Origin of the sequence: Variovorax sp. CF313, from assembly GCF_000282635.1 — a bacterium.
Lineage (GTDB): Bacteria > Pseudomonadota > Gammaproteobacteria > Burkholderiales > Burkholderiaceae_C > Variovorax.
The window spans coordinates 1-55531 of the sequence record NZ_AKIW01000011.1 but is presented as its reverse complement, the minus strand read 5'-3'; the positions used below and the strand labels follow the sequence as shown (position 1 = coordinate 55531).

The window sequence follows — 55531 nt, the reverse complement described above, 5'->3', positions numbered from 1 at the left end:
AACCTGCCCGCGCTGACGACCACCGTGCGCGAGATGGCGCAGGCGCTCGAACGCATCGCCGGCAAGGAGGCAACCGGACTCATCGACTGGGAGCCCGATGCGGCCATCGCGAAGATCGTCACCAGCTGGCCCAGCCGCATCCACGCGGCACGCGCCGAGGCGCTGGGCCTGAAGGCCGACGCAAGCTTCGACGCCATCCTGCGCGACTACGTTCGCGAGAACGCGCAGGCCGTGAAGCTGCCTGTGAAGGGCTGAGCCATGGCCAAGCTCGTGCTCGGCTGCATTGCCGACGATTTCACCGGGGCCACCGATCTCGCCAACAACCTCGTGCGCGCGGGCATGCGCGTGGTGCAGGCCATCGGCGTGCCCGAAGGCCCGCTCGATGCCGACGTCGATGCCGTCGTCGTCGCCCTCAAGTCGCGCACCATCGCGCCGGCCGAGGCCATCGCGCAGTCGCTCGACGCATTGCGCTGGCTGCAGGCGCAGGGCGCGCGGCAGATCTACTTCAAGTACTGCTCCACCTTCGACAGCACGGCGCAGGGCAACATCGGCCCCGTGACCGAGGCGCTGATGGACGCGCTGAACTGCGACTTCACCATCGCCACGCCCGCCTTTCCAGACAACAAGCGCACCGTGTTCAAGGGCTACCTGTTCGCGGGCGAGGTGCTGCTCAACGAGAGCGGCATGCAGAACCATCCGCTCACGCCGATGACCGACCCGAACCTTGTGCGCGTGCTGCAGGCGCAGTGCAAACGCAAGGTGGGACTGATCGACTATGCGGTGGTGGCGCGCGGCGCGGCCGCCATCGACGAGCGCATCGCTCAGCTGAAGGCCGAGGGCGTGGGCATCGCCATCGTCGACGCGGTGTCGAACGACGACCTGCTGCGCATGGGCCCGGCGCTTGCGAAGATGCCGCTGCTCACCGCAGGCTCGGGCGTGGCCATCGGCCTGCCGGCCAACTTCGGGCTCGCGCCTTCGTCGCAGGCCAGTGCGTTGCCCAAGGCCGGTGGCAGGACCGCGGTGGTCTCGGGCAGCTGCTCGCTCGCCACCAACCGGCAGGTGCTCGATTTCATCCAGCGCGGCGGCGCGGCAATGGCCGTCGACCCATTGCGCATCGCCGCGGGCGTGGACGTTGCCGCCGAAGTGCTGGCCTGGGCCACGCCCTTGATCGACAAGGGCCCCGTGCTCGTTTACTCGACCGCCGAAGCCGGCGCCGTGAAGTCGGTGCAAGGCAGGCTCGGTGTCGAGGAGGCCGGCGCGATGGTCGAACGCACCATTGCAGCCATCGCGCGCGGCCTGGTCGAACGCGGCGTACACCAGCTGGTGGTGGCCGGCGGTGAAACCTCGGGTGCATGCGTGCAGGCGCTAGGCATCGCGCAGATGCAGATCGGCCCGCAGATCGACCCCGGTGTGCCGTGGTGCCACGCGCGCTCCGACGCCGCGCCCGAGACGGGTGTGCACATCGCACTGAAGTCCGGCAACTTCGGTAGTGACGATTTCTTCACCAAGGCCTTTACAGTGCTCGCATGACCGAGAACGAAGCCCGCGCAGAAATCTGCCGCGTCGGCCGCAGCCTGTTCGAGCGCGGCTACGTGCATGCCACGGCCGGCAACATCAGCGTGCGGCTGGACGACGGCTTTCTGATCACACCGACCGACGCATGCCTCGGCTTTCTCGACCCGGCCCGATTGGCAAGGCTCGACGCACAAGGCCAGCAGACCAGCGGCGACCGCGCGAGCAAGACCATCGCGCTGCACACGCGAATCTACGCAGCCGCTCGCAAGTTCGATGCGAACACGGCCTGTGTGATCCACACGCACAGCACGCACTGCGTGGCGCTCACGTTGAACAACCCGGGTGACGAGCTGCTGCCCGCCCTCACGCCGTACTTCGTGATGAAGGTCGGCCACGTGCCGGTCATTCCGTACCACCGGCCCGGCGCACCCGAAGCGGCCGAACAGGTGGCGCAGGCCGTCGAGCGCTTCGGCGCTGCCGGCACGCCGATCCGCGCCGTGATGCTCACGCGCCTGGGCCCCAATGTCTGGCACGACACGCCGGCCGCCGCCATGGCCGTGCTCGAGGAACTAGAGGAAACCGCCCGGCTTCAAATGCTTGCGAGCGCCGCAAGGCCTGCACCGCTGAACGCCGAACAGATCGATGAACTGCGCCGCACCTTCGGAGCGCGCTGGTAGTAGAAACACCCCCATGCCCCAATTCGCCGCCAACCTCTCGATGCTCTATCCGGAGCTCGCCTTTCTCGACCGCTTCGACGCCGCCGCGAAAGACGGCTTCAAGGCCGTGGAGTACCTCTTCCCGTACGACTTTTCGAAAGACGAGATCCTCGCAAGGCTGAAGCACAACGGCTTGCAGCAGGTTCTGTTCAACGGCCCTCCCGGCGACTGGAACGGCGGCGAACGCGGCCTGGCCTGCCTGCCCGGACGCGAGGCCGAGTTCCGCGAAGGCATCGCCAGGGCCATCGACTACGCCGTGGCGCTCGACTGCCCCCGCATCCACGTCATGGCCGGCCTCGTGCCCGAAGGCCTGGAGCGCGATGCGCTGCGGCCCGTGTACCTGGACAACCTGCGCTGGGCCGCGGCCGAAGCTGCCAAGGCAAACCGCGACGTGCTGATCGAGCCGATCAACACGCGTGACATTCCGGGCTTCTTCCTCAACCGCCAGGACCAGGCGCACGAGATCGTCGAGGCCGTCGGCGCACCGAACCTCAAGGTGCAGATGGACCTGTACCACTGCCAGATCGTCGAAGGCGACGTGGCCATGAAGATCCGCAAGTACCTGCCCACCGGCCGCGTCGGCCACATCCAGATCGCCGGCGTGCCAGAGCGCCACGAGCCCGACATCGGCGAGCAGAACTACCCGTACCTGTTCGACGTGATCGACGAAGTGTCGGCGCAGTGCGGATGGCAGGGCTGGGTCGGCTGCGAATACCGGCCGCGCCGCGGTTCGGAGCCGGGCGGCACCTCGGCCGGGCTCGGCTGGTTGCGCGCCTTGCAGCAGCGCGCATGAAGCTCGAAGCGCTGCGCATTCCAGTGCCGCTGCGAGGTTTCGCGGCGGGCGATGCGCAGCTGTTCGACGTCACGCTGGCCGGCGACAGGGTCGGGTCCGTCGTGGCCAGCGCTCAACAGCAGCACGCGCGCGGCACGCTGCTGAGCGCACTGGTCGAGGCGCATGCGCACATCGACAAGAACTACACCGTGCAGGACGTGGGTGCGGCGCAGGGCAACCTGTTCGCCGCCATCGACCGCATGAACAAGCACCGCGACAGCTGGACCGGCGAGTCGCTGCGCCTGCGCATGGAGCGCGCGCTGCACGACGCATGGCAATCGGGCGCGCGCGCGCTGCGCACGCACCTCGACTGGGTGCAGCCCGAGCCGCCCGCCGCCCTGCCCGTGTTCGAGGCACTGCGCGAAGAATGGCGTGGCCGCGTCGAGCTGCAGTTCGTTTCGCTCACGCCGCTCGACCTGTTCGCCGACCTTGCCGCCGGCGAGCGCATCGCATGCGAGGTGAAGCGTGCGGGCGGCGTGCTCGGCGCGTTCGTCTACCGCAACGAAGGCATCGTCCACAAGCTCGGGCGCGTGTTCGACCTCGCGCAGCAGCACGGGCTGGGGCTCGACTTCCATGTCGACGAAGGCCTCGACGCCGAAGCCAGCGGTCTGCGCAGCATCGCGCAACTGGTGCGTGCGCGCAACTTCAGGAACGGCGTGGCCTGCGGCCATGCCTGCTCGCTGTCGGTGCAGGGCGATGGAGTTGCCAATGAAACGCTGGCGCTGTGCGCCGGCGCGGGCATTCACCTCGTCGCGCTGCCCACCACCAACCTCTACCTGCAAGGCGCGTGGGACCGCACGCCCGTGCAGCGCGGCATCACGCGCATCCGCGAGGCGGCGGCATGGGGCTTGCGTGCAAGCCTGGCAACCGACAACGTGCAGGACGCCTTCTATCCCTACGGCAGCTACGACCTCCTGGAGACCTTCGGCCTTGGTGTGCAGATGGCGCACCTGGCACCGGCCTCCGACTGGCTCGACGCCGTCACCGTGAGCCCCGCGAAAGCCCTGGGGCTCGCATGGGACGGGCGCATCGCGCCGGGCTGCCCGGCGGACCTGCTGGTGTTGGCGGCAACCGACGAACACGAACTCATCGGCCCGCGCGGACGGCAACGCACCGTCATCCGCGCCGGCCGGGCACTGGAGAAAACACAATGAGCATGGGCAAGCCAATGGCCAATTACGCCGCCGCCAGGCGCGTGGGCGATTTCGTCTTCATGAGCGGCGTGGTCGCGGTCGACCCCGCCACGCGCCGCGCAGTCGCAGGCTACGACGCGATTCCCGAGGCCGCACGCACCGCGCTGCAGGGTGTCGGCTACGCCACGGGGCAGATGTCGGTCGACGTGTTCGAGGCGCCCATCGTCGCGCAGAGCTGGTTCGTGCTCGAGCGCATCCGCCAGATCGCGGCCGAGCATGGCGGCACGATGGAAGACGTGGTGAAGCTGGTGCAGTACTTCCGCCACCTGCCGCACTACGCGTTCTACAACCGCGTGCGCGGCCTGTTCTATCCGGGCGAGCCGCCGGTGAGCACGGTGGTGGAGGTGTCGCGCTTCTTGCCGGGGGACGAAGTGCTGGTGGAAGTCGAAGCCACCATGTACCTGCCCCAGCGCTCGCCTTCTACTTGACGCCCGCGCCCTTCAGCAGGAACTCCGTCACCTGCTCGATCAGGTAGCGCCGGTCCTTATCGTCGCCCTGCTGGGCCACGTTGCGGAAGTACGCGGCCTGGGTGGCGTGGTCGGCATAGAACTGCGTCACGGCCCAGATGTGGAACAGCACCAGCATCGGGTCGGCCTTGTCCATCAGGCCCTGGTTCATCCAGTTCTGGATCACGGCGGCGGCCTGGTCGGTGCGCTGCTTGCTCGTGTCCATCATGTCGTCGATGACCGGCGCGCCGCGCAACATCTCGGCGGTGAAGATGCGCGAGCGCAGCGGGTGCTCGAACGAGAACATCATCTTGCGCTGGATCAGGTCGCCCAGCACCTTGCGCGGGCCGAAGGCCTCGTCGCTGAAGCCGAACACCACGATCCAGTCGGTGAGGATGTCCTGCAGCACCTGGCGATACAGCGCTTCCTTGCTCTCTATGTAGTAGTGCAACTGCGCCTTCGAGAGCCCGGCCTTGTCGGCAATGGCCTGCGTCGATGCGCCGGCCAGCCCCTCGCTGGCGAACACTTCGATGGCGGCCTGGTTGATGAGGCCGAGCACCTGCGTGTACTTGCGCGAGCGGCCGCGCGTGGCGGGCGCCTCGCCGTCGCCTTCTTCGTTGATGGGAGGACGCGCGCTCACAGCTGGAGTTCCAGTTCCTGCCCCTTGGCGCGCGAGCAGCACAGGGCGACCTTGTGGCGGCGCTCGCTGCCCGTGAGGCAGAAGTCGCGATGCTCGGCGCCTGCACCGTCGCCCTCGACCACGCAGGTGCCGCACAGGCCCTGCTGGCACGACACGGGAATGTCGATGCCGACTTCGTGCAGCGCGTCGACGGCAGTCTGGTCCGCGGCAACGGGCACGCTGATGCCGCGCCGTGCGAGCTTCAGCGTGAAGGGCAGGCCGGTTGGGGTACCGGCATCGGTGGGTGCGGCGAAATATTCGGCGTGCAGCGCGTCTTCGGGCCAGTGCGCGGCCGCGTCGCGCACCGCCTGCATGAAGCCGCCGGGGCCGCACACGTACAGGTGCGTGCCAGGTGCGGGTCGGGCCAGCAGCGCTCGCAGGTCGATACGCTGCGAGGCGTCGCCCTGGTCGAGATGCAGCCGCAGATGCGGCGCCAGCGCGGGGTCGCGCAGCGCGCCGGCAAAGGCCAGGTGCTCCTCGCTGCGCGCGAACACGCAGAGCGTGAACGATGCGCCGCGCGCCGCGAGCGCCTGCGCCATCGCCAGGAGCGGCGTCATGCCGATGCCGCCGGCCATCAGCAGATGGTGCGCGGCCTCCTCGCGCAGCGGAAAGGTGTTGCGCGGCGCGCTGATCGCGAGCAGGTCGCCTTCGCGCACGCGCTCATGCATCGAGGCCGAGCCGCCGCGGCTGTCGAGTTCGCGCTTCACGCCGATCACGTACGAGTTGGCGCCGCAAGGCGCGCGCGCCAGCGAATACTGCCGCGAGAACCCACCAGGCATGTGCACGTCGATGTGCGCGCCGGCCTCGTAGGAAGGCAGCGGCCGGCCCCACGGATGGGCCAGTTCGAAGGCCAGTATTTCAGGCGTCTGCCGCGAGATGCGTTCGACGCGTACGGTGAGCGTGCGTTCGAGGCTCATGGTGATGTGTCTCCCTGCTTTCTGCGTTCTCTAGATGCTGCCCAGCTTGCGCGACACGCGCTCGATGAAGTGGCTGCGGTCGCTTGCAGTCACGGCGTTCATGTCGTGCAGCTGCAGCCACGTCACCTTGCAGCGCCATGCGAACAGCGCGCGCAATGCGCGCGTGAACAGCCGCCGGCCCGGGTCGCCGATCATCATCACGAACCAGCGCGGCGAGCCGCCGGTGGTCACCACCGTGAGCCGCTGGATGTGCCGCAGCCCAGACTTCGCGATCTGCCCCTTGCGCTGCGCCGGCAGGAAGGCCACGCCCGGCAGCCACACCCGTTCGAGCCAGCCCTTGAGCATCGACGGCGGTCCGTGAAACCAGGTCGGAAACACGAACACCAGGTGCTCGGCCCACAGCAGCGCCTCGACGTGGGGTTTCACGCGTTCGCGGATCAGGTCGGGGTTGTCGAGGTAGGCGATGCGCTCTTCGCGGGTCAGCGTCGGGTCGAAGCCCTCGGCGTACAGGTCGATGGCCTTGACGGGGTGCCGCGGCTGGAGCGCTTCGAGCGCGGTGCGGTAGAGCGCGTGGTTGAAGCTGTCGGGGTTCGGATGGCAGTGGATGACTAACGTTTTCATGGTTGAGGGCCGGTTCGCTCAGCGTTTCTTTGTTGCTGGCGAGACGGGGTCAGAGCCCAGGGGATAAAAGGCCGCGCAGTGCCTTATGGCAACCCAGGCGCCGGCATCTGACCCCGGCGCAAGCCCCGCGCGACCCACGGGAAAAAACGAAGCCGCCTACTTGCCCGTCAGCTTCTTGCGGACGTCGACACCGACGCCCTTGTTCACGAACTGCGTGGTGACGACCTTCGACAGGTCGACCTCGCCCGGCTTGTACAGGCCGGCCTTGACCATCTTGTCGTAGAAGTCCTTCACGCGCGCCTCGTCCATCGCGCCGATGCCCTTGGCGAGCGATTCGCCGCTGTCGACGATGCCCATCTTCTTCATCAGCTCGATGGAGCCCTGCGATGCGGCCACGGGCGAATCGGGGTTGATCTTGGCGATCATCTCGTTGGCCGCCTTGTTGTCGCCGTAGAGGTAGTTGTTCCAGCCGATGATCGAGGCCTCGACGAACTTGCGCACCGTCTCGGGCTTGTTCTTGATGAGGTCGGCGCGCGTCTCGACGGTGGTCGAGTAGGTCGAGAAGCCGTTGTCGGCCAGCAGCTGCACCACCGGGTCGAAGCCGGCCTGGGCCTTGATCGACAGCGGTTCCGAAATCGCATAGCCCTGCTGGATCGATTTCTTGTCGGCCAGGAAGGGGCCGACGTTGAAGGTGTAGGGCTTGAGCTGCGAGTCCTTGAAGCCGTGCTCCGATTTCATCCACTGCCAGAAGCTGAACTGGCCGTCCTTGCCGATGAAGGCCACGGGTGCCTTGGCCATGTCCTTGAAGGTGTCGAAGCCCTGGCCCGGGTGCGCGAACATGGCCTGCGGGTCTTTCTGGAAGAAGGCCGCGACGACCACGGTGGGCACGCCGTTCTTCACGTTGTCGAAGGACTGCAGCAGGTTGCCGGTCATCAGGAAGTCGACCTTGCCGGCCGGCAGCATCGGCCGGTTGTTGACCATCGGGCCGCCCTGCTGGATGTCGACGTCGAGGCCGTATTTCTTGTAGGTGCCGTCCACCAGCGCCTGGTAGAAGCCGCCGTGGCCGGCCTGCGCCTTCCAGTTGGTGGCGAATACCACTTTTTCCTGCGCCTGCGCGGCGAAGGCTGCGGTCAGCGCCAGGCCGAAGGCCAACGGGCGGAGATGGAAGGCGGGGATGCGCATGGGGACGTGCTCCTGTGGAGGTTTGGGAAAGTACGGGATGCGAAGACTATTCTTTTTCAGCGGTCGCGGGCCATGTCGGGCGACCAGCCGCGTGTTTTTCCGGGGTTCATCAACCCCATCGGATCGCTGCGCTTCTTGAACTCGATCTGCTGCGTGTCGATGGTCTTCATGCCGCCGTCCTCGATGGTCACGACGTGCGGATTGAAGATCTTGCAGCCGCCCTGCGACTCGATCTCGCGGATCAGCTCGTACTGGTGGGCCTCGCCCTTCCAGCGCACGAGCAGGATGCCGAAGGTGCCGCACTCGCCGTTGGCGCGCGCGAAGTCCTGGTGCTGCAGCACGTCGTCGCCGAAGATTTGCAGATGGCGCTCGACCACGGCCGGGTCGAAGGGCTGGGCGTAGGCCACCTGCAGGTAGGTCCACCTGCGGTCGGCCTTCAGTGCCTGCAGCGTCGTGTGGTTGAACGCGCACTCGTAGGCCGGAGGCAGGCCGTCGGCGAGCAGTTCGGCCTCGGTGCCGGCGACCGAGATCGTGCCGCCCTGCGCATCGGCCAGCGCACGAAAGTCCGCCATCGACTCGGGCGAGACCATCGCGAACACCGCATGCCGGTCGGCAGGAAAACGGTCGCGCATGGCCGTGTAGTAGGGCGAGAAGCGCGCCTCGACCGTGGACAGCAGGAAGATGTCGAGCGCGGGCGCCTGCGCCGCGACGGCGAAGGCTAGCGCGCCGCGGTACGTTTCGAACAGCACCGTGCAGTGCACCCATTCGACGGCCGGGCTCAGCGCGACCTCGACGTCGAGGATCACGCCGTTGGTTCCGTAGGCGTGGTGCACTTGCTGGATCTCGTCGCCATGCAGCTCGATGACGCGCGGCTCGCGCTCCACCGTCATCACGCGCGCGCGCAGCAGGTTGCCGGGGTCGCGCAGGATGCCGTGGCGGAATGAGCCGATGCCGCCGAAGCCGCCCGCGATGAAGCCGCCGATGGACGCCACATGCCAGGTCGAGGGCCACATGCGCAGCGCCTGCCCGGTCTCGCGTGCGGCGAGGTCGATGTCGTGCATGCGCGCGCCGGCCTCGACGCGGATGCGTCCGGGGTTGATGTCGAGCACGCGGCACATCTGCGTCACGTCGAGCACGATGCCGCCTTCGAGTGGCACGCACTGGCCGTAGTTGCCGGTGCCGCCGGCACGTACGGTGAGCGGCAGCTTCCATTTCGCGGCCACGGCGGCGGCCTGCCGCACGTCGTCCTCGGTGCTGACCTTGACGACGAGGTCGGCCACGCAGCCCGCGAGCTGCGCGGTGAGGATGGGGCTGTACCAGTAGAAGTCTTTCGACAGCTGCTTGCGTTGCGCCGGCGCGGTGATCAGGTTGAGGCCGTGCAGGTCTTCGCGCACTGTGTCCCAGTCGGCGGCAGGCGCGCTGGTTCCGTCGCATCCGGCAGGCACGGAGTTCATGGAACTTCCTGTCGTCTCTGTTCGGGGAACACCGCGGAACCGGCTTTGCCGGGCCGCTGGTGTTGCCCCCGGTAGGGGGTTGGCGAAGCGACACGAAGTGCGCGAAGACTGGGGGCGAGCCTAGTTCTCACGGCGCATCTCGCTTTCGTGCCAGTGGCCGAGCACGAGGCGCGACAGGGCGGCGAACACGATGAAGATCACGATGCCCAACAACGACACCAGCAGCAGCGCCGCGAACATCATCGGAATCTCGGTGCGGAAGCTCGACTCGAGAATGCGCGATGCAAGACCCGTTTCCTTGCCCGCCGTGCCGGCCGTGAACTCGGCCACCACCGCGCCGATCAGGCTCAGCCCGCCCGCGATCTTCAGGCCCGCCATGAAGTACGGCAGCGCGCTGGGCGCGAGCAGGTAGCGGAAGGTCTGCCACGGCGAGGCCTTGTAGAGCTGGAACAGGTCGCGAAGATTGCTGTCGGCGCTTTTCAGGCCGATGACGGTGTTCGACAGGATCGGAAAGAAGGCCACGATCCACGCGCACAGCAGCAGCGCCGCGGTGGTGTTCGACACGTAGATGAGGATCAGCGGCGCGATCGCGATGATCGGCGTCACCTGCAGGATCACGGCGATGGGGAACAGGCCGATTTCCACCCACTTGAAGAGCGCGAACGCGATCGCCAGAAGCACGCCACCGACGATGGCCGCACCGAGCGCGAGCAGCGTGAGCTTGATCGTGAACCACAGGGCGCTGGAGAGCGAATCCCAGTTGTCGAACAGCGTGCGAAGAATGAGCGAGGGTGCGGGGAGGATGTAGTGCGGGATGTTGTTGGCGCGCACGGTCCATTCCCAGAGCAGCAGGAGCGCCGCGATGATGACGACGGGCGCCACGATGCGCAGCATCGACTCGCGGCGGCGCAGCTTGTCTTCGTGGGCGCGCAGCGCGGCCTCGGAGGGCACCGCATCCGCATTGGCGTCCGCGAGGGCGACGGGCTCAGTGATCGATGTCGAGGCCATGCAGCGCTCCGTGCAGGGATTGGGACACCGCCGTGCAATGCGCGTTGTAGCGGCTCGATGTGCGGAACTCTTCGCCGCGCGGGTAGGGCTCGTCGATGCGGATCTCGTCGATCACGCGGCCCGGGCGCGCCGCCATCACGACGATGCGGTTCGACAGGTACACCGACTCGTACACGCTGTGCGTGACGAACACCACCGAGAAGCGGTGCTCGCGCCAGATGGCGAGCAGATCGTTGTTGAGCTTGATGCGCGTCATCTCGTCGAGCGCGGCAAAGGGCTCGTCCATCAGCAGCAGGCGCGGGTGCGTGACCAGCGCGCGCGCGATCGACACGCGCATCTTCATGCCGCCCGAGAGCTCGCGCGGATACACGTCGGCAAAGCGCGAGAGGCCGACCATCTCGAGCACCTGCTGCACCACCGGCGCCGCTGCGTCGCGGCTCATGCCGGCGAGCTTGAGCGGCAGCCACATGTTGTCGAACACCTTGGCCCAGGGCATGAGCGTGGGCTCCTGGAACACGAAGCCCAGGTCGCGGTCGCTCTGCGTCTTTCCGGTGTTGGCGCCCGACCAGTGCATGTCGCCCGAGCTGAGCCGCGTCAGCCCCGCGATGAGGCGCAGCGCGGTGCTCTTGCCGCAGCCCGAGGGGCCCAGGAAGCTGATGAAGTCGTGCTCGCCGATGTCGAGCGTCATGCCCTGCAGCGCGAGCGTGCCGTTGGCGAAACGCTTGCTGACGTTGCGCAGGGTGACCAGCGGCGGGGTGGATGGCGTGGTGCTTTCCATGATGGCTGCGAGCCTAGCGCCAGGCGGGTTGGTTGGCGAGGCGCGACAGCGGGAAGCGGTCGACCTCGTGCAGCAGCTCGACGAAGCGGCGGCCCACGTGGTCGAGCACGGCGGCGCCCTTTTCGGCCGTGGCGCGCGTGGCGTCGCCGGCTGCGCCCGCGGGGTTGATGTCGTGCATCTGCCAGCCGAGCTTGCCGCTGGGGGTGATCGAGAGAAACTTGTTCTCGGCGGCCAGTTGCTCCGTCATCGAGCTGAAGTTCTGGAACTGGTCCTTGCGCACGCAGTCGGGCGCGAGGTGCAGCATGACCGAGCTTTCGAGATCCCCGGCGTGAATGCCGTGCCGGCCCTCGTGCGCGGTGAACAGGCCCTCGGGCAGGCCCAGCGTGTACCAATTGGCGGCCACGACCATCATGTCGTGTTCCTCGCGCAGGTCGCGCGCAACGATGTCCATCACGCTCATCTGGCCGCCGTGGCTGTTGTAGAGCACCAGCTTGCGCACACCGGCCTTCGCGACGCAGGCGCCGATGTCCTTCCACAGCGAGATCAGCGTGTTGGCGGACACCGTGAGCGTGCCCGGATAGCGCGAATGCTCGTTGCTCTTGCCGTAGGGCACGGCGGGCAGAAACAGCACCGGCAGGTCGTCGGGCAGGTGCGGCAGCGTGGCGTGCACCATGCCGTCGATGGTGGCGGTGTCGGTCGACATCGGCAGGTGCGGGCCGTGCTGCTCGGTCGCGCCCACGGGCAGCACGGCAATGAGCCGTTCACGGTCGAGGCGGGAGAACTCTTCGCTGGTCAGGTCGGACCAGAAACGGCTGCGCAAGGGGACCGGGTTCATCGTGGCGTACCTCGTGGTGACGGGCAGTAGGAGCGGGGATGATGATCTAAATCATCCATTCGGTCAAAAAAAGATGGATTGGCAGGTTACCCACGCCGCGGCCGCCGAATGCAGCACCCCTTGATGGCGGCTCTCCTTGGGCATATAAGTCGTTCATGTTTCCTCGGCTTGTCGCAAGGCGGAAAGGGGACGCTATGAAGAGACGCATCTACTGGCTGATGCCGGACCTGGCGAGCGCCAGGCGGGCGATGGACGATCTGGTGCGGGCGCGCGTCGACGTTGCGCGCATTCATTTCGCCGGACCGGAAGGCATGGACATGGCCGGGCTCCATGCGGCCAACGTGTGGCAGACCTCGGACGTGGTCCACGCAGCCAAGACCGGGTGGGCGGTCGGCAGCGCCTGCGGCATCGTCGTCGGCCTCATGGCTGCCCTGATGTTTCCGATCTTCGGCGACGATCCCGAATGGGAAGTGGCCGTGCTGGTGGCCGTCGTGGGTGGCGTGGTCGGCACTTGGTCGGCCAGCATGATCGGCATTTCCATCCCCAGTCCCAGGCTGCAGCGTTTCGAGGGCGCCATCGCGCAGGGACAGATCCTGCTGATGGTGGACTTGCCGCGTTCGCGCGTGCGGGACATCGAGGCGCTGCTGCAGTCTGCGCATCCCGAGGCCCGGTTCGAGGGCGAAGAGCCGCGAATCCCGGCGTTTCTCTGAAGCGCGAATGAGCCCTGAACCCATGATGCCGAGCCGAGGGACCGCACATGATCATGGCCGTCGCCCTGTTGCTCATCGTGCTCGGCTCGGTGCTGTTCCACGTCTTCAATCCATGGTGGACGACGCCCCTGGCTTCGAACTGGCAGCCGATGGACGACACCCTGACCATCACGCTGGTGATCACGGGGATCTTCTTCGTCGTCATCAACGTGTTCGTCGCCTACATGCTGGTGCGCTTTCGCCATCGCGAGGGGCACCGGGCGGCGCATGAGCCCGAGAACAGGAAGCTCGAGCGCTGGCTGATCGGCGGCACCACCGTCGGCATCATGGCGCTGCTGGCGCCCGGCCTCGTGGTGTACGCGAACTACGTCAGGGAGCCCCGCGACGCCCTCGTGCTGGAGGTGCTGGGCCAGCAGTGGCAATGGCGCTTCCGCTTCCCGGGGCCGGACGGCAAGCTGGGCGCGAGCGACGCGCGCTTCGTCAGCGCCACCAATCCGTTCGGGATCGACCCGGGCGACCCCGCCGGGCAGGACGACCTCCTGATCCCCGGCGACGAGGTGCACCTGCCGCTCGGCAAGCCGGTGCTGGTGCTGATGCGCTCGAACGACGTGCTGCACGACTTCTTCGTGCCGCCGTTCCGCGCCCGGATGAACATGGTGCCGGGGCAGGTCAGCCGCTTCTGGTTCACCCCGAGCGTCGCGGGCCGCTACGAGGCGCTCTGCGCGCAGCTGTGCGGCGTGGGCCATCCCAACATGCGCGGCTACGTGGTGGTGGAGGACCCGGCGAACTACAAGGCCTGGTACGCGGCGCTGCCGAGCTTCGCCAAGTCGCAGGCCAAGGCGCCCGAGGCGCCTGCCGCTCCGGCCGGCGCCTCTGCGGCAGGCGGCGCACGCGTCGAGCAGGGCCGCGCGCTGGCGGACGCCAAGGGATGCGTGGCCTGCCACACGATCGACGGCAGCCCGCGCGTGGGGCCGACCTGGAAGGGCCTGCACGGCAAGACCGAGACCATGGCGGACGGCTCCACCGCGCTGGTCGACGAAACCTATCTGCGCAGCTTCATCCGCGATCCGCAGGCCCGCCATGTGAAGGGCTTCCCGCCGGTCATGCCCAAGATCGAAATGACCGATGAAGAACTGGCCGCGCTGGTGGCCTACATCCAGAGTCTGGGCAGCCCGCCGGCGCAGGCTGCCGCCGAACAGAAGGCTGCGCGATGAACTCTTCCTCGCCCACGGGGCAGGCCATGCCCCACGCCGACGACGCCGGGCACCCCGCGCCGCAGAGTTTCCTGACCCGCTACGTCTGGAGCCAGGACCACAAGGTGATCGCCGTCCAGTACGCCTGCACCGCCATCGCGGTGGGCGTGGTGGGCCTGGTGCTGTCCAACCTGATGCGGCTGCAGCTCGGCTTTCCCGGCCAGTTCGAGTTCATCAACGCCGAGCGCTACTACCAGTTCGTGACCATGCACGGGATGATCATGGTGATCTACCTGCTCACGGCGCTGTTCCTCGGCGGCTTCGGCAACTACCTGATTCCGCTGATGGTGGGGGCGCGGGACATGGTCTTTCCCTACCTCAACATGCTGAGCTTCTGGGTCTACCTGCTGTCGGTGGTGGTCCTGATGGCGAGCTTCTTCGTCCCGGGCGGCCCCACCGGCGCGGGCTGGACGCTGTATCCACCGCAGTCGATCCTGCCCGGCACGCCGGGCCATGCGGGCGGCATCGTGCTGATGCTGGTGTCGCTGCTCATCTTCATCGTGGCGACCACGATGGGCGGCCTCAACTACGTGACCACCGTGCTGCAGGCGCGCTGCGAAGGCATGACGCTGCTGCGCATGCCGCTCACGGTGTGGGGCATCTTCGTCGCCACCATCCTTGCGCTGCTCGGCTTTCCGGCACTGTTCGTCAGCGGCGTGATGCTGCTGCTCGACCGGACGCTGGGCACCAGCTTCTTCATGCCGGCGCTGGTGTCGATGGGCCAGGTGACGGGCTACAAGGGCGGCAGCCCGCTGCTGTTCCAGCACCTGTTCTGGTTCTTCGGCCACCCCGAGGTCTACATCGTGGCGCTGCCGGCCTTCGGCATCGTCTCCGACCTGATCAGCGTGCACGCGCGCAAGTGCATCTTCGGCTACCGCATGATGGTGTGGGCCATCGTCGCCATCGGCGCGCTCAGCGTGGTGGTCTGGGCGCACCACATGTTCGTGAGCGGCATGAACCCGTACTTCGGCTTCTTCTTCGCGACCACCACGCTGATCATCGCGGTGCCCACCGCGATCAAGGTCTACAACTGGATCCTGACGCTGTGGCGCGGCGACATCCACCTGACGGTGCCGATGCTGTTCGCGCTGGCCTTCCTCTGCACCTTCCTCATCGGCGGGCTGACCGGCCTGTTCCTTGGCAACGTGAGCGTGGACATCCCGCTCTCGGGCACCTATTTCGTGGTGGCGCACTTCCACATGGTGATGGGTGTGGCGCCGCTGCTGGTGGTGTTCGGTGGCATCTACCACTGGTTTCCCAAGGTCACGGGCCGCATGCTCGACGACCGGCTCGGCCAGCTGCATTTCTGGATCACCTTCCTGGGCACCTACCTGATCTATTTCCCGATGCACTACCTCGGGGTGCTGGGCATGCCGCGGCGCTACTACAACTTCGACGGCTACAAGTTCATCCCGCCCTCGGCATTCACCCTGAACACGTTCATCACCGTGGTCGCGCTGATCGTCGGCGTGGCGCAGCTGCTCTTCATCGCCAATCTCGCCTGGAGCGCCTGGCGCGGACAGCGGGCCGACGCCAATCCATGGCGTGCCGCCTCGCTCGAATGGCAGACGCCCGCCACGCCGCCGGGCCACGGCAACTGGGGGCCACGGCTGCCGGTGGTCTACCGGTGGGCCTATGCCTATGGAGAGCCGGGCGCGGCGGAAGATTTCGTCGCGCAGAACGCGCCGCCGCAGGCCGGGGCCGGGGAGCCCGAGCCGGAAGGCCAGAGCGAGGTCCGGGGAGCGCCGGCATGAGCGCAGCGCCGGGCCGTTCCCAAGCAAGCTCGCACCGCAGTGCGCAGCACGGAGGTCTCTTGACGACCGCGGTTGCCGCCTGGAGCGACCGCGGCGGCCGGCCCCGCGATGCGCGCGCGAGCGCGGCCAGCATCGGCCTGTGGGTCTTCATGGGCGTGGCCACCGCGCTGTTCTCGCTCTTCATCGTGGCCTACGTGATGCGCATGAGCGGCGACGACTCGATGACGATCGCGCTGCCGTGGCAGCTCTGGCTCAGCTCGGCGCTGCTGGTGGCGGGCAGCGTGGCGCTGCAAGGGGCCGGTGGCGCATCGCGCGGCGCCGACCCGAAGCGGGCGCGCCGCCTGCTGCTGGCGGGAGGTCTCTGCGCGGTGGGCTTCCTGGGCGTGCAGCTGTGGGCCTGGCAGGCGCTGCTGAGCGCGCAGGTGATGCCGGCCGGCAATCCGGCGGGCAGCTTCTTCTATCTGTTGACCGCGATGCACGGGCTCCACCTGGCAGGTGGGCTGGTCGGGTGGGCCTGGATGGCGCACGCCGCATGGCCCGATCCCGCCAGGGCCGCATGGCGCATCGCGCTGTGCGCGCGCTACTGGCACTTCATGCTGGCGGTGTGGCTGGTGCTGTTCGCGCTGCTGGGGTGGGTGACGCCGGAGGTGGCGCGCTTCGTCTGCGGCACATCCTGAGGAGGCATCCATGAACAACACCGCAACCATCGCGGCAACGCCGTTGAATCCGACCCTTGCCGCAAGCGGCTGGCGCGGGCTGATTGCCGACTGGTCTTCCGATCGCCAGGCGTTCCACGTCTCGTGGGGCAAGGCGATGATGTGGATCTTCCTGCTCAGCGACACCTTCATCTTCAGCTGCTTCCTGACCGGCTACATGACGGTGCGCGTCTCGACCACCGTGCCGTGGCCCAACCCGAGCGAGGTGTTCGCGCTCCACGTGGCGGGCGCCGACGTCCCGTTGCTGCTGATCGCGATCATGACCTTCGTGCTCATCAGCAGCAGCGGCACGATGGCGATGGCCGTCAATTTCGCCTACCGCCGTGACCGCGTGAACGCCGCCACGCTGATGATCGTGACTGCGACCCTCGGCGAACTCTTCGTCGGCATGCAGGCCTTCGAGTGGTCCAAGCTGATCCTGCATGAAGGCGTGCGGCCCTGGGGCAACCCGATGGGCGCGGCGCAGTTCGGCTCGACCTTCTTCATGATCACGGGCTTTCACGGGCTGCACGTGTCGGCCGGCGTGGTCTTCCTGTTCACCGTGGCCTTCAAGCTGATCCGCGGCGACTACGACAAGAAGGGCAACTACCAGATCGTCGAGATCGCCGGGCTGTACTGGCACTTCGTGGACCTCGTGTGGGTCTTCATCTTCGCGCTGTTCTATCTCTGGTGAGGACGACCATGAACCCTGACACCGGCCAACAACATCCGATCGGCCTCTATCTCAAGATCTGGGGGCTGCTGTTCGTGCTCAGCACGATGTCGTACCTGGTCGACTACTTCCATTTCCATGGGTACCTGCGATGGACCCTGATCATTGTCTTCATGCTGCTGAAGGCGGGGCTGATCGTCTCGGTCTTCATGCACATGGCCTGGGAGCGGCTGTCGCTGGTCTATGCCATCCTGGTGCCGCCCCTGTGCCTGCTGGTCCTGGTGTGGTTGATGGCGGCGGAGGCCGGCCACACCTTCCTGACACGGATGACGTTCTTCCACTGATAGCGGCGCGGGCGGCGGCCCGGCTCAGCGCCGCACCACGTAGCGCGTGACCACCGGCGGCGACTCGCCCAGGTGGAACGCCAGCCGGCGCTCGCGCAGCGCCATGTCGCTCGCGGTGGCGCGGTTGAAGCGGCGCAGGTGATCGGTCCACGATTCGTCGACGATCTGCTCCACATAGCGTTCCGGCTGCGCAATGTCGTGCAGCAGCTCCCAGCCGATGGCGCCCTGGCTCAGGCGCGCACGGCGGGTCTGCTGCATCACGAGGTGGAAGGCGGGGGCGCGGGCCGGGTCGATCATGAATTCCACTGTGATGACCACGCGGCCGTCTTCCTGCGGCGCCTCGGCGGGCGGGCCGGCGGCCCAGCCGGCCTGGGCGGGGCTGGTGTCGTCCTCGCCGCTCACGTCGGTCACCCAGCGCAGCGCGGCGAGCATCAGCAGCGTGCCGCTGACGGCAGCCACGCACAGGCTGGCGACCAGCGTGGTGACCGTGGCCACCTGGCCCCAGAGCGCTGCGCCGATCGCGCTCGCGCCCATGATCGCCATCTGGTACATCGACATGCCGCGCGCGCGCACCCAGTCGGGCAGCGCGAGCTGGGCCGACACCGACAGCGAATTGGCCACCGTGATCCATGCCATGCCGCCGAAGAACATCGCCGGCACCGCGACCCATGCATTCGGCGCGAAGGCCATGACGGCGGTGGCGCCCGACTGCAGCAGCGTGCCGCGCAGCACCAGCTGGTCGCGCCCCATCGCCTGGCGCAGTCGCGGCAGGAACAGCACCGCGACGATCGCGCCCGAGCCCATGGCCGCCAGCAGCAGCGTGAAGGTGCCGGCGCCGCCGCCCTCGAGGTTGCGCGCCAGCAGCGGCAGCAGCGCCAGCAGCGCGGTCGAGTGGAAGAAGAAGATCGAGATGCGCGTGAGCACCGCGCGCATGCGCTGCGACTGCCGCACGAACTGCACGCCCACGCGCATCGCGCTGACGAGCTTCTCGCGGCCCAGCGGGTTGGGTGTGTGCTCGCGCCGCCAGCGCAGCACCACGAAGCCCGAGGCCACCGACAGCACCGCGTTCAGCGCGAACACCCACACGGTGCCTGCGCTCGCGATCAGCATGCCGGCCGTGAGCGGGCCGACGATGCGCGAGGCGTTCATCGCGATGCCGTTCAGGCCCAGCGCGGCCGGCAGCTGCGGGCGCGGCACCAGCTCGGGCACGATGGCCGCAAACACCGGCCAGCGCAACGCCAGGCCGATGCCGTTGGCGAAGGTCAGCGCCAGCAGCAGCGGCGCGGTCATGAGGTCGAGCGCCAGCGCCGCGCACAGCACGATGGCCGTGCCGGCCAGCCAGAACTGCGTGGCCACCAGCCAGCGCCGGCGGTCCAGGATGTCGGCCAGCGCGCCGCTGGGCAGGCCCAGCAGGAACACCGGCAGCGTGGAGGCCGACTGCACCAGCGCCACCCAGATCGGCGAGGTGGTCAGCGAGGTCATCATCCACGCGGCGGCCACGTCGTTCATCCACATGCAGATGTTGGCGACGAGCCAGGTGCTCCACAGCATGCGGAACACGGGAAGCTGGAGCGGCACGAGGGCCGCGAGCTTCGCCGGCTGCGGCCGCACGGGCGGGATGGGCGTCTCTTCGGGGGATATGGGTGGCATGTGGCGCTATTTTGGCGCGCCCGCCGCCGTCATCCCCTGTCGCTGCGCGCGAGGCGGTGTTCGAGGCGGCGAAGAAGCGTCGTCAGCACCAGCGTCATCACCCAGTAGATGACCGAGATCGCGAGGTACGGCTCCCAGTAGCGCGCGTAGGCACCCGCCACGGTGCGCGCCGCGTACGCCAGCTCGGCCAGGCCGATGGCCGAGACCAGCGACGTGTCTTTCAGCAGCGCGATCGCGTTGTTGCCAAGCGGCGGCAGCATGCGGCGGAAGGCCTGCGGCAGCACCACGTAGCGCATCACCTGCGCGGGCGAGAAGCCGATCGAGCGGCCCGCATCGAACTGTCCGCGCGAGATCGACTGGATGCCGGCGCGGAACACCTCGGAGATGTAGGCCGCCGAATTGAGCGTGAGCGCCACCACGCCGGAGATGAGCGCGCCGTGCTCCTGCTTGAGCGTGCGCGCGAGCTCGCCGTCGATCAGGATGCCCGTCGTCGGGTGGATGAATACCGGCATCACCGCGAAGTGGATCAGCAGGATCTGCACGAACAGCGGCGTGCCGCGGAAGAAGCTCACGTACACAGTGGCCGGCCAGCGCAGGAAGAAGCGCGCGACCCAGGTCCACGGTGCGTGGCGCGGATGCGCGAGCCGAGCGAGCGCGAGGCACAGGCCCCAGCTCGAACCCAGCAGCACGCACACCACGGTCATGCGCAGCGTCATCCAGGCGCCTTGCCAGAACAGGTCCTTGTATTCGACCAGGATGTCCCATCGGAACCATCCGAAAAGAAGAATTGGTTGTTCCATCTATCGCCTCCGCTTCATCGCGTCAAACTCAAAAAACAAACGGCCGCATCGTGGCGGCCGTGATCGGATCACAGGTGGGGTGCGGCTCAGTGGACGTTCGGGTCCTTGTTGAACCACTTCTTGTAGATCGTCGCGTAGCTGCCGTCGGCGCGGATGGCCGCGAGGCCGGCCGTGAGCTTGTCGAGCAGGGCCTTGTCGCCCTTCTTCACGACGATGCCGAAGCCCTCTTCGGGGAAGGACTTGTCGTCCAGCGTCTTCAGGTCGGGGTTCTGCGCCACGCGATAGGCGATGACGCCGTTGTCGCCCATGGCGGCATCGACGCCGCCGCCGGCCAGCTCGGAAATGATGAGCGGCGTGCTCTCGAAGCGGCGGATGTCGGGGTTGGTCTTGCCGAACTCGCGCGAGGCGATGTCGTCGGCGGTGGAGGCGCTGACCACGGCGATCTTCTTGCCGGCCAGGTCCTTCAGCGAGGCGACCTTGCTGTTCTTCGGCAGCGCGATCAGCTGGCGGGCCGCGAAGTACGGCGGCGTGAAGTCGTAGCTCTGCTTGCGCTTCTCGTTGATGGTGACGCCCGAGATCACGAGGTCGACGTCGCCGTTGTTCAGCGCGCCGAAGATGCCGGTGAAGGGCGTGTTGACGATCTTGATCTTCAGGCCCTGCTGCTTCGCGATGGCGTTGATGATGTCGATGTCGAAACCGACGATCTGCTTGTCCTTGTTCTCGAAGGCGAAGGGCGCGTAGGTGGCGCTGGAGGCCACGGTGAGTTCGCGGTTCTGGGCCTGGGCACTGAATGCGAGCGTGGCGGCAGCGAGGCCGAGGGCCAGGGCGCGGCGGAGGGAGTTCATTCGGGGGTCCTTGTTTTTCGCCGTCCGGCGGGAGGTGGTGGGCGGGGATTTTAGGCTGTCGCTATCGGGCGGCCGCGTCGCCGCATGCACTCAGCGTGCCAGATGCCCCAGCGGCAGCGCGCTGCTCGCCTTCACCTCGCCCAGCGAGAAACTGGTGTGCAGGTCCTTCACATTCGGCAGGTTCATCAATTGCTGGCGCGCAAAGGACGAGAAGCTGTCGAGATCCTGCGCCACCACCTGGAGTTCGAAGGTGCCGGTGCCGCTGATGTAGTGGCAGGCCACCACCTCGGGCATCCTGCGGATCGCGTCCTCCAGCTTGCGGGTGGCCTCGTGGGTGACGCGCTCGGTGTCCACGCGCACGAAGGCAAGTACGCCGAGCCCGATCTTGTGGCGGTCGATCTCGGCGTGGTAGCCCTTGATGACGCCTGCCTCCTCGAGTGCCCGCACCCGGCGCCAGCAGGGCGCGGCCGAGAGCCCCACGCGTTGCGCAAGCTCGGCATTGGTGAGGCGACCGTCGGCCTGCAGTTCTTGCAGAATTGCGAGGTCGAACTTATCGATGCTTTCCATTGGTGAGGATTTTAAGCAAGATTCTTTCTGGAAGCCGCTTTTTCGAGGCAAAGAACGCAAACACCTGTCGCCAACCCCGGCATACACTTTGCGTGACCATGGGCTCGCGCCCTACCGGGCACAGACCCAAGCAATCAGCCAGGCCCACAAGGCCCTGCCATACGGAGACAGACACCATGAACGCCCCGCTGCCCGAGCACATCCGCAAGGCGCTAGAAACCGTCACGCTCGACGACAAGTACTCCCTCGACTACGGCCGTGCCTTCATGAGCGGCGTCCAGGCCCTCGTGAAGCTGCCCATGCTGCAGCAACTGCGCGACAAGCAGGCTGGCAAGAACACCGCCGGCTTCATCAGCGGCTACCGCGGCTCTCCGCTTGGCGGCTACGACCAGGCGCTGTGGAAGGCAAGCAAGTTCCTCAAGGAACGGAACATCGTCTTCCAGCCCGGCGTGAATGAAGAGCTGGCGGCCACCGCACTGTGGGGCACCCAGCAGCTGGGCTTCTCGCCCGCGGGCACCAACAAGTTCGACGGCGTGTTCGGCATCTGGTACGGCAAGGGCCCGGGCGTGGACCGCTGCTCCGACGTCTTCAAGCACGCCAACATGGCCGGCACCACCGAATTCGGCGGCGTGATCGCGGTGGCGGGCGACGACCACATCTCCAAGAGCAGCACGGCCGCGCACCAGAGCGACCACATCTTCAAGGCCTGCGGCACGCCGGTGTTCTTCCCCACGAGCGTGCAGGAAATCCTCGACCTGGGCATCCATGCCTTCGCCATGAGCCGCTTCTCGGGCGTGTGGTCGGGCATGAAGACGATCCAGGAGATCGTTGAGTCGAGCGCCACGGCCATGATCGACCCCGAGCGCGTCGAGATCGTCATCCCCACCGACTTCGAGATGCCGCCCGGCGGCCTGCACATCCGCTGGCCCGACCATGCGCTGGAGCAGGAAGCCCGGCTCATGCACTACAAGTGGTATGCCGCGCTGGCGTACATCCGCGCCAACCGGCTGAACCACAACGTGATCGAGGGCCCGAACGACCGCTTCGGCATCATGGCCAGCGGCAAGGCCTTCAACGACACGCGCCAGGCGCTGATCGACCTGGGCCTGGACGACGCGGCCTGCCGCCAGCTCGGCATCCGCCTGCACAAGGTGGGTGTGGTGTGGCCGCTCGAGGCGCAGCTCACGCGCGAATTCGCCACCGGCCTGCAGGAGATCCTGGTGGTCGAGGAGAAGCGCCAGGTCATCGAATACCAGCTCAAGGAAGAGCTCTACAACTGGCGCTCCGACGTGCGCCCCAACGTGGTCGGCAAGTTCGACGAGGGCGAAGTGCACGCGGCCGAGGGCTACTCGGGCGGCGAATGGTCGATGCCCAACCCGACCGCGCACACCCTGCTGCGCGCCAATGCCGACCTGAACCCCGCGCTGATCGCCAAGGCCATCGCCTCGCGCCTGAAGAAGACCGGCCTGCTGGCCGCCGCCGGCGCCGACATGGCCGCGCGCATCGATGCCCAACTCGCCATCCTCGAAGCCAAGGAACGCGCGATGGTGGTGCAGCAGGCCTCCACCAGCGTGGCCGACGCCACGCGCCAGCCCTGGTTCTGCTCGGGCTGCCCGCACAACACCAGCACCGTGGTGCCCGAAGGCTCGCGCGCCATGGGCGGCATCGGCTGCCACTTCATGGCGACCTGGATGGACCGCTCCACCATCGGCTTCACGCAGATGGGCGGAGAGGGCGTGCCATGGGTGGGCCAGCAGCCCTTCACCACCGACCAGCACATCTTCGCGAACCTGGGCGACGGCACGTACTTCCACAGCGGCCTGCTCGCCATCCGCCAGAGCATCGCGGCGGGTGTGAACATCACCTACAAGATCCTCTACAACGACGCGGTCGCCATGACCGGCGGCCAGCAGGTCGGCGAGCGGCCGGAAGGCCACTCGGTGCTGCAGATTGCCGAGAGCCTGCATGCCGAGGGCGCCGCGAAGGTCGTGATCGTGACCGACGAGCCCGAGAAGTACGAGGGCGTGCACATCCCCGGCGACCATGTCCAGGTGAAGCACCGCGACTTGCTCGACGAGGTGCAGCGCGAGTTCCGCAAGATCCCCGGCACCACGGCCATCATCTACGACCAGACCTGCGCGACCGAGAAGCGCCGCCGCCGCAAGCGGGGCACGGCCGTCGATCCGGCCAAGCGCGTGGTCATCAACGAGCTGGTCTGCGAAGGCTGCGGCGACTGCAGCGTGCAGAGCAACTGCCTGTCGGTCGAACCGCTGGAGACCGAGTTCGGCCGCAAGCGCACCATCAACCAGAGCAGCTGCAACAAGGACATGAGCTGCCTGAAGGGCTTCTGCCCGAGCTTCGTCACCGTCGAAGGCGGCCAGCTCAAGAAGAAGGGCAAGAACAAGGGCGCCACGCCGGCCGAGTTCGGCCTGCTGCCCGAGCCCGCGATTCCGTCGCTGGTCGGCGGCAAGGTCTGGGGCGTGGTGGTAGCGGGCGTCGGCGGCACCGGCGTGATCACCATCGGCCAGCTGCTCGGCATGGCGGCGCACATCGAGGCCAAGGGCATCGTCACGCAGGATGCGGCCGGCCTCGCGCAGAAGGGCGGCGCCACCTGGAGCCACGTGCTCATCGGCGACACGCAGGACGACATCCGCACCACGCGCGTCGGCACCGCGGCGGCCGACCTGATCCTGGCCTGCGATCCGCTGGTCACGGTCAACGGCGAAACCATGGCGCGCATGCGCGAAGGGCGCACGCACGTGGCGCTCAACAGTCACAGCTCGCCGACGGCGGCTTTCGTGCGCAACGCCAACTGGCAGAACCCCGAAGACGCTTGCGCCGCCGAGATCGCGCGCGCCGTGGGCGTCGACGGCATGGGCACCTTCGACGCCGATGCCGCCGCCACCACGCTGATGGGCGACAGCATCTACGTCAACCCGATGATCCTGGGCTACGCCTGGCAAAAGGGCTGGATCCCGCTGGCGCACGAGTCGCTGATGCGCGCCATTGAACTCAACGCCGTGGCCGTCGAGAACAACAAGACGGCGTTCGAATGGGGCCGCCAGGCGGCGGTGCGTCCTGAGGAGCTGCAAAAGCGCGTGCGTCCCGGCCAGGTCATCGAGTTCAAGAAGCGCGAATCGGTCGAAAGCCTGGTCGCGCGCCGCGTCGAGTTCCTGACCGGCTACCAGAACGCCGCCTACGCCGACGAATACAGGCAGTTCGTCGGCAAGGTGCAGCACGCCGAATCGGCCGCCGGCAAGAGCACCGCGCTGACCGAAGCGGTTGCGCGCTATCTGTTCAAGCTGATGGCCTACAAGGACGAGTACGAAGTCGCCCGCCTGCACACCGATCGCAGCTTCCTCGACCGCGTCGAAGGCATGTTCGAGGGCGACTACAAGCTCAACTACCACCTGGCGCCGCCGCTCATCGCGAAGAAGGACGCCAAGGGGCAGCTCCAGAAGCAGAAGTTCGGCCCCTGGATGCTCACGGGCTTCCGCTTCCTCGCGAAGCTGAAGGGCCTGCGCGGCACGGCGCTCGACATCTTCGGCCGCACCGAGGAGCGCAAGACCGAGCGCGCGCTGATCGGCGAGTACCGCGCCAGCATCGAGGAAGTGATCGGAGGCCTGCGCGCGGACAACCACGCGCTGGCGCTGGAAATCGCGGCCCTGCCCGAGCAGATCCGCGGTTACGGCCACGTGAAGGATCGCAACCTGGCGGCGGCCCGCACCCGCTGGAGCGAGCTGATGGCCAAGTGGCGCAATCCGCAGGGGCAGCGCGCGGCGGCCTGATCTTCAAGGCTGGTCGACCATGCAACGGGCGCCCGATGGGCGCCCGTTGCTATTCAAAACATAGCAAAACGGCGCGCAATCCTCTGCCCGGAAAGCCCTCCCGGCCGCGCCGGATAAGCGCGCGGAGCGGTCATCTGCGCCGAATACAATGGCCGGTGCTGTGCGCGGCCAAGCCGCGCCGCGCTTTGACTTGCGGTCCGCCTCCTTCGCGGCCGCGAAGCCCAAGGAACCGCGGGCACGTCCTGCGCTCCCATCGTTTTCTCTTTCCTCTGCTGGAGACTCTCTTGTTCATTTCCTCTGCTTTCGCCCAGACCGCGCCCGCTGCAGCCGGCGGCGGTGACATGTTGTCCTCCCTCGGCAGCATGCTGCCGCTGGTGCTGATGTTCGTGGTGCTGTACTTCGTCATGATCCGGCCCCAGATGAAGCGCCAGAAGGAAGCCCGCGCCATGATCGAGGCCCTGGCCAAGGGCGACGAAGTCGCCACCGCCGGCGGGGTGCTCGGCAAGATCACCTCGATCGGCGACCAGTACCTCGGCCTCGAAATCGCCAACGGCATCGAGATCAAGATCCAGCGCAGCGCCGTGGTGCAGGTCTTGCCCAAGGGCGCCGTCAAGCAATAAAAGCGTGAGCTGAACCTTGCGCCTTGCGGCGCAGGGCCCCAATTCACGCCGTGTTCCGTTTCAGAAAAAGCGCTTTCTCATGAACCGTTACCCGGTCTGGAAGTACGCGATCATCGTGGTCGTGTTGCTCGTGGGGCTCATCTACGCCCTGCCCAATTTCTTTGGCGAGGCGCCTGCGGTGCAGGTGTCGGCTGCGAAGTCGACCGTCAAGATCGACGCGTCGACCCGGGCCAGGGTGCAGGAGCTGCTCAAGACGGCCGGCCTCACGCCCGAACTGCTGAGCCTCGAACCCACCGCGGTGCGGGCGCGGTTCGCCACCACCGACGACCAGATCAAGGCGCGCGATACGCTGCAGCAGGCCCTGGTGCCGAACGCGGACGAACCCTCCTACGTGGTGGCGCTGAACCTCGTGTCGCGCTCGCCCTCGTGGCTGACCGCGCTGCACGCCTTCCCGATGTACCTGGGCCTCGACCTGCGCGGCGGCGTCGACTTCCTGCTGCAGGTCGACATGCGCGGCGTGCTCGACAAGAAGGCCGAATCCTTCGCCGGCGACATCCGCATGGGGCTGCGCGAGAAGAAGGTGCGCGGCAGCGCCGTGAACCGCAACGGCCAGACCGTCGAAATCACGCTGCGCGACGCCGACAGCGTGGAAACCACCCGGCGCCTGATCCAGGACACGATGCCGGACCTCAGCACCGTCGAGAGCCAGCAGGGCACCGAATGGCGCATCGTGGCCAGCATCAAGCCCGAGGCCGCGCGCCGCATCCAGGACGCGGCGCTCAAGCAGAACGTCACGACGCTGCACAACCGGATCAATGAACTCGGCGTGGCCGAACCCGTGATCCAGCAGCAGGGCATCGACCGCATCGTCGTGCAACTGCCCGGCATGCAGGACCCGGCCCAGGCCAAGACCATCATCGGACGCACCGCCACGCTCGAAATGCGCATGGTGGACGAAAGCGCCGAAGGCCGCTCGGCTGAACTGAGCGGTGGGCCGGTGCCTTTCGGTTCCGAGAAATTCCTCGATCGCCAGGGCCGTCCGGTGATCGTGAAGAAGCAGGTGCTCGTCACCGGCGAGAACCTCACCGACGCGCAGCCCGGCTTCGACCAGCAGAGCAACCAGCCCAAGGTCGACCTGACCATGGACTCGAAGGGCGGCACCATCATGCGTGACGTGAGCCGCGAGAACTACAAGAAGCGCATGGCCATGCTGATCTTCGAGAAGGGCAAGGGCGAAGTGCTCACGGCCCCGTCGATCAACGGCGAACTGGGCAACCGTTTCCAGGTGTCAGGTTCGATGACCGTGTCCGAAGCCAACGACCTCGCGCTGCTGCTGCGCGCCGGCTCGTTGGCCGCGCCGATGGAAATCATCCAGGAACGCACCATCGGCCCGACGCAGGGTGCCGAGAACATCAAGAAGGGCTTCGACAGCGTGATGTACGGCTTCGCCGCGATCATGGTGTTCATGTGCATCTACTACGCGCTGTTCGGCCTGTTCTCGTCGATCGCGCTGGCCGTCAACCTGATGCTGCTGGTGGCCATTCTCTCGATCCTGCAGGCCACGCTCACGCTGCCGGGCATCGCGGCCATGGCGCTGGCCATCGGCGTGGCAATCGACTCCAACGTGCTGATCAACGAGCGCGTGCGCGAGGAACTGCGCAACGGGGCGTCGCCGCAGGCGGCGATCCATGCGGGCTACGAACGCGCCTGGGGCACCATCCTCGACTCCAACGTGACCACGCTGATCGCGGGTATCGCGCTGCTGGCCTTCGGCTCGGGTCCGGTGCGCGGCTTTGCGGTGGTGCACTGCATCGGCATCGTCACCTCGATGTTCTCGGCCGTGTTCTTCTCGCGCGGCCTCGTGAACTTCTGGTACGGCCAGAAGAAGAAGCTCAAGACGGTGTCCATCGGCACGGTGTGGCGGCCGAAGACCGACGGCGCGGCCGTGGCCGAAACCAAGTAAGAGGCAGAAGAGACAGCCATGGAATTCTTCCGCATCCACAAGACCATCCCGTTCATGCGCCACGCGCTGGTGCTGAACATCATCTCCTTCGTCACCTTCGCGCTGGCGGTGTTCTTCCTGTTCCACCGCGGGCTGCACCTGTCGGTGGAGTTCACCGGCGGCACGGTGATGGAAGTGGCATACACACAGTCGGCCGACGTCGGCAAGGTGCGCGACATCGTCGGCAGGCTGGGCTACACCGAAGTGCAGGTGCAGAGCTTCGGCAAGTCGGTGCAGATCCGCCTGCCCGTGAAGAAGGGCGTGACCTCCGCCCAGCAGAGCGCACAGGTGATGGACGCGCTGAAGGTGGCCGAGCCGACGGTGGAGCTGCGCAGCAACGAATTCGTCGGCCCGCAGGTCGGCGACGAACTCACCACCAATGGCCTGAAGGCCCTGGGCATGGTGGTCGTCGGCATCATGATCTACCTGGCGTTCCGCTTCGAGTGGAAGTTCGCGCTGGCCACCGTACTGGCAAACCTGCACGACGTGGTGATCATCCTGGGCTTCTTCGCCTTCTTCCAGTGGGAGTTCTCGCTGGCGGTGCTGGCGGCGGTGCTGGCGGTGCTGGGCTATTCGGTGAACGAATCGGTCGTGATCTTCGACCGGATCCGCGAGAACTTCCGCCGCTACCGGAAGATGTCGACCACCGAGATCATCGACAACGCGATCACCTCGACCATCAGCCGGACCATCATCACCCACGGCTCCACCCAGCTGGTGGTGCTGTCGATGTTCTTCTTCGGCGGCCCGACCCTGCACTACTTCGCGCTGGCGCTGACCATCGGCATCTGCTTCGGCATCTACTCGTCGGCCTTCGTGGCGGCGGCGATCGCCATGTGGCTCGGCGTGAAGCGCGAAGACCTCATCAAGGGCGGCCCGGCCAAGCGCGACGGCGAATCCGAGGACGACCCGAACGCCGGCGCCGTGGTCTGACGGATACTTCGGGGTTCAACACAGCGGCGGCGGCCCGGCTGCCACCGCGGTTCGCATGCAACGCCGGGCGCTCTCCGCACTTGTGCGGTGGCGCTTCCCGATGCAAGCTCGCAGTTGTTGCCGACGAATCGACCATCCTGGCCTTCCCGACTTTTCAATGAGCATTGCGCGGTCCGCCTCTTCCCTGCAGCTCGCACGCGAGACGCGTGAGCGTTTCGTATCGGCCACCGAGGGCGCCATTGCGCCGCTGGCCGGCGCGATCCGGGACCGGTTGACGGCCCTGGCCTCCGAGGTCGGCAACGCCCGTTCCATGCAGGAAAACCGCGACGACTTCGTCGCGTTCCAGGGCCACGCCACGCAATGGGTGACGCTCGCGCAGGCCGGCTGGCGCAAGGCGCTGGGCACCACATCCGGCGCCATGACCGCGCCTGCGGCGCTGCGGCTCGAACTGATCGGCAATGAAGTAGTGGAGAGCAACATCCTCTCCTCGCGCCTCGCGCAGATGATCCACGACAAGGCCAGCTTCGAGCTCAGCGACCTGCGCCTGCGCATCCAGCACCTCGAAGGCACGACCGAGCTCGACGCCAAGGACGTGCTCAAGCCCGAGACGCTGGCCAAGCTGCTGGTCGACCAGTGGCTGGCGGCAGGCCTGAGCCGCGGGTTGTGGGCCCGTGTGCAGGACACGGTGCAGCAGGGGCTGGTCGAGGTGATCGTCAAGGCCTACGAGAGCGCCAATGCCTATCTGATCGCCAATGGCGTGATGCAGGAGATCGATCTCAAGAGCTTTGTCCGGCGCACGGGCAATGCAGGCGGCGGCGGATCGGGCGTCGCGCCGGTCGACAGCGGCATGACCGGCGGTTCTACCATTGCGCAGCGCCCCGGGTACGGATTCGAAGGACATCAGCAGGCGTCCATGCCCTCGACCATGGCGCCCACGTCGACCACCGGCGGCTCGCCGCTGATGATCGCGCGGCAACGTGCGCAGACCGCACTGCTGAGCCTCAAGCGCTTCGTGACTGCGCGCATCGGCGGCGACGCGGGCGGTGCCGCCGCACAGTTCCAGGCCGGGGGTGCGGAAGGGCGCGCCACGGGCGGCGGCGGCCAACCGGGCCAGGGCGGCGGTGCGGCGCCCCGCGTGTTCTCCAGGACCTTCGCCGGCGCCATCGCCGACGCCGAGGTCGCCTACCGGATGGCCGCCACGCAGTACATGGATGGCGCGGGCGAACAGGCCACGCTGATCCAGCAGACCGCCGTCGACCTGCGCCGGCGCTCCACCGAACTCAAGAAGCGCGCGCCCACCACGGCCGACAAGGCCACGGTCGAGATCGTGGCGCTGATGTTCCAGGCCATCCTGGCCGAAGAGCGCATTCCGTTCTCGGCGCGCGTGTGGTTCGCGCGCCTGCAGATGCCGGTGCTGCGCGTGGCCATCGCCGAGCCCGAGTTCTTCGGCACGCTGCAGCACCCCGCGCGCATGCTGATCGACCGCATGGGCTCCTGCGTGATGGGCTTCGATGCGGCCGCCATCACCGGCAGCGCGCTCGAAGGCGAGATCCGCCGCGTCGTGCAGGTGATCGAGCAGTATCCCGAAACCGGCCAGCGCGTGTTCAAGCTGGTGTTCGACGAATTCGTCGCCTTCCTCAACCGCTACCTGACCCAGAGCGACACCACGCAGCGCGTGATGAGCGTGGCGCAGCAGGTCGAGCAGAAGGAGACGATGGCGATCCAGTACACCATCGAGTTGCGCAAGATGCTCAACGACATGCCGGTGCGCGACGAGATCCGGGAGTTTCTCTTCAAGGTCTGGGCCGAGGTTCTCGCCATTGCCGCGCTGCGCTACGGCGCGCAGGGCGAACAGACCGTGATGCTCAAGCGCGTGGCTTCGGAGCTGGTATGGGCCGCGAGCGCCAAGCCCAACCGAACCGACCGCGCCCGCGTGATCCAGGACCTGCCGCAGCTGCTGCAGCGACTGCGCCAGGGGATGGCCCTGCTCGGCATCGTGGACGAGCCGCAGGAGGCGCACATCAAGACCATCGGCGCCACGCTGTCCGACGCCTTCCTGTCGAAGACCGAGGCGATCCCGCAGGCCAAGATCGAGGCGATGGCCGAGCGGCTGGCACACCTGGAAGATTTCGTGACCGACGTGGGCGGCACCGCCGATCTGCCGCTCGATGCCCACAGCATCGAGCTGCTGCTGGGCGTGGATGCGGCCTCGATCGAGGTCATTCCCGACGCCGCCGGCACCAAGGTGCCCGAGGACATGCTCGCCTGGGCGCATGAGCTGCAGGTGGGCAACTGGTTCATGCTGGACCACAACGACCGCGTGAGCCAGGTGCAGTTCGTCTGGCGCAGCGATCGCAAGCAGCTGCACCTGTTCGCGTCGTCGGATGGACGCAGCTTCCTGATCCAGGCGGGGCGGCTGGCGACCTACCTGCAGGCCGGGTTGCTGGTGCCGGCGGAAGAAGAAACGCTCACGGTGCGTGCCACGCGCGAAGCGCTGGCGAAGCTGGATGCGAATCCCGAGCGGCTGCTGAACTAGCAGCCAGCTCCTGCGGCGCCTAGTGTGCCGTGCGGCCCTCGCGCGACTCGCAGAGCTCGTCGAGCACCAGCGCATCGGGTTCGATGCCCGTGCTCCAGTGCACCATCAATACGATGATTTTCAACTCGTCGAGTGCGACCGGGTCGCCGGGCGCCGCCATGGCACGCTCGACGACGATCTCGCGCAGGCCGCAGGGCAGCACGTTCGACGATTCGAGAAAGCGGATGAAGCCGAGGCACTCGGCGCCGAGGTGCTCCTGCTCGGCCTGCGAGTAGATGCGCATCGCATCGGCGGACTGCGGCATGGCCGCTTCGGGGGTGCCCCGGAGAACGACCGTGGCGCTGCCCTCGTCGTTGGCGCTGCGCTCGATCTGCATGCCTTGCGTGGCAAGGCTCAGGCCGTCGAGCCAGTGAAGGGCCTCGCGGATTTCCTCTGCCTCGAAGCCGTGTGCGCTGAGCTTGCGGCCCAGCTGATCGGGTTCGGGACAGGCATCGCCGCGCCAATAGTTTTCGTACACAAAAACAAGCACTTCGAACATGAGCCCAATATAGCCCAGTAAGGTGGCTCACCCCCAGGCTTCGTGCACTTCGTGTCACTTCTCCTTCCCCCTGCCGGGGGCGGGCCGGCCGCTTCGGGCGGCCGTGCGCGGCGGCCCCCGCAAAAAAAAGGGCGCGGCCTGGGGCCCGGGAATCAGCCGATGGCCGTTCTCTGGAAGAGGCCGCCGGGCAGGCGTGCGATATGGCCGTCCAGCTCGAGCTCGAGCATCTTCGCCTGGAGTGCCGCGGCGCTCCAGCCGGTGCGCGCGCTGAGGGCATCGAGACTCACGGGGTCGTGGCCGAGAGCCTCCAGAAGCGGGTCTTCGTCGGTGGCGACGGCAGCCGTGCTTCCATTTCCGGACGCGGGCGTCGCCGCCGCTCGCGGCTGCAGGGGCGGCAGCTCTTCGAGAATGTCGTTGACCGATTCCACGAGCTTCGCGCCCTGGCGGATCAGCGCATGGCAGCCGCGCGATTGCGGCGAATGGATCGAGCCCGGGATCGCAAACACTTCCTTGCCCTGCTCCGACGTGAGCCGCGCCGTGATCAGCGAGCCCGACTGCAGCGCCGCCTCGACCACCAGCGTGCCGCGTGCCAGCCCGGCGATGAGCCGGTTGCGCTTCGGAAAATTCTGCGTGAGCGGCGGCGTGCCCAGGGGCAGCTCGCTCACGATCAGCCCCTGCAGCGTGATGCGGTGCGCCAGGTCGCGGTGCCGCGCGGGGTAGACCCGGTCGAGCCCCGTGCCCACCACGGCCACGGTTGCGAGCCGGGGCGCATCGCCGGCCGCATCGAGCGCGCCCTGGTGCGCCGCGCCGTCGACGCCCAGCGCGAGGCCCGACACCACGGGCAGCCCCGCCTCGCCCAGCGCCCGCGCGAAGCTGCGCGCGTTGGTGGCGCCCTGCGGCGTCGGATTGCGGCTGCCCACGACGGCGATGCTGTGGCCGAGTTGCGTGAGGTCGAAGTCCGCGGCACCGAGCACGTAGAGCATCAGCGGCGGGTCGGCCATTTCAAGCAGCGAGGCCGGATAGCCGCTGTCGCCCAGCGTCACAATGCGGCGCGAGACGCCGCCATCGGCCGCCTGCAGCCATTGCCAGGTCTGGTCGATCTGCGCCTGCAGGCCGGGAGGCGGCTGCAGCAGCGCTTCGGCCTGGGCCAAGGAGACGACCTCGCGCAGCGCGGCAGGGGGCTGCGCAAAGATGCCGTCGGGCAGCCCGAAGGCCGCGAGCAAACGGCGTGCGGCACCGTCACCGATGCCGGGCGTCAATGAAAGCCGCAGCCAGCCTGCGAGTTCTGCGCGTTCCAAACGAATGTGCGAGGAATGAAGCCGGGGTCGCTGGTCAGGGGTTGACGAGGAAGTCGCCGGCGCGCGGAGTGTCGTTGATTTCGAGCACCAGCGCGTAGGACACCTTCTCGAAGGTGCGGAACACCATCAGCAGGCCGATGCGTTCGTTCGGCAGCTTGATGGTTTCCTTGCGGGCGCCGGTGCGGTCGAGGATGGTTTCGCCGTTCTTCAGGATGGCCAGCACATGGCCGTTGTCGATGCCGTCGCGCGTGCCCTTGTTGATGGCCACCACCTGGTTCTGTGCCGCGAACTGCACCGCGTTGCCATAGACCGACACGATGCGGCCGTCCACCTGGGTGGAGGGCGCGCGCGGCGCGTAGCTCAGCAGCTGGCGCGGCGGCTCGGGCAGCAGGCGGTCGCCGGCGCGCATTTCCTCGCGCGACGCGACGATGTCGATGCTGGCGGGCACCACCGTGATGACGTCCTTGTCTTCCACCGTCTCGACCGTGGTCGACTCGCCGCGCTGCAGCCGGGCCTTGCCCAGGTACTGCGCCTCGTAGCCGAGGATTTCGCCCGTGCCCGGGTCCTTCAGCGGCGTGGCGTTGCGGAAGATCCGGAAGTTCTGCACCGGTCCCGGCACCTCGACCAGCGGCGCTTCGGCGCTGCCGCGGGCATAGGCCCGGTCGCCGCGCGACAACAGGACGCGGCTGTCGTTGCCCGCGACGATGCGCGGCGCGCTTTCCAGCGTGCCGGCGTCCACCACGATGGGTTCGCTGAGGAAGGGCTCGATGATGCTCGGGTTGAGCGTGGGCAGTGCCATGCCGGCCAGCGAGTCGAAACGGGTGCGAGGTGACAGCTTGATGGTTCCGCCGTCGCCGCTGAAGCCGCCGCGGCGGGTGGTCAGGCGGGCGCGGCCGCCGCTCTTGTCCAGGTAGAGCACCTGGCCCGGATAGATCCGGTGCGGGTTGGCGATTTCATTGATGTTCATGCCCCACAGCTCCGGCCAGCGCCAGGGGCGCAGCAGGTAGAGGCGGGAGATGGCCCAGAGCGTGTCGCCGGGCTTGACGGTGTATTCGTCCGGCGCCTTGGGCGACAGTTCGCTCAGCGGCACGCCGGCCTGGGCGGTCTGCTGCGCCGTGGCGCGCTGCTGCGGGGTGACGGGGTAGTTCTGGGCCCAGGCTGTCGTGGCGCCGCAACTGCCGATGACCGCCAGGGCTGTCAGCGTGGCGAGGAGGGAGGGGCGCTGGCGTTCGGTGAGTCTGAGCTTTTTCATGTCTGGATGGGTGAGCGCCCACGGTAGCGCGGCGCATACGAATCTCACAATTTGCTACGAATTCTGCGCTGAAGCCCTTTGGAGGGCAACGATTTCGGGCTCCTGCGGCGCCTTGAGTCGCGGAATTGGCGAAAATAGCCACAACTTTCCCCCGATTTCATGGCCAAACGAATCATTCTGAGTTACCCGGACAAACGCCTGCACACGGTGGCCAAGCCGGTGCAGGGCGTCGACGCGCGCGTCAAGGCGCTGGTCGCCGACATGCTGGAAACCATGTACGACGCCAGCGGCATCGGCCTGGCGGCGACCCAGGTCGACGTGCACGAGCGCGTCGTCGTCATCGACATTTCCGAGGAGCGCAACCAGCCGATCGTGTTGATCAACCCCGAGATCATCTGGGCCAGCGACGAGAAGGTGCTGAACGAAGAGGGCTGCCTCTCGGTGCCCGGCATCTACGACGGCGTGATGCGATCCACCTCGGTCAAGGTGCAGGCGCTCGACGAGAACGGCGAGTCGCGCACCATCGAGGCCGACGGCCTGCTCGCCGTGTGCATCCAGCACGAGCTCGACCACCTGCTGGGCAAGGTGTTCGTCGAGTACCTTTCCCCCCTGAAACGCAACCGCATCAAGAGCAAGCTGCTCAAGCAGCAGCGCGAAGACCTGCGCGAACGGGCCTGATCCCATGCGCGCACGCGGTTTCGGTTCCCTTGCCGCACAGGCGGTCGTCGCCGTCGCCACCCTGGGTCTTGCCGGCTGCGCCAACGAGCCCACGCGCGTCCAGCCGGGCGCCACGGCCGCCGACACCCTGCAGCGCCTGGGCGCGCCCACGGGCCGCTACCCGCTGACGGGCGGCGGCGAGCGGCTGCAGTACTCGCGCATGCCGGCCGGCTTCGAGGTGACCGACATCGATGTCGACGCCTCGGGCAAGGTGGTCTCGGTGACGCAGGTGCTCAGCGAGGCGCGCTTCGGCCAGGACATCAAGGTCGACCAGTGGCGCCAGAACGATGTGGTGGCCTTCTACGGCCGCCCCTATGAAATCACCCGCGTCAGCTCCTTCGACGGTGTCGTCTGGAACTGGCGCTACAAGGCCGTGAACGAGCGCCGCATGCTGTACATCTACATCGATCCGACCGGCGTGGTCCGGCGCTATCACACGGGGGACGATCTCGAGCTCGATCGGATCCGCGATTGAGCCGCCTCAGAGTCGTTTTCGCGGGCACGCCCGAGTTCGCGCGCGTCGCGCTGGAGGCCATTGCCGCCGCCGGCCATGACGTGGTGCTGGTAATGAGCCAGCCCGACCGGCCCGCCGGCCGCGGCATGAAGCTGCAGGCGTCGCCCGTCAAGCAATGCGCGGTCGCCAACAATTGGCCCGTGGCCCAGCCGCGCAGCCTGCGGCTCGATGGCAAGTACCCCGACGAAGCCTCGGCCGCGCGCGACACCCTGCTGGCCGCCAGGCCCGACGTGATGGTGGTCGCGGCCTACGGCCTGATCCTGCCCCAGTGGGTGCTCGACCTGCCGGTGCACGGCTGCCTCAACATCCATGCGAGCCTGCTGCCACGCTGGCGCGGCGCCGCGCCGATCCACCGCGCCATCGAGGCCGGCGACGCACGGACCGGCATCACCATCATGCAGATGGACGCCGGGCTCGACACCGGCGACATGCTGCTGCGCGAGGCCGTCGACATCGGCGACGACAACACCGCCCGCCTGCACGACCGGCTGGCCGAACTGGGCGCAAGGATGATCGTCGAGGCGCTTGCGGATATCAGCGCGCTCGTGCGCACGCCGCAGCCGGCCGAAGGCGTCACCTACGCCAGCAAGGTCGAGAAGCACGAGGCGTTGATCGACTGGGCCCAGCCGGCCGACGCCATCGTGCGCCGCATCCGCGCCTTCGACCCCTTTCCCGGCGCCAACAGCCCGCTCGATGGCGAGACCATCAAGCTCTGGGCGGCCCATGCGGTGCCGTCACCCATGGCATCGGCCGCGCCGGGCACGATCCTCGCCGTCAGCGATGCCGGCGTGGCCGTGGCGGCGGCTGCCGATTCGGTTGTCGCCGTCACCGAACTCCAGCGGCCGGGCGGCAAGCGCCTCGCCGTGGCCGATTTCCTGCGCGGCTTCGACCTGAAGCCCGGGCAGGTGTTCGGCTGATGTTTCTCTCGCAAAGCATCCGCGGCCGACCGGAATTCCGCATCGGCATGCGCGACATGTCTCCGGTGGCGCTCGGCATCGGCGCCTGGGGGCTGATGACCGGCGTGGCCATGGTCAAGTCGAACATGAGCGTGCTCGAGGCCGTGGCGATGACCCTGCTGGTCTATGCGGGCAGCTCGCAGCTCGCGGCCATTCCGCTGCTGTTCGCGGGCGCGCCGGCCTGGGTGATCCTGGCCACGGGCTTCTGCGTCAACCTGCGCTTCGTGGTGTTCAGCCTGCACCTGCGCCCCTACCTCATGCACATGCCGCGCTGGCGCCGCATGCTGCACGGCTACCTTACGGCGGACATGAGCTACGCGCTCTTCACCAAGAAGTACCCGAAGCCGCCGCTGACCATCGCCGAGCAGGAAGCCCAGGAGGCTTACCTCACCGGCAATTACTTCATCACCTGGTGCGCCTGGATGGGCATGAGCCTGCTGGGCGTCGCGCTGGCCAACTTCATTCCGCAGAAATGGGGCCTGGGCTTCGCGGGCGTGCTGAGCCTGGTGGCCATCGTCTGCTCGATGGCGACCACGCGGCTGCGCGTGCTGGCCGGGCTGATCGCCGGCGCCACGGCCGTGGCGGCCTATGCGCTGCCGCTGAAGCTCAACATCGTGGCCGCCATCGGCGTGGCCGTGCTGCTGTGCTTCTGGCTCGAAAAGCAACTCGGCCTCGATCCCACGGCGGAGGACGACAAGTGAGCGCGACCACGGACTGGTGGACCCTGGGCGTGATCGTCGGGCTTGCGCTCGTCACCGTGCTCACGCGCTGCTTCTTCTTCATCCTCGACCGGCCCTGGGGCCTGCCCGATTGGGCGCACCGCGCGCTGCACTACGCGCCGGCCGCCGCGCTCGCGGGCGTGATCGCGCCCGAGATCGTCATGACGCAGGGCCACCTGATCACCACGCTGCACGACGCCCGCCTGTATGCGGCGGTGGTTGGCGCCGCCTACTTCTACTGGCGGCGCGGCGTGCTCGGCACGATGCTCGCGGGCATGGCGGTGTACCTGCCGCTGCACCTCGGGCTGGGCTGGTAGGCGGCCGCCGCCGGGCCGCCCCAAGGCGGGCCGCGCCTCCCCCTCGGGGGGTGGAGTTACACGCAGCGAAGCGAAGTGAAAAGCCGGGGGGCTCCCGGTTCGTCAATCGAGCTTCACGCCGGCCGTCTTGATGATGTTGCCCCAGCGCTCGCTCTCCGCGCGAGACAGCTTGTAGAAGTCCTGCGGCGTCCCCGGCAGCGCCTCGAAGCCGAAGTCCGCGAACAGCTTCACCACCTTCGGCGCCTTCATCGCCTTGCGCAGTTCTGCGTTGAGCCGCGCCACCGCTTCCGGCGGCATGCCGGCCGGGCCGATCAGGCCGTGGAAGGCGTAGGCGTTGACGTCGCTGAAGCCGGCCTCGACGAAGGTCGGCACCTCGGGCAGGGCGCCCGCGCGCTGCGGCAGCGCGATGGCCAGCACCCGCACCTTGCCCGACTTGATGATCGGCAGGCCCGAGGCCAGGTCCAGCATCATCGTCGGCACCTGGCCGCCCATCACGTCGGTCATGGCCGGTGCGGCGCCCTTGTACGGCACGTGCGTGATGCTCAGCCCGGCCTTCTGCTTGAAGAGTTCCATCGCCATGTGGTGCGGCGAGCCGTTGCCGGGCGAGGCGTAGCTCACCTTGTCGGGGTTGGCCTTCACGTAGCGCACGAACTCCGCCACGTTCTTCGCGGGAAAGTCGGGGTGCACCGCCAGCGCCACCGGAAAGCGGCCGATGGTGCCGATGTAGGTGAAGTCGCTCGCGGGCTTGTAGGGCAGCTTGGCGAACATGTGCTCGTTGAAGAGCAGCGCGGCGTTCTCCGCCTGCATGATGGTGTAGCCGTCGGGCTTGGCCTGCATCATCACGCCCACGCCGATGTTGGTGGAGGCGCCCGGCCGGTTGTCGATGATGAGCGGCTGCCCGAGCGACGGCTGCATCGCCTCGGCCAGGGTGCGCGCCAGGTTGTCGGTGCCGCCGCCGGCCACGTAGGGCACGATCCACTTGATCGGCTGGGCGGGGTAGGCCGCCGGCTGCGCCGATGCGAGGCCGGTGGCCAGCGCGAAGGCCGAGGCCAGCAGGGGAAGAAAAAATCGCTTCATCGTCTCTTGTCTCCGTTGCTTGTTTTGAAATCTTCGAAATCGGTCCGGCTCACTCGCCGCGCAGGACCTGCCATAGCTCGCGGTCGCGTTCGGCGGTCCACACCACCGGGTGCTCGATGCCGCGCAGCTCGTCGTAGGCGCGCGAAACGTCGAAGGGCAGCACGTGCTGGAACACCGGCCAGTCGCCGAAGCGCGGCGTCATCGCCGCCTCGGCGCGCGCGAAGCAGCCCTTGAGCGTCTCGCCCGCCGCGATTCCGGCCTTCACGCTCTCCAGCAGCGTCGAGAGGAATGCCTTGGTGAGCGCGATCGCCTCGGCGCATGCGGCCTCGTCCTGCAGCACCGCGCCACGGCCTGGCACCAGCACGCGCGGCTTCAGAGCCGCCACCGCGTCGAGCGTGCCGGCCCAGTCGCCGATGTAGGCGTCGCCGGCATACACGCCGCAGCGGTTCTCGACCACGTCGCCCGAAAAGAGCACGCCGCAGTCGGGCAGCCACGCGACCGCATCGCCGCCCGAGTGGCCCCGGCCCAGCGACATCAGCCGCAGCTCGCGGCCGCCGCCCAGCGGCAGCGTGGTCTCGCGATCGAAGACCGTCGTGGGAATGGTCAGGCCCGGTATTTCCTCGACGCCCGCGAACAGGCGCGGAAAGCGGCCGACCTCCGAATCGAAATCGGCCTGGCCGCGCGTGCGAATCCAGTAGAGCGTGCCGCTGCTGGCGACGATGTCGCGCACCTCGTCGAAGGCGCTCGCGCCCATCACGCGCACCGCGTGGTAGTGCGTGAGCACGATGGTGCGGATCGGCTTGTCGGTCACCGTGCGGATGGCTGCGAGGAAGTCGCGCGCCATGCGCGGCGTGGGGCGCGTGTCGATCAGCACCACGTGCTCGTCGCCGACGACGAAGCCGCAGTTGGGATCGAAGTCGCTGATGTAGCCATAAGCGCCGGGGCCCAGCTCCTGCAGCCGGGGCTTCTGCTCGCGCGTGTCGGAGGCGGATGCGAAGGAAACGGTCGTGGTCATGGGGTGTTGTCGTCGTCCGTTGTCGTCGTGGGTTCTTCTTCGGCTGCCGCGCGGATGCAGGCGAGCAGCACGTCCTGGTCGGCGCACTGGTTGGCCAGCAGCAGCACGAGGCGCGCGTTGAGGTCGGCGCTCTGCGCCTCGCTGCGGCCTTCGTGGGCGGCGAGCAGCGCGGCGTAGAAGCCGTCGGGGTCGGGGATGCGGGGCTCGGTGATCATGGGTTGCGCTCGTTGGCGGCCAGTGCGGTGCGCACGGCGGAGGCGACGGCCTGGGGCGTGGCGTTCGCCAGCACCGCGGCTCGGTAGGCGTCGGGACGCACGAGCACGAAGCTGCCCGCGTCGCCAGCGCCGAGATGGGCCGCGAGCTTCTCGTCGGCCTGCAGCGTGGGCAGGCCGCTGTCGCCGCCCACGGCCAGCAGGCGCAGCGGCAAGGAGGCCGTGGCGTCGAGCGCCGCCATCGCCTGCCCGCGCGTCGGCGCGAACCACAGGCCGATGCAATGCGTGCCCTCGGCCAGCAGCTGCATCAGCGTGGTCTCGCGGCCGTCGGACCAACACAGCGGCAGGTTCTGCACCGAGCGCGCGCCTTCGGGCAGCAGCGGCGCGGCGGGGTAGTCGTTGGCGACCGACATGCGGCCGGTGTTCACCAGCGCCCGCGCGAAAGGATGGCGCGCCGCTAGCGCGACCACCGCGCGGCGCAGCGTGTGCTCGGCCGGCGAGCGCGGCGCGAGGAAGCGCGCCGAGCGGCTCGTCACCTGCAGGTTCTGCTTCGCGGCGGGCTGGCGCTCGGCGTCGTAGCTGTCGAGCAGCGCATCGCCAGCCTTGCCCTGCGCGACCAGCGCGAGCTTCCAGCCGAGGTTGGCCGCGTCCTGGATGCCGCTGTTGCCGCCGCGCGCGCCAAAGGGGCTCACCACGTGCGCCGCGTCGCCGATGAAGAACACGCGGCCGTGGCGGAAGCTGTCGAGCAGGTGGTCGCGGTAGCCGTAGGGGCCGATCCAGACGAACTCGAACTCCACGTCCGGCCCGAGCTGCTCGCGCAGCCGTGCCCCCGCCACCTCGGGCTTGCTGATGTAGGCGGTGTCGCAGTCCTCGGGCATCTGGTAGTCGATGCGCCAGACGCCGTCGGCCATCAGGTGCTGCCACACGCCGCGGCCCTCGTTGAAGGGCGCGTCCACCCAGGTCCAGCGCTCTGTAGGCAGCGGTTTCTTGAAGCGCACGTCGCTGATGCACCAGCGGTCGGTGCTGCGCGAGGAGTGCGCATCGATGCCGAGCTGCGTGCGGATCGCGCTGTTGGCACCGGTGGCGTCGATCAGCCGGTCGGCCTCGATGGTGTAGCTGCCGGCAGGCGTCTCGACTTCCAGGCGCACGCCGTCGGCGAGCTGCTCCACGCGCGTGACGCGGTTCTTCCAGCGCAGGTCGGTCAGCCCGAGTTCGATGATGCGGTCGACCAGGAACCACTCGATGTAGAACTGCTGCAGGTTGACGAAGGGCGGCTGCTTCGAGACGCTGTTGGCCTGCAGGTTGAAGTTGTAGACCTCCTGCTCGCCCGAGAAGGTGCGCCCGAAGGACCAGGTGATGCCCTTGGCCGCGATGCGCTCGTAGATGCCCAGGCGCTCGAAGATCTCCAGGCTCTTCTGCGCGTAGCAGATGCCGCGCGAGGAGGCGCCGCGCACGCCGACGGTGTCGTCCTCGTCCAGCAGCACGGCGCGCATGCCGCGTTGCGCCAGGTCGCAGGCCAGCGTGAGGCCCGAGGGGCCGGCGCCGACGATCACGATCGGATGGCGCGCGGGCTTCGTGTTGCCCAACTCGGGCGGTGGCGTGAAGGGCCAGGCCGGCAGTTCGTAGGCCGGCGCGAAAGCGACGTTTTCCATGCGTGCCCTACAGCGCGTGCGCGAACTCGGCGATGGCATCCGCCGCCTTCGGAACCAGCTCCGGCTGTCCCGCGAGATAGTGGTTGCCGCCGACGATGTCGACGTTGCGGATGCGCGAGCCGCCCGCGGCCATCCACGCGTCGCGCGTACTCGGGAAGGTCGACTGGTCGCCCGTGTAGGTCAGCAGCAGCTTCGGCACCGTGGTGCGCGCGAGGTTGGTCGGCCCATCGGCCTGCGAGCGCGAGGACCACTGCGAGAGAAAGGCCGTGAGCGAGGTGGTGCGCCCCATCGCGTTGGCCGAGTAGTTCACCTGCCGTGCGTCGCCCCACACGCTGCCGGGCAGGCGGTCGTTGGGGTCGAGCGAGAGGTCCACGCAGCGCGGATCGGCGTGCGTGCGGTAGACGATGAAGGTTTGGTCGCGTGGTGCGCCGGGTGTGCCACGCAGCAGCGCGAGGCGGTCGAGGCACCACTGCTCGATGCGGTCGAGCCGCGCCTTCTGCGCGGCGCTGAAGCGCGCGAGGAAGTCGCTGTCGTAGGGCACGCGATGGCGCGCGTCGTACATGTCGAGCTCGGGATCGACCGAGAGCGGGTCGTGCTCGTCGGTGACCGAGGGGTCGATCCAGTCGCGCATCAGCCGGGTGCGGCCCAGGTGTGCGGCGCACAGCGCGATGCCGTCCACCGGCGGCAGGTCACTCGGGTGCAGGTGCGTGGGGTCACCGTCGGGCAGGTGCGTGGCCGTGAGTTTTTCGGCCTGCGCCTGGTAGAAGGCCGAGAGCGCTGCGCCGCCCGAGTTGCCGACGAGGAACACCTTCTCGTAGCCGGCCGCGCGCAGGTACTGCACGCCTGCGCCCAGGTCCTGGATGGCGCGCTCCATCAGCAGCACGGTGTCGTTGCCCACGAAGCGCGAGTTGAGGCCCATGCAGCAGATACCGCGCTCGGCCAGCGGGCCGATCAGGTAGTGGCCCATGAAGTTGCTCGTGGGGTGCATCACGATGGCGGCGATCTTCTTCGGGCCCTGCGGCGCGCGACAGGCGCCGTAGATGCGGGGGCGCAGCAGCTGCAGGCCCGACTGGCTCTCCATGGCCGCGCCGGGCTTCACGTCGATGACGGCGAGTTGCAGATCAGGCATTCGATGCACCCCTTGCAGCACGCAGCTCGGCCTTGCGCGCGGTCCATGCATCGAGGTCCGCATGGGCGCGCAGCGCATGCGCGTCCATCTCGGCCTGCGGCACGGTCGGCGTGGTCAGCTCCACGCGGATGCCGTTGGGGTCGAAGAAGTAGATCGACTCGATGATGTGGTGGTCGGTCACGCCCAGCACCTCGACGCCCGCGCCTTCGAGCCGCGCCTTGGCGGCCAGCAGGTCGGCCACCGAGTCCACGCGCAGCGCGATGTGGTTCACCCACGAGGGCGTGTTGGGCGAGGGCAGCGCGGCGACGTCGTCGCCCAGGTCGAAGAAGGCGATGAACGAGCCGTCGCGCATGCGGAAGAAGATGTGCACGTAGGGGCAGTACTCGCCCGTGCTCGGCACGTGGTCGCTCTTGATGACGTGGGCCAGCGGCAGGCCCAGCAGGTCTTCGTAGAAGCGGCGGGTTTCCTCGCTGTCGCGGCAGCGCCAGGCGAAATGGTGCAGCCCGCGCACGGTTGGTGGGGTCGGCATGGCTCGTGTTCTCCGGTAAGCCCCCGATTGGGCGATGCGGCGTCTTATGATGCAATCGAAATTAATTCATCAATTGATGAAATAACCATATATATGAACCTGACCCTGCGCCAGCTGCGCGCCTTCGCCGCCGTGGCCGAAAGCGGCAGCTTCACCGCCGCGGCGCAGCAGCTGCACCTCACGCAGTCGGCACTCAGCGTGCTGGTGCGCGAGCTCGAACGCGAAATGGGCGTGCAGCTGCTCGACCGCAACACCCGCAGCGTGCAGCTGTCCGAAGCCGGGCGTGAGTTCCTGCCGTCGGTGCACCGTCTGCTCGGCGACCTGACGAGCGCGGTGGCCGGCGTCACCGATCTTCGTGACAAGAAGAAAGGCTTGTTGCGGCTTGCGGCGCCGCAACTCATGGCCTGCACGCTGATGCCGCGCGTGATCGCGGTCTATCGCGCGCAGTACCCCGACGTCGATGTGCGCCTGGCCGACACGCTGCCCGAGAGCCTGCTGGTGGGCGTGATGGCCGGCGACGTGGAACTGGCCGTGGGCCAGGACGTGGCCGTGGACGGCGCCATCGAGCGCCGTACCCTGTTCCGCGACCGCCACTGGCTGATCTGCCCGCCCGACCACGCCTTCGCCAAGCGTCGCAAGGTGCGCTGGCACGAGCTCGGCCCCTACACTTTCATCGCTCCCACACGCGACTTCCGCCAGCGCGTGCTGCCCGAACTGGCGCCGGCCGAGCGCGACTACATGCTGCGTCCCGGCACGCAAGAGGTGTCGTACATGACCACCGCGCTTGGGATGGTGGCCTCGGGGCTCGGGCTCACGGTGTGCCCGACCTACTCCGCGCCGCTGGTGCGCGCGCATGGCCTGCAGATGGTGCGGCTCGAATCGCCCGACTTCCACCGCGAGGTGTGCGTCTACAGCGCGGCGCGGCGCAGCCTTTCGCCGGCCGCCACGGGTTTTGTCGAGATCCTCGAACAGTTCGCCAGGGCGCAGCAAGAGGCCTGAAAAGCATCGGCCCGCGGTAACAGCCGCTCAGGGCGGCGACGGGGCCAAATCTACAATGCAGGCCGACCCGTCTTCCACCTCCTCCAGACCCATGAACGTCATTCGATTCACCGACCTCTGCGCACAGGGCAAGGCCGCCGGCCAGCGCGTCTTCATCCGTGCCGACCTCAACGTGCCGCAGGACGACGCCGGCAACATCACCGAAGACACGCGCGTGCGCGCTTCCGTGCCCTGCATCCAGCTGGCGCTCGACGCCGGCGCGGCCGTGATGGTCACCTCGCACCTGGGCCGCCCGACCGAAGGCGAGTTCAAGCCCGAGGACTCGCTGGCCCCCGTCGCCAGGCGCCTGGGCGAACTGCTCGGCCGCGATGTGCCGCTGGTGGCCAACTGGGTCGACGGCGTCGACGTCAAACCCGGCCAGGTCGTGCTGCTCGAGAACTGCCGCGTCAACAAGGGCGAGAAGAAGAACGACGAGGCGCTGTCCCGCAAGCTCGCCGCGCTCACCGACATCTACGTGAACGACGCCTTCGGCACCGCCCACCGCGCCGAAGCCACCACCTACGGCATCGCGCAGTTCGCCAAGGTGGCCGCGGCGGGCCCGCTGCTGGCGGCCGAGATGGACGCCATCAGCAAGGCGCTGGCGCAGCCCAAGCGGCCGCTGGTGGCCATCGTGGCGGGCTCGAAGGTCAGCACCAAGCTCACCATCCTCAAAAGCCTGTCGGCCAACGTCGATCAGCTGATCGTCGGCGGCGGCATCGCCAACACCTTCATGCTGGCGGCCGGCCTGAAGATCGGCAAGTCGCTGGCCGAGCCCGATCTGGTCGACCAGGCCAAGGCGGTGATCGAGGCGATGCGTGCGCGCGGTGCCGACGTGCCGATCCCGGTGGACGTGGTCACGGCCAAGACCTTCGCGGCCGATGCGGCCGCCACCGTCAAGGATGCGAACGACGTGGCCGACGACGACCTGATCCTGGACATCGGCCCCAAGACCGCCGCGATCCTGGCCGCGCAACTGCGCGAAGCCGGCACCATCGTCTGGAACGGCCCCGTGGGCGTGTTCGAGTTCGACGCGTTCGCGGGCGGCACCAAGGCCATCGCGCAAGCCATCGCCGACAGCAGCGCCTTCTCGATCGCCGGCGGCGGCGACACGCTCGCGGCCATCGCCAAGTACGGCATCGAGAAGCAGGTCGGCTACATCTCGACCGGCGGCGGTGCCTTCCTCGAAGTGCTGGAAGGCAAGACCCTGCCGGCCTTCGAAATCCTGGCCAAGCGCGCGGCGGGTTGATCCCGGCGGGCGGGGAATCTCACGAGGGTGACTTCCGTCAGACACACAAAGTGTATACAGTAGCGAATACAAAACGGAGACTACCTTCATGAGCACGGACCGCATCCCCCGCCACGCCACCAAGATCGTTGCCACGCTCGGTCCGGCGTCCAACACGCCGGAACTGCTGGAAAAGATGATCCTGGCCAAGGTCAGCGTGGTGCGGCTGAACTTCAGCCACGGCACGGCGCAGGACCACATCGACCGCGCCGCCATGGTGCGCGAAGCCGCCCGCAAGACGGGCCGCGAAGTGGCCATCATGGCCGACCTGCAAGGTCCCAAGATCCGCGTCGGCAAGTTCGCGCAGGGCAAGGTCTGGCTGGAGCCGGGCGCCAAGTTCGTGCTCGACGCCTCGCGCACCGAGCCCGGCGACGCCGATGCCGTGGGCCTCGACTACAAGGACCTGCCGCGCGACGTGAAGCCAGGCGACAGGCTGCTGCTGAACGACGGCCTGATCGTGCTCACGGTGGACGCCGTCAAGGGCGAGGCCGTGCACACCACCGTCAAGCTGGGCGGCGAGCTGTCGAACAACAAGGGCATCAACAAGCAGGGCGGCGGCCTCACCGCCCCCGCGCTCACGGCCAAGGACATGGAGGACATCAAGACAGCGATGAGCTTCCAGGCCGACTACGTGGCCGTGAGCTTCCCGAAGAACGCCACCGACATGGAGATGGCGCGCCAGCTGTGCAACGTGGCGGCGGCCGAGTTCGGCCACAAGCCCGGCATGATCGCCAAGATCGAGCGCGCCGAGGCCATTCCGAAGCTGGAGGAAATCCTGCGCGCCAGCGACGGCATCATGGTCGCGCGCGGCGACCTCGCGGTGGAAGTCGGCAATGCCGCCGTGCCGGCGCTGCAGAAGAAGATGATCCGCATGGCGCGCGACATGGACAAGGTGGTGATCACCGCGACCCAGATGATGGAGTCGATGATCACCAACCCCGTGCCCACGCGCGCAGAGGTCAGCGACGTGGCCAACGCCGTGCTCGACGGCACCGACGCCGTGATGCTCTCGGCCGAGACCGCCTCGGGGCGCTATCCGCTCGAAACCGTGCAGGAGATGAGCCGCATCTGCGAAGCCGCCGAAGGGGCCGAGGACAAGACGCTCGACGCCGACTTCAGCGGCAAGACCTACAGCCGCATCGACCAGTCGATCGCCATGGGTGCGCTGTTCACGGCCCACCACCTGGGTGCCAAGGCCATCGTGGCGCTGACCGAATCGGGCGCCACGCTGCTGTGGATGAGCCGCCACCGCGCGCACATTCCCATGTACGCGCTGACCTCGCGGCTGGCCACGCAGCGCAAGCTGGCGCTGTACCGCAATGTGCGCCCGCTGCTGATGGACTCGCAGACCGACCGCGACACCGCGCTCGAACAGGCCGAGGCCCATCTGAAGAAGCGCGGCATCGTGCAGAGCGGCGACGTCTACGCGATCACCTGCGGCGAACCCATGGGTGCCCCGGGCGGCACCAACATGCTCAAGATCTGCAGGGCGAGCTAGGCATTCCCCCAGGCTTCGCGCCCTCGCCGGGGGCAACACCTGCGGCCCGGCAAAGCCGGTTCCGCGGTGTTCCTGGCGCTCAGCCGTTTCTGAAGAGGAAGCTGTAGGCGTTCAGGGCCGGCACGCCGCCCAGGTGCGCGTACAGCACCTTCGAGCCTGCCGGGAATTCGCCCAGCCGCACCTTCTCGATCATCCCGTGCATCGACTTGCCCTCGTACACGGGGTCGGTCAGCATGCCTTCGAAGCGCGCGCACAGGCGGATGGCCTCCAGCGTGCCGTCATTCGGCAGCCCGTACTCGGGGCCGCCGAAGCGGCGGTCGAGCACTACGTCCTTTTCGGTGATGTCGCGGCCCAGCTCGACCAGCTCGGCCGTGTTCTTCGCAATGCGAAGGATCTGATCGTAGGTCTGCTGCGGCTTGGCCGAGGCGTCGATGCCGATCACGCGGTCGGCGCGGCCGTCGGCCGCGAAGCCCACCACCATGCCGGCCTGCGTGCTGCCGGTGACCGAGCAGACCACGACGTAGTCGAACTTGAAGCCCAGCTCGGCTTCCTGCTGGCGTACTTCCTCGGCGAAGGCCACGAAGCCGAGCCCGCCGCGCGGGTGTTCCGAGCAGCCCGCGGGAATCGGGAACGGCTTGCCGCCGGCCTTGCGCACGCTTTCCATCGCGTCTTCCCAGCTCTTGCGGATGCCGATGTCGAAGCCCGCCGCATCGAGCCGCACGTCGGCACCGAGGATGCGTGACATCTCGATGTTGCCGACCCGGTCGTAGACCGCATCCGAGTAGTTGACCCAATTTTCCTGCACCAGCACGCATTTCATCCCGAGGTGCGCGGCCACGGCGGCGACCTGCCGCGTCTGGTTCGACTGGATGCCGCCGATGGACACCAGCGTGTCGTAGCCGCCCTCGAGCGCCTCGGGAATCAGGTACTCGAGCTTGCGCGTCTTGTTGCCGCCGAAGGCCAGGCCGCTGTTGCAGTCCTCGCGCTTGGCATACAGGTCGACCTTGCCGCCGAGGTGTGCGCTCAGCCGCTTCAGCGGGTGGATCGGCGAGGGGCCGAAGGTCAGGGCGTGGCGGGGAAACTTCTTGAGGTTCATGACGGGGGCTCCAGTGCGTTGAGGCCTTCGATCGTAGGAAGAACGGCTCGCAACGTGCTTGCGAAATTTTCTGGATTCGATCGACAAAAAAATGCACGATGACCAGATCGAATGTTTTTATTACGTAGAAAAAGTAATGAGCACAACAAAATTGCGTATTCCGCCGGAGCTGGATCGCACCGACCGCGCCATCCTTCGCGCCCTGCAGCGCGACGCCTCGCTGTCGAACGTGGCACTGGCCGCCAAGGTCAACCTCAGCGCCGCCGCCTGCCTGCGCCGCGTCGAGCGGCTCAAGGCGGCGGGGCTCATCAAGGGCATCGTCGCGCTGCTCGACCCCGATGCGCTCGACCTCGGCATGCTCGTGATGATCGGCGTGGTGCTCGACCGCTCCACGCCCGATTCCTTCGCCGACTTCGAGAAGGCCGCGCAGAAGGTGCCGGGCTGCCTCGAATGCCACGTGGTCACGGGCGAGTTCGACTACTTCATGCTCGTGCGCACGCGCGACAGCGACAGCTTCAACCGCCTGCATGCCGAGCAGCTGCTGTACTTGCCGGGCGTGCGGCAGATCAGGACCTTCGTGGTGCTCAAGCAGGTGCTGTCGACCACGCAGCTGCCGATCTGAGATGCGGGCGCCAAAGCGGCGTCAGCGCCGTCCCACAAGGGGGCTCGGTAGAATTGCGGCAGTTTTCTCTCGTCTTCCCGCCTTCTTCTTCCCCTAATTCCAGCGAGGTATTTCCCCATGGCACTCGTCTCGATGCGCGAACTGCTCGACCATGCCGCAGCCAATGGCTACGGCATTCCGGCCTTCAACGTCAACAACCTCGAACAGGTCCAGGCCGTGATGGAGGCCGCCAAGGAAACGGGCGCGCCCGTCATCCTTCAAGCCAGTGCAGGCGCGCGCAAGTACGCCGGCGAAGCCTTCATCAAGCACCTGATCCAGGCCGCCATCGAGCAGTACCCGAACATCCCGCTGGTGATGCACCAGGACCACGGCCAGAGCCCGGCCATCTGCCAGGGCGCCATCGACCTCGGCTTCTCCTCCGTCATGATGGACGGCTCGCTGCACGAGGATGGCAAGACGCCGGCCTCGTTCGACTACAACGTCGACGTGACCCGCAAGGTGGTCCAGCTGGCACACAAGGTCGGTGTGACCGTCGAGGGCGAACTGGGCTGCCTGGGCTCGCTCGAAACCGGCCTGGCCGGTGAAGAAGACGGCATTGGCGCCGAAGGCGTGCTCGACCACTCGGCCCTGCTGACCGACCCGGAAGAAGCCGCCCAGTTCGTCAAGGCCACGCAGCTCGACGCGCTGGCCATCGCCATCGGCACCAGCCACGGCGCTTACAAGTTCACGCGCAAGCCCACGGGCGACATCCTGTCGATTTCACGCGTGAAGGAAATCCACGCCCGCCTGCCCAACACCCACCTGGTGATGCACGGCTCGTCGTCGGTGCCGCAGGACCTGCTGGAAATCATCCGCAAGCACGGCGGCAACATGAAGGAAACCTACGGCGTGCCGGTCGAGGAAATCCAGGAAGCCATCAAGTACGGCGTGCGCAAGATCAACATCGACACCGACATCCGCCTGGCCATGACCGGCGCGGTGCGCAAGTTCCTGGCCGAGAACCCCGAGAAGTTCGACGCCCGCGAGTGGCTCAAGCCCGCGCGCGAAGCCGCCAAGCAGATCTGCAAGCAGCGCTACATCGAGTTCGGCTGCGAAGGCCAGGGCGCCAAGATCAAGGGCGACAGCCTGCAAGTCGTCGCTGCCAAGTACGCCAAGGGCGAACTGGCGCAAGAAGTCATTTAACCAAGCTCGCCCCCAGGCTGCGCGCACTTCGTGTCGCTTCGCCTACCCCCTACCGGGGGCGGGCCGGCCGCTTCGGGCGGTCGTGCGCGGCGGCCCTCCCGAATGATCGGGGGCTTTTTTCGCGATCTGCGGGCCACCGTCGATGGTGGCTTTTTTCTGCGCGCACAATCCGAATTCCGCTATCCCGTTTTCACCGCAACTGCCTCATGACCACCGTCCACACCTCCTCCATCCAGAGCCTGCCCCTGCTTGCGCGCGGCAAGGTGCGCGACAACTACGCCGTCGGCGAAGACCGCATCCTGATGGTCGCGAGCGACCGGCTCAGCGCCTTCGACGTGATCATGGGCGAGCCCATTCCCGGCAAGGGCGAGATCCTTACGCAGATGGCGCTGTGGTGGTTCGACCGGCTCGGCCAGCTGTGTCCCAACCACCTGACCGGTGATGCGCCCGAGAGCGCGGTCACGCCCGACGAGGTGCCGCAGGTCACGGGCCGCTCGATGCTGGTCAAGCGGCTGAAGCCGATCCCGGTCGAGGCCGTGGTGCGCGGCTACCTCGCCGGCAGCGGCTGGAAGGAATACCAGGAGAGCCGCTCGGTCTGCGGCGTGCCGCTGCCCGAAGGCCTGACCAACGCCAGCAAGCTGCCGCGCCCGATCTTCACGCCCGCAGCCAAGGCCGCGGCCGGCGAGCACGACGAGAACATCAGCTACGAGCGCGTGGTCGAGATCGTCGGCCCCAAGCTGGCCCAGCAGATCCGCGAGACCAGCATCGAGATCTACGAAACCGCCGCTCAGATCGCGCTGGCCAAGGGGATGATCATTGCCGACACCAAGTTCGAGTTCGGCCTGGACGAAGCCGGCACGCTGGTGCTGATGGATGAGGTGCTCACGCCCGACAGCTCGCGCTACTGGCCGGTCGAGGGCTACGAGGCCGCGCTGGCCGCCGGCACCAACCCGCCGAGCTACGACAAGCAGTTCGTGCGCGACTGGCTCGAAGCCACCAAGATCAACGGCAAGCCCTGGGACAAGACGCCCCCGGCGCCGCGCCTGCCGGCCGAGGTCATCGAGAAGACGGCGGCCAAGTACCGCGAGGCGCTGGAGCGCCTGACGGGCTGATTCCGGGCTTTTTCTTCTTTCAGCGCCCGCTGGTGCTCAGCGTTGCCACGGCGCGCCCGCTGGCGTTGAGCAGCGCAAGGCGTTCGGGGCCCGCAAGGCTGTAGCTCGCGGTGCTCTGCAGGGCGGAAATGAACTGCGCCTCGTTGGCGCCGCGTGCCGGGTCGGCGCAGGCCATGCGGGTCGAGGCCAGCTGGCCGATCTTCAGGGAGATGCCGCTGCGCGTGAACGTGCCCGAAAGGCGATTGCAGCCGCCCGAGCCGCTGAGGCGTCCGCTGCTGCGGTCGAACTGCACCTGCGCGCCGCTGCCGGGCGCGACGGGCTCGTCGCCCAGCTGAACCAGTTGCCAGGCGGGCCCTTCGATCGGCTCGTCGAGGCTGATGCCGCTCCCGCAGCCGGTCAGGACGGCCAGCAGTGCCGTCGCGGCGAGAACGGGGGGCGCGGTGCGGCGGGCGAGGCGGACGAAGGAACGCATGGCCGGTCTTTCCTTTTCGAATTTGCAACAAGTTGAATCGGGCGTGATCGTATGCGACGAGGCCCCGCTCGCCAATGCCGCCGCGTTCATGGCGAGGCCATGAAAAAAAGCGGCCCGCAGGCCGCTTTCGCATCAGCTCAGCACCACGCTGCTCAGGCGGCGCCGGTAGGTTGCCACCACCGGATCGTCCGGCGGAATCTGCCCGTCGGCCACCTTCACCTTCGGCGGCTCGATCACATCGAGGATCGCGATGTAGGTCTTGCGGGCGAGGTCTTCGCTCCAGGTCTTGTCGCGCATCAGGATGTCGAGCAGCTCGTCCATGGCGTCGGTCCAGCGCTGCGCGGCCATCAGCAGGCGGGCGCGGCCGAAGCGAGCGTCGAAGTCGCGCTTGTTGGCGGCGATCTTCGCCTCGAAATCAGCCATCGCGGGCGCCGTGCCTGCAGGTGGTGCTGCGAAATCGATAGCGTCCATCCAGCGCTGCAGTGCATCGAAGCGGCGCACCAGCGTGGTCTTGGCGATCACCGGCGCAAAGGCCACCTTGGCGTCGTCGTGGCGGCCTTCCTGCAGCAGCAGCTTGATGTAGTCGAAGCGGGCGTCGTCGTTGGCCGGGTCGGTGGCCACGGCGTGCTGCAGTCTTTCGAGGGCGCCCCCGGTGTCGCCTTCGGCCAGAGCTTCCTGCGCGGCGGCTTCCTCCGAGGCGGCCTCGGCTTCGTCGGCGCCCGGCACGTGCTTGTCGAGGAACTCGCGGATCTTCTCGGCCGGGATGGCGCCGACGAAGCCGTCCACCGGCTGGCCGTCCTTGAACATCACGCAGAACGGGATGCTGCGCACGCCGAACATCTCCGACAGCTGCGAAGAAATCTGCGGCACCTTGTCGGCGTCGAGCTTGGCCAGCGTGAAGCGGCCGGCGTACTCGACCTCGAGCTTTTCGAGCACCGGGCCGAGCTGTTTGCAGGGGCCGCACCATTCGGCCCAGATGTCCAGCAGCACCGGCGTGGCGACGGAGCCTTCGATCAGTTCGGCCTGGAAATTTTCGAGAGTGATGTCGATCATCGGAACCAACTGAGGGTGAAACGTAAAATTGAAACCATGAACGAAACCATTCAGGTCGGTGTAGTGATGGGCTCGAACTCCGATTGGGAGACGATGCGCAACGCGGTCGAGATTCTCCAGCAATTCGGAATCGGGCACGAAGCCAAGGTGGTCTCGGCCCACCGGATGCCCGATGCGCTGTTCGCATACGCCGAAAGCGCCGCCGGGCGCGGGCTCACGGCGATCATCGCGGGCGCGGGCGGCGCGGCGCACCTGCCAGGCATGCTGGCCTCGAAAACCACGGTGCCGGTACTCGGCGTGCCGGTGGCCAGCCGCCACCTGCAGGGCGTCGATTCGCTCTACAGCATCGTGCAGATGCCCAAGGGCGTGCCGGTGGCCACCTTCGCCATCGGCAATGCCGGCGCGGCCAACGCGGCGCTGTTCGCGGTGTCGATGCTGGCGGTGAACGATCCGGCGCTGCGCGCGAAGCTCGACGCCTTCCGCACGGCGCAGACCGCCGCCGCCGAGGCCATGACGCTGCCGCCGGCCCCCGCCGCGGAGACGCCCCCCGTTTCTCCTTTCTCGCCGCAAGGCGGAGGTGCCCTGTGAGCCAGAACGGTGACCTGCCCATTCTTCCGGGCGCCACGCTCGGCGTGCTCGGCGGCGGCCAGCTGGGGCGCATGTTCGCCCACGCGGCCCAGCGCATGGGCTACTTCACGGCGGTGCTCGACCCCGACACCGACAGCCCCGCCGGCCGCGTGAGCCACCATCACATCCACACCGACTACGACGACATCGACGGCCTCGCCCGGCTCGCGGGCCTGGCCGACGCGGTGACGACCGAGTTCGAGAACGTGCCGGCGCCCTCGCTGGAGCACCTCGCGGTCGCGCGGCCGGTGTCGCCCGGCGCCTCGGCCATCGCCATCGCGCAGGACCGCATCGCCGAGAAGGCCCATTTCACCCGCTGCGGCGTGCCCTGCGCGCCTTACGCGGCCATCGAGACCGCGGCGCAGCTCGCTGCCGTCGACGACGGCCTGCTGCCCGGCATCCTGAAGACCGCGCGGCTGGGCTACGACGGCAAGGGCCAGCAGCGTGTGAAGACGCGCGCCGAACTGGTCGATGCCTGGCAGGCCACGGGCTGCGTGCCCTGCGTGCTCGAGAAGATGCTGCCACTCGAATTCGAATGCTCGGTCATCCTCGCGCGCAGCCGCGACGGCCAGATCGTGCACTTCCCGCCGCAGCGCAACCTGCACCGCGACGGCATCCTCGCCGTCACCGAGGTGCATCCGCAGAACATGCCGAAGACGGTGGCGCAGGGCGCGGTCAATTCGGCCAAGAGCATCGCCAACGGTTTGGACTACGTCGGCGTGCTGTGCGTCGAGTTCTTCGCGCTGGCCGACGGCTCGCTGGTCGTCAACGAGATGGCACCGCGCCCGCACAACAGCGGCCACTACACGATGGAAGCCTGTGACGTGTCGCAGTTCGAGCTGCAGGTGCGCACGCTCGCCGGCCTGCCGCTGGCCGCGCCGCGCCAGCACAGTCCCGCGATCATGCTGAACCTGCTGGGCGACCTGTGGTTCCCCGCGGGCGATGACAAGGCCGCCAAGCCCGTATCGCCGCGCTGGAGCGAAGTGCTTGCGCTGCCGGGCGTGCATCTGCACCTCTACGGAAAGATCGACCCGCGGCGCGGCCGCAAGATGGGCCACCTCACGCTCACCGGCGCCACGCTCGAAGCCGTGCGCACCACGGCCTCGCAGGCCGCGCAGCTGCTGGGCCTGCCGGCGGTGACCACCGCCGACCTCGCATGATCCTCGACGGCCGCTCCCCCGAAGCCATCGCCGAGGCCACGCGCGTGCTGCGCGCGGGCGGGCTGGTCGCGTTCCCGACCGAGACCGTCTACGGGCTGGGCGCAGACGCGAGCAGCGACATGGCCGTCGCCGGCATCTTCAAGGCCAAGGGGCGGCCCGCCGACCACCCGTTGATCGTCCACGTGGCGGCCGGCATCAAGGGCACCGAGTCGCTGTCGCGCTTCGCCCAGCCGCTGCCGCTTTTCGCGCAGAAGCTCGTGCAGGTCTTCTGGCCCGGCCCGCTCACGTTGATCGTCACGCGCCAGCCCGGCGTGGGCGCGGCGGCGGCGGGCGGACAGGACACCATCGGCCTGCGCTGCCCTTCGCATCCCGTGGCGCAGGCGCTGCTCGAAGCCTGCGCCGAGCAGGGCGTGCCCGGCCTCGCGGGGCCGAGCGCCAACCGCTTCGGCCGCGTCAGCCCGACCACGGCGCAGCATGTGTTCGACGAGTTCGGCGATGCGCTGCTGGTTGTCGACGGTGGCGCGTGCGAGGTCGGCATCGAGTCGACCATCGTCGACTGCAGCCGCGGCGCCCCCGTGCTGCTGCGGCCGGGCGTGATCACGCGCGCGCAGATCGAGGCGGCTTGCGGCGAGAAGCTCGCCGACCGCGAAGTGCTCGAAACACCCGACCCGCGGGCCTCGGGCACGCTGGAGGCTCACTACGCCCCGAATGCCAAGGTGCGCCTGATGGACGCCAAGGCCATCCAGGCCGGCCTCGACGTGCTGGGCGCCAACGCCGCGCACATCGCCGTCTGGTCGCGAGCCCCGATGCGCAGCCGCTCGCAGCGCGTGCTGCTGCGGCGCATGCCCGACGACGCGGCGGCGAGCGCCCAGCTGCTGTTCGCGGTGCTGCGCGAGTTCGATGCGCAGGGTGTCAAGCTGATCTGGGTCGAGTCGCCGCCCGACACGCACGAGTGGGAAGGCGTGCGAGATCGCTTGCAGCGCGCATCTGCGGCCTGATCCAGGCTAACCCCCAGGCTCGCCCACTTCGTGTGGCCGCCAACCCCCTTTGCAGGGGGCAATACCTGCGGCCCGGCAAAGCCGGTTCCGCGAAGGCTTCGAACTCACCCCCAGGCT

At 67.8% G+C, this 55531-nt stretch carries 55 protein-coding genes (1 of these 55 cut by a window edge); 31 read left to right on the top strand and 24 right to left on the bottom strand.

The features are described 5' to 3' along the window. The 6 genes in view from denD to PMI12_RS03375 are tightly spaced (at most 13 nt apart) and all read left to right on the top strand, a layout consistent with a single transcriptional unit that may run on beyond the window. Positions 1-255, top strand: the end of a protein-coding gene (gene denD, locus PMI12_RS03400; RefSeq protein ID WP_007829145.1) for a D-erythronate dehydrogenase. Its footprint begins 759 nt before the window's first position; only the last 255 of its 1014 coding nucleotides appear in the window; its start codon lies off the left edge, out of view; the stop codon is at positions 253-255. A 3-nt stretch (positions 256-258) separates the two neighbouring features. Beyond that, positions 259-1530: a 3-oxo-tetronate kinase gene (gene otnK / locus PMI12_RS03395; protein WP_007829143.1), complete on the top strand. Its 1272-nt coding sequence runs from the start codon at positions 259-261 to the stop codon at positions 1528-1530. Then, the gene (locus PMI12_RS03390; RefSeq protein ID WP_007829142.1) at positions 1527-2192 is read left to right on the top strand and encodes a class II aldolase/adducin family protein; all 666 of its coding nucleotides are present in this window, start codon (positions 1527-1529) and stop codon (positions 2190-2192) included. Before otnK ends, PMI12_RS03390 begins: the two co-directional genes overlap by 4 nt. Positions 2193-2205: 13 nt before the next feature. Then, positions 2206-3024, top strand: a complete 819-nt coding sequence (gene otnI / locus PMI12_RS03385; protein WP_007829140.1) for a 2-oxo-tetronate isomerase — start codon at positions 2206-2208, stop codon at positions 3022-3024. Then, on the top strand, positions 3021-4217 hold the full coding sequence (locus PMI12_RS03380; protein WP_007829138.1) for an amidohydrolase family protein: 1197 nt from the start codon (positions 3021-3023) through the stop codon (positions 4215-4217). Before otnI ends, PMI12_RS03380 begins: the two co-directional genes overlap by 4 nt. Beyond that, complete coding sequence (locus tag PMI12_RS03375; RefSeq protein ID WP_007829136.1) at positions 4214-4684, top strand: RidA family protein; 471 nt, start codon at positions 4214-4216, stop codon at positions 4682-4684. The genes PMI12_RS03380 and PMI12_RS03375 overlap by 4 nt, the downstream gene beginning before the upstream one ends. On the opposite strand, the gene PMI12_RS03370 is transcribed toward PMI12_RS03375, so the two are convergent. The 8 genes from PMI12_RS03370 to PMI12_RS03335 form a co-directional block, all read right to left on the bottom strand. Further along, complete coding sequence (locus PMI12_RS03370; protein ID WP_007829134.1) at positions 4677-5342, bottom strand: TetR family transcriptional regulator C-terminal domain-containing protein; 666 nt, start codon at positions 5340-5342, stop codon at positions 4677-4679. The genes PMI12_RS03375 and PMI12_RS03370 overlap by 8 nt on opposite strands. After that, complete coding sequence (locus PMI12_RS03365; RefSeq protein WP_007829132.1) at positions 5339-6298, bottom strand: PDR/VanB family oxidoreductase; 960 nt, start codon at positions 6296-6298, stop codon at positions 5339-5341. The genes PMI12_RS03370 and PMI12_RS03365 overlap by 4 nt, the downstream gene beginning before the upstream one ends. Positions 6299-6328: 30 nt before the next feature. Next, positions 6329-6919, bottom strand: coding sequence for an NAD(P)H-dependent oxidoreductase (locus tag PMI12_RS03360; protein WP_007829130.1), 591 nt, complete (start codon positions 6917-6919; stop codon positions 6329-6331). A gap of 156 nt (positions 6920-7075) precedes the next feature. Next, on the bottom strand, positions 7076-8101 hold the full coding sequence (locus tag PMI12_RS03355; RefSeq protein ID WP_007829128.1) for an ABC transporter substrate-binding protein: 1026 nt from the start codon (positions 8099-8101) through the stop codon (positions 7076-7078). A 56-nt stretch (positions 8102-8157) separates the two neighbouring features. After that, complete coding sequence (locus PMI12_RS03350) at positions 8158-9555, bottom strand: FAD-binding oxidoreductase (RefSeq protein WP_007829125.1); 1398 nt, start codon at positions 9553-9555, stop codon at positions 8158-8160. 120 nt (positions 9556-9675) lie between these two features. After that, positions 9676-10563: an ABC transporter permease gene (locus tag PMI12_RS03345; RefSeq protein WP_007829124.1), complete on the bottom strand. Its 888-nt coding sequence runs from the start codon at positions 10561-10563 to the stop codon at positions 9676-9678. Then, positions 10541-11341 (bottom strand): ABC transporter ATP-binding protein, encoded by an 801-nt coding sequence (locus tag PMI12_RS03340; protein WP_007829122.1) that lies wholly within the window; start codon positions 11339-11341, stop codon positions 10541-10543. Before PMI12_RS03340 ends, PMI12_RS03345 begins: the two co-directional genes overlap by 23 nt. A gap of 13 nt (positions 11342-11354) precedes the next feature. Then, a complete protein-coding gene (locus PMI12_RS03335; protein ID WP_007829120.1) occupies positions 11355-12176 on the bottom strand; it encodes a creatininase family protein in 822 nt (273 codons plus the stop codon). Between the two features lie 194 nt (positions 12177-12370). Here PMI12_RS03335 and PMI12_RS03330 point away from each other — a divergent pair, with 194 nt between their 5' ends. From PMI12_RS03330 to PMI12_RS03305, 6 genes are read left to right on the top strand one after another with little or no spacing between them, the layout of a single operon-like run. Beyond that, positions 12371-12886: a hypothetical protein gene (locus tag PMI12_RS03330; protein WP_007829115.1), complete on the top strand. Its 516-nt coding sequence runs from the start codon at positions 12371-12373 to the stop codon at positions 12884-12886. A 47-nt stretch (positions 12887-12933) separates the two neighbouring features. Next, positions 12934-14100: a cytochrome c oxidase subunit II gene (locus tag PMI12_RS03325; protein ID WP_007829111.1), complete on the top strand. Its 1167-nt coding sequence runs from the start codon at positions 12934-12936 to the stop codon at positions 14098-14100. 26 nt (positions 14101-14126) lie between these two features. Beyond that, entirely contained in the window at positions 14127-15893 is a 1767-nt protein-coding gene (ctaD, locus tag PMI12_RS03320; protein WP_042672769.1) for a cytochrome c oxidase subunit I, read from the top strand. A 59-nt stretch (positions 15894-15952) separates the two neighbouring features. After that, a complete protein-coding gene (locus tag PMI12_RS03315) occupies positions 15953-16570 on the top strand; it encodes a hypothetical protein (protein ID WP_007829107.1) in 618 nt (205 codons plus the stop codon). Positions 16571-16580: 10 nt separating this feature from the next. Beyond that, positions 16581-17282: a heme-copper oxidase subunit III family protein gene (locus PMI12_RS03310; RefSeq protein ID WP_007829105.1), complete on the top strand. Its 702-nt coding sequence runs from the start codon at positions 16581-16583 to the stop codon at positions 17280-17282. An 8-nt stretch (positions 17283-17290) separates the two neighbouring features. Continuing rightward, positions 17291-17605, top strand: coding sequence for a cytochrome C oxidase subunit IV family protein (locus PMI12_RS03305; RefSeq protein ID WP_007829103.1), 315 nt, complete (start codon positions 17291-17293; stop codon positions 17603-17605). Positions 17606-17629: 24 nt separating this feature from the next. Here PMI12_RS03305 and PMI12_RS03300 read toward each other — a convergent pair whose 3' ends face one another. The 4 genes from PMI12_RS03300 to PMI12_RS03285 form a co-directional block, all read right to left on the bottom strand. After that, on the bottom strand, positions 17630-19255 hold the full coding sequence (locus PMI12_RS03300; RefSeq protein ID WP_007829101.1) for an MFS transporter: 1626 nt from the start codon (positions 19253-19255) through the stop codon (positions 17630-17632). Between the two features lie 29 nt (positions 19256-19284). Then, complete coding sequence (locus PMI12_RS03295) at positions 19285-20055, bottom strand: amino acid ABC transporter permease (protein ID WP_007829099.1); 771 nt, start codon at positions 20053-20055, stop codon at positions 19285-19287. An 86-nt stretch (positions 20056-20141) separates the two neighbouring features. Next, on the bottom strand, positions 20142-20900 hold the full coding sequence (locus PMI12_RS03290; protein ID WP_007829097.1) for a basic amino acid ABC transporter substrate-binding protein: 759 nt from the start codon (positions 20898-20900) through the stop codon (positions 20142-20144). Positions 20901-20990: 90 nt separating this feature from the next. Continuing rightward, positions 20991-21467 carry an Lrp/AsnC family transcriptional regulator gene (locus PMI12_RS03285; RefSeq protein WP_007829095.1) on the bottom strand — a complete coding sequence of 159 codons (477 nt, stop codon included), beginning with the start codon at positions 21465-21467 and terminating at the stop codon, positions 20991-20993. Between the two features lie 176 nt (positions 21468-21643). Between PMI12_RS03285 and PMI12_RS03280 the strand changes: the two genes are divergently transcribed. The 5 genes from PMI12_RS03280 (at position 21644) to PMI12_RS03260 (ending at position 31346) form a co-directional block, all read left to right on the top strand. Further along, complete coding sequence (locus PMI12_RS03280) at positions 21644-25255, top strand: indolepyruvate ferredoxin oxidoreductase family protein (RefSeq protein ID WP_007829093.1); 3612 nt, start codon at positions 21644-21646, stop codon at positions 25253-25255. Positions 25256-25539: 284 nt separating this feature from the next. After that, on the top strand, positions 25540-25875 hold the full coding sequence (gene yajC / locus PMI12_RS03275; protein WP_007829092.1) for a preprotein translocase subunit YajC: 336 nt from the start codon (positions 25540-25542) through the stop codon (positions 25873-25875). Between the two features lie 79 nt (positions 25876-25954). Next, on the top strand, positions 25955-27838 hold the full coding sequence (gene secD, locus PMI12_RS03270; RefSeq protein ID WP_007829091.1) for a protein translocase subunit SecD: 1884 nt from the start codon (positions 25955-25957) through the stop codon (positions 27836-27838). A gap of 18 nt (positions 27839-27856) precedes the next feature. Then, positions 27857-28810 (top strand): protein translocase subunit SecF, encoded by a 954-nt coding sequence (secF, locus tag PMI12_RS03265; protein ID WP_007829090.1) that lies wholly within the window; start codon positions 27857-27859, stop codon positions 28808-28810. Between the two features lie 157 nt (positions 28811-28967). Further along, positions 28968-31346, top strand: coding sequence for a DUF1631 family protein (locus PMI12_RS03260; protein WP_007829089.1), 2379 nt, complete (start codon positions 28968-28970; stop codon positions 31344-31346). Positions 31347-31365: 19 nt separating this feature from the next. On the opposite strand, the gene PMI12_RS03255 is transcribed toward PMI12_RS03260, so the two are convergent. The 3 genes from PMI12_RS03255 to PMI12_RS03245 form a co-directional block, all read right to left on the bottom strand. Continuing rightward, positions 31366-31884 (bottom strand): DUF494 family protein, encoded by a 519-nt coding sequence (locus tag PMI12_RS03255; RefSeq protein ID WP_007829088.1) that lies wholly within the window; start codon positions 31882-31884, stop codon positions 31366-31368. A gap of 152 nt (positions 31885-32036) precedes the next feature. Further along, on the bottom strand, positions 32037-33182 hold the full coding sequence (gene dprA / locus PMI12_RS03250; protein WP_042672763.1) for a DNA-processing protein DprA: 1146 nt from the start codon (positions 33180-33182) through the stop codon (positions 32037-32039). Between the two features lie 34 nt (positions 33183-33216). Beyond that, complete coding sequence (locus PMI12_RS03245) at positions 33217-34434, bottom strand: LysM peptidoglycan-binding domain-containing protein (RefSeq protein ID WP_007829086.1); 1218 nt, start codon at positions 34432-34434, stop codon at positions 33217-33219. A 159-nt stretch (positions 34435-34593) separates the two neighbouring features. On the opposite strand from PMI12_RS03245, the gene def reads away from it, so the two are divergent. From def to PMI12_RS03220, 5 genes are read left to right on the top strand one after another with little or no spacing between them, the layout of a single operon-like run. Further along, positions 34594-35112, top strand: a complete 519-nt coding sequence (gene def, locus PMI12_RS03240) for a peptide deformylase (RefSeq protein ID WP_007829084.1) — start codon at positions 34594-34596, stop codon at positions 35110-35112. A 4-nt stretch (positions 35113-35116) separates the two neighbouring features. Next, on the top strand, positions 35117-35626 hold the full coding sequence (locus tag PMI12_RS03235) for a hypothetical protein (RefSeq protein WP_007829082.1): 510 nt from the start codon (positions 35117-35119) through the stop codon (positions 35624-35626). Next, the gene (gene fmt / locus PMI12_RS03230; RefSeq protein ID WP_007829080.1) at positions 35623-36582 is read left to right on the top strand and encodes a methionyl-tRNA formyltransferase; all 960 of its coding nucleotides are present in this window, start codon (positions 35623-35625) and stop codon (positions 36580-36582) included. Before PMI12_RS03235 ends, fmt begins: the two co-directional genes overlap by 4 nt. Beyond that, positions 36582-37322, top strand: coding sequence for an AzlC family ABC transporter permease (locus tag PMI12_RS03225; protein WP_007829078.1), 741 nt, complete (start codon positions 36582-36584; stop codon positions 37320-37322). The genes fmt and PMI12_RS03225 overlap by 1 nt, the downstream gene beginning before the upstream one ends. Then, on the top strand, positions 37319-37657 hold the full coding sequence (locus PMI12_RS03220) for an AzlD domain-containing protein (protein WP_007829076.1): 339 nt from the start codon (positions 37319-37321) through the stop codon (positions 37655-37657). Before PMI12_RS03225 ends, PMI12_RS03220 begins: the two co-directional genes overlap by 4 nt. A 102-nt stretch (positions 37658-37759) precedes the next feature. Here the strand turns inward: PMI12_RS03220 and PMI12_RS03215 are convergent, their stop codons facing one another. Genes PMI12_RS03215 through PMI12_RS03190 form a run of 6 tightly spaced genes read right to left on the bottom strand, consistent with a single transcriptional unit; the run spans position 37760 to position 43271 of the window. After that, on the bottom strand, positions 37760-38734 hold the full coding sequence (locus PMI12_RS03215) for a Bug family tripartite tricarboxylate transporter substrate binding protein (RefSeq protein WP_007829074.1): 975 nt from the start codon (positions 38732-38734) through the stop codon (positions 37760-37762). 49 nt (positions 38735-38783) lie between these two features. Then, a complete protein-coding gene (locus PMI12_RS03210; RefSeq protein ID WP_007829072.1) occupies positions 38784-39749 on the bottom strand; it encodes an MBL fold metallo-hydrolase in 966 nt (321 codons plus the stop codon). Continuing rightward, on the bottom strand, positions 39746-39964 hold the full coding sequence (locus tag PMI12_RS03205; RefSeq protein WP_007829071.1) for a DUF2783 domain-containing protein: 219 nt from the start codon (positions 39962-39964) through the stop codon (positions 39746-39748). The genes PMI12_RS03210 and PMI12_RS03205 overlap by 4 nt, the downstream gene beginning before the upstream one ends. Next, positions 39961-41613 carry an FAD-dependent oxidoreductase gene (locus PMI12_RS03200; RefSeq protein WP_007829069.1) on the bottom strand — a complete coding sequence of 551 codons (1653 nt, stop codon included), beginning with the start codon at positions 41611-41613 and terminating at the stop codon, positions 39961-39963. Before PMI12_RS03200 ends, PMI12_RS03205 begins: the two co-directional genes overlap by 4 nt. Before the next feature lie 7 nt (positions 41614-41620). Beyond that, on the bottom strand, positions 41621-42742 hold the full coding sequence (locus PMI12_RS03195; RefSeq protein WP_007829067.1) for an alpha/beta hydrolase family protein: 1122 nt from the start codon (positions 42740-42742) through the stop codon (positions 41621-41623). Further along, a complete protein-coding gene (locus tag PMI12_RS03190) occupies positions 42735-43271 on the bottom strand; it encodes a VOC family protein (protein WP_007829066.1) in 537 nt (178 codons plus the stop codon). Before PMI12_RS03190 ends, PMI12_RS03195 begins: the two co-directional genes overlap by 8 nt. A 93-nt stretch (positions 43272-43364) precedes the next feature. On the opposite strand from PMI12_RS03190, the gene PMI12_RS03185 reads away from it, so the two are divergent. The 3 genes from PMI12_RS03185 to pyk all read left to right on the top strand — a co-directional run bounded on the left by PMI12_RS03185 (position 43365) and on the right by pyk (position 47092). Then, positions 43365-44270, top strand: coding sequence for a LysR family transcriptional regulator (locus PMI12_RS03185; RefSeq protein WP_007829064.1), 906 nt, complete (start codon positions 43365-43367; stop codon positions 44268-44270). Between the two features lie 91 nt (positions 44271-44361). Then, the gene (locus tag PMI12_RS03180; protein ID WP_007829062.1) at positions 44362-45555 is read left to right on the top strand and encodes a phosphoglycerate kinase; all 1194 of its coding nucleotides are present in this window, start codon (positions 44362-44364) and stop codon (positions 45553-45555) included. 88 nt (positions 45556-45643) lie between these two features. Further along, positions 45644-47092, top strand: coding sequence for a pyruvate kinase (pyk, locus tag PMI12_RS03175; RefSeq protein WP_007829060.1), 1449 nt, complete (start codon positions 45644-45646; stop codon positions 47090-47092). A 79-nt stretch (positions 47093-47171) separates the two neighbouring features. Here pyk and PMI12_RS03170 read toward each other — a convergent pair whose 3' ends face one another. Further along, positions 47172-48188: a 1-aminocyclopropane-1-carboxylate deaminase gene (locus PMI12_RS03170; protein ID WP_007829058.1), complete on the bottom strand. Its 1017-nt coding sequence runs from the start codon at positions 48186-48188 to the stop codon at positions 47172-47174. Positions 48189-48324: 136 nt separating this feature from the next. Here PMI12_RS03170 and PMI12_RS03165 point away from each other — a divergent pair, with 136 nt between their 5' ends. The 3 genes from PMI12_RS03165 to PMI12_RS03155 all read left to right on the top strand — a co-directional run bounded on the left by PMI12_RS03165 (position 48325) and on the right by PMI12_RS03155 (position 51104). Further along, positions 48325-48810, top strand: coding sequence for an Lrp/AsnC family transcriptional regulator (locus tag PMI12_RS03165; protein ID WP_042672759.1), 486 nt, complete (start codon positions 48325-48327; stop codon positions 48808-48810). 117 nt (positions 48811-48927) lie between these two features. Further along, positions 48928-49992, top strand: coding sequence for a class II fructose-bisphosphate aldolase (gene fba / locus PMI12_RS03160; protein WP_007829054.1), 1065 nt, complete (start codon positions 48928-48930; stop codon positions 49990-49992). Positions 49993-50198: 206 nt separating this feature from the next. Then, complete coding sequence (locus PMI12_RS03155; RefSeq protein WP_007829052.1) at positions 50199-51104, top strand: phosphoribosylaminoimidazolesuccinocarboxamide synthase; 906 nt, start codon at positions 50199-50201, stop codon at positions 51102-51104. A gap of 19 nt (positions 51105-51123) precedes the next feature. Here PMI12_RS03155 and PMI12_RS03150 read toward each other — a convergent pair whose 3' ends face one another. Both PMI12_RS03150 and PMI12_RS03145 read right to left on the bottom strand, forming a co-directional pair. Then, positions 51124-51576 carry an META domain-containing protein gene (locus PMI12_RS03150; protein ID WP_007829050.1) on the bottom strand — a complete coding sequence of 151 codons (453 nt, stop codon included), beginning with the start codon at positions 51574-51576 and terminating at the stop codon, positions 51124-51126. 132 nt (positions 51577-51708) lie between these two features. Beyond that, positions 51709-52629, bottom strand: a complete 921-nt coding sequence (locus PMI12_RS03145; RefSeq protein ID WP_007829048.1) for a tetratricopeptide repeat protein — start codon at positions 52627-52629, stop codon at positions 51709-51711. 36 nt (positions 52630-52665) lie between these two features. Between PMI12_RS03145 and purE the strand changes: the two genes are divergently transcribed. The 3 genes from purE to PMI12_RS03130 are packed head-to-tail and all read left to right on the top strand — an operon-like array spanning position 52666 to position 55414. Next, a complete protein-coding gene (gene purE, locus PMI12_RS03140; RefSeq protein WP_007829046.1) occupies positions 52666-53217 on the top strand; it encodes a 5-(carboxyamino)imidazole ribonucleotide mutase in 552 nt (183 codons plus the stop codon). Continuing rightward, a complete protein-coding gene (locus PMI12_RS03135; protein ID WP_007829044.1) occupies positions 53214-54416 on the top strand; it encodes a 5-(carboxyamino)imidazole ribonucleotide synthase in 1203 nt (400 codons plus the stop codon). The genes purE and PMI12_RS03135 overlap by 4 nt, the downstream gene beginning before the upstream one ends. Next, on the top strand, positions 54413-55414 hold the full coding sequence (locus PMI12_RS03130) for an L-threonylcarbamoyladenylate synthase (RefSeq protein ID WP_007829042.1): 1002 nt from the start codon (positions 54413-54415) through the stop codon (positions 55412-55414). Before PMI12_RS03135 ends, PMI12_RS03130 begins: the two co-directional genes overlap by 4 nt. Positions 55415-55531 lie beyond the last annotated feature (117 nt).

Coding starts and splice junctions, on each gene's coding strand:
- PMI12_RS03145 (WP_007829048.1), bottom strand. CDS start 52,629: ATGATCGACATCACTCTCGAAAATTTCCAGGCCGAACTGATCGAAGGC.
- PMI12_RS03150 (WP_007829050.1), bottom strand. CDS start 51,576: ATGCGTTCCTTCGTCCGCCTCGCCCGCCGCACCGCGCCCCCCGTTCTC.
- PMI12_RS03345 (WP_007829124.1), bottom strand. CDS start 10,563: ATGGCCTCGACATCGATCACTGAGCCCGTCGCCCTCGCGGACGCCAAT.
- pyk (WP_007829060.1), top strand. CDS start 45,644: ATGAGCACGGACCGCATCCCCCGCCACGCCACCAAGATCGTTGCCACG.
- fba (WP_007829054.1), top strand. CDS start 48,928: ATGGCACTCGTCTCGATGCGCGAACTGCTCGACCATGCCGCAGCCAAT.
- PMI12_RS03170 (WP_007829058.1), bottom strand. CDS start 48,188: ATGAACCTCAAGAAGTTTCCCCGCCACGCCCTGACCTTCGGCCCCTCG.
- PMI12_RS03300 (WP_007829101.1), bottom strand. CDS start 19,255: ATGCCACCCATATCCCCCGAAGAGACGCCCATCCCGCCCGTGCGGCCG.
- PMI12_RS03215 (WP_007829074.1), bottom strand. CDS start 38,734: ATGAAGCGATTTTTTCTTCCCCTGCTGGCCTCGGCCTTCGCGCTGGCC.
- otnI (WP_007829140.1), top strand. CDS start 2,206: ATGCCCCAATTCGCCGCCAACCTCTCGATGCTCTATCCGGAGCTCGCC.
- PMI12_RS03245 (WP_007829086.1), bottom strand. CDS start 34,434: ATGAAAAAGCTCAGACTCACCGAACGCCAGCGCCCCTCCCTCCTCGCC.
- PMI12_RS03335 (WP_007829120.1), bottom strand. CDS start 12,176: ATGAACCCGGTCCCCTTGCGCAGCCGTTTCTGGTCCGACCTGACCAGC.
- PMI12_RS03210 (WP_007829072.1), bottom strand. CDS start 39,749: ATGACCACGACCGTTTCCTTCGCATCCGCCTCCGACACGCGCGAGCAG.
- PMI12_RS03380 (WP_007829138.1), top strand. CDS start 3,021: ATGAAGCTCGAAGCGCTGCGCATTCCAGTGCCGCTGCGAGGTTTCGCG.
- PMI12_RS03195 (WP_007829067.1), bottom strand. CDS start 42,742: ATGCCTGATCTGCAACTCGCCGTCATCGACGTGAAGCCCGGCGCGGCC.
- PMI12_RS03365 (WP_007829132.1), bottom strand. CDS start 6,298: ATGAGCCTCGAACGCACGCTCACCGTACGCGTCGAACGCATCTCGCGG.
- PMI12_RS03330 (WP_007829115.1), top strand. CDS start 12,371: ATGAAGAGACGCATCTACTGGCTGATGCCGGACCTGGCGAGCGCCAGG.
- PMI12_RS03155 (WP_007829052.1), top strand. CDS start 50,199: ATGACCACCGTCCACACCTCCTCCATCCAGAGCCTGCCCCTGCTTGCG.
- PMI12_RS03235 (WP_007829082.1), top strand. CDS start 35,117: ATGCGCGCACGCGGTTTCGGTTCCCTTGCCGCACAGGCGGTCGTCGCC.
- PMI12_RS03225 (WP_007829078.1), top strand. CDS start 36,582: ATGTTTCTCTCGCAAAGCATCCGCGGCCGACCGGAATTCCGCATCGGC.
- PMI12_RS03185 (WP_007829064.1), top strand. CDS start 43,365: ATGAACCTGACCCTGCGCCAGCTGCGCGCCTTCGCCGCCGTGGCCGAA.
- PMI12_RS03200 (WP_007829069.1), bottom strand. CDS start 41,613: ATGGAAAACGTCGCTTTCGCGCCGGCCTACGAACTGCCGGCCTGGCCC.
- PMI12_RS03280 (WP_007829093.1), top strand. CDS start 21,644: ATGAACGCCCCGCTGCCCGAGCACATCCGCAAGGCGCTAGAAACCGTC.
- secD (WP_007829091.1), top strand. CDS start 25,955: ATGAACCGTTACCCGGTCTGGAAGTACGCGATCATCGTGGTCGTGTTG.
- def (WP_007829084.1), top strand. CDS start 34,594: ATGGCCAAACGAATCATTCTGAGTTACCCGGACAAACGCCTGCACACG.
- PMI12_RS03165 (WP_042672759.1), top strand. CDS start 48,325: ATGAGCACAACAAAATTGCGTATTCCGCCGGAGCTGGATCGCACCGAC.
- otnK (WP_007829143.1), top strand. CDS start 259: ATGGCCAAGCTCGTGCTCGGCTGCATTGCCGACGATTTCACCGGGGCC.
- secF (WP_007829090.1), top strand. CDS start 27,857: ATGGAATTCTTCCGCATCCACAAGACCATCCCGTTCATGCGCCACGCG.
- PMI12_RS03255 (WP_007829088.1), bottom strand. CDS start 31,884: ATGTTCGAAGTGCTTGTTTTTGTGTACGAAAACTATTGGCGCGGCGAT.
- PMI12_RS03340 (WP_007829122.1), bottom strand. CDS start 11,341: ATGGAAAGCACCACGCCATCCACCCCGCCGCTGGTCACCCTGCGCAAC.
- PMI12_RS03285 (WP_007829095.1), bottom strand. CDS start 21,467: ATGGAAAGCATCGATAAGTTCGACCTCGCAATTCTGCAAGAACTGCAG.
- PMI12_RS03310 (WP_007829105.1), top strand. CDS start 16,581: ATGAACAACACCGCAACCATCGCGGCAACGCCGTTGAATCCGACCCTT.
- PMI12_RS03325 (WP_007829111.1), top strand. CDS start 12,934: ATGATCATGGCCGTCGCCCTGTTGCTCATCGTGCTCGGCTCGGTGCTG.
- purE (WP_007829046.1), top strand. CDS start 52,666: ATGAACGAAACCATTCAGGTCGGTGTAGTGATGGGCTCGAACTCCGAT.
- PMI12_RS03350 (WP_007829125.1), bottom strand. CDS start 9,555: ATGAACTCCGTGCCTGCCGGATGCGACGGAACCAGCGCGCCTGCCGCC.
- PMI12_RS03375 (WP_007829136.1), top strand. CDS start 4,214: ATGAGCATGGGCAAGCCAATGGCCAATTACGCCGCCGCCAGGCGCGTG.
- PMI12_RS03390 (WP_007829142.1), top strand. CDS start 1,527: ATGACCGAGAACGAAGCCCGCGCAGAAATCTGCCGCGTCGGCCGCAGC.
- PMI12_RS03205 (WP_007829071.1), bottom strand. CDS start 39,964: ATGATCACCGAGCCCCGCATCCCCGACCCCGACGGCTTCTACGCCGCG.
- PMI12_RS03355 (WP_007829128.1), bottom strand. CDS start 8,101: ATGCGCATCCCCGCCTTCCATCTCCGCCCGTTGGCCTTCGGCCTGGCG.
- PMI12_RS03360 (WP_007829130.1), bottom strand. CDS start 6,919: ATGAAAACGTTAGTCATCCACTGCCATCCGAACCCCGACAGCTTCAAC.
- PMI12_RS03305 (WP_007829103.1), top strand. CDS start 17,291: ATGAACCCTGACACCGGCCAACAACATCCGATCGGCCTCTATCTCAAG.
- PMI12_RS03130 (WP_007829042.1), top strand. CDS start 54,413: ATGATCCTCGACGGCCGCTCCCCCGAAGCCATCGCCGAGGCCACGCGC.
- PMI12_RS03180 (WP_007829062.1), top strand. CDS start 44,362: ATGAACGTCATTCGATTCACCGACCTCTGCGCACAGGGCAAGGCCGCC.
- PMI12_RS03290 (WP_007829097.1), bottom strand. CDS start 20,900: ATGAACTCCCTCCGCCGCGCCCTGGCCCTCGGCCTCGCTGCCGCCACG.
- PMI12_RS03295 (WP_007829099.1), bottom strand. CDS start 20,055: ATGGAACAACCAATTCTTCTTTTCGGATGGTTCCGATGGGACATCCTG.
- PMI12_RS03260 (WP_007829089.1), top strand. CDS start 28,968: ATGAGCATTGCGCGGTCCGCCTCTTCCCTGCAGCTCGCACGCGAGACG.
- ctaD (WP_042672769.1), top strand. CDS start 14,127: ATGCCCCACGCCGACGACGCCGGGCACCCCGCGCCGCAGAGTTTCCTG.
- PMI12_RS03190 (WP_007829066.1), bottom strand. CDS start 43,271: ATGCCGACCCCACCAACCGTGCGCGGGCTGCACCATTTCGCCTGGCGC.